Annotated in this window: 42 protein-coding genes and 1 riboswitch; of the genes, 24 read left to right on the top strand and 18 right to left on the bottom strand. The window is 70.0% G+C overall.

All coding sequences use genetic code 11. The annotated features are described in order from the left end of the window. Nucleotides 1–55 precede the first annotated feature (55 nt). Together ABZX37_RS06755 and ABZX37_RS06750 are read right to left on the bottom strand one after the other, a co-directional pair. Entirely contained in the window at nt 56–1,702 is a 1,647-nt protein-coding gene (locus ABZX37_RS06755) for an amidohydrolase (protein ID WP_354736708.1), read from the bottom strand. Between the two features lie 5 nt (nt 1,703–1,707). Continuing rightward, nucleotides 1,708–3,012 (bottom strand): MFS transporter, encoded by a 1,305-nt coding sequence (locus tag ABZX37_RS06750; protein ID WP_354736707.1) that lies wholly within the window; start codon nt 3,010–3,012, stop codon nt 1,708–1,710. A gap of 100 nt (nt 3,013–3,112) precedes the next feature. Here ABZX37_RS06750 and ABZX37_RS06745 point away from each other — a divergent pair, with 100 nt between their 5' ends. From ABZX37_RS06745 to ABZX37_RS06735, 3 genes are all read left to right on the top strand, one after another. After that, entirely contained in the window at nt 3,113–3,988 is an 876-nt protein-coding gene (locus ABZX37_RS06745; protein ID WP_354736706.1) for a LysR family transcriptional regulator, read from the top strand. Nucleotides 3,989–4,049: 61 nt separating this feature from the next. After that, on the top strand, nt 4,050–4,487 hold the full coding sequence (locus ABZX37_RS06740) for a hypothetical protein (protein WP_354736705.1): 438 nt from the start codon (nt 4,050–4,052) through the stop codon (nt 4,485–4,487). A 58-nt stretch (nt 4,488–4,545) separates the two neighbouring features. After that, on the top strand, nt 4,546–5,784 hold the full coding sequence (locus ABZX37_RS06735; protein ID WP_354736704.1) for a hypothetical protein: 1,239 nt from the start codon (nt 4,546–4,548) through the stop codon (nt 5,782–5,784). On the opposite strand, the gene ABZX37_RS06730 is transcribed toward ABZX37_RS06735, so the two are convergent. The 3 genes from ABZX37_RS06730 to ABZX37_RS06720 all read right to left on the bottom strand — a co-directional run bounded on the left by ABZX37_RS06730 (nt 5,768) and on the right by ABZX37_RS06720 (nt 8,160). Further along, complete coding sequence (locus tag ABZX37_RS06730) at nt 5,768–6,232, bottom strand: phage tail protein (RefSeq protein WP_354736703.1); 465 nt, start codon at nt 6,230–6,232, stop codon at nt 5,768–5,770. The two genes, ABZX37_RS06735 and ABZX37_RS06730, sit on opposite strands and share 17 nt — an antisense overlap. Nucleotides 6,233–6,349: 117 nt before the next feature. After that, entirely contained in the window at nt 6,350–6,697 is a 348-nt protein-coding gene (locus tag ABZX37_RS06725) for a nuclear transport factor 2 family protein (protein WP_354736702.1), read from the bottom strand. 23 nt (nt 6,698–6,720) lie between these two features. Further along, nucleotides 6,721–8,160, bottom strand: coding sequence for an MFS transporter (locus ABZX37_RS06720; RefSeq protein WP_354736701.1), 1,440 nt, complete (start codon nt 8,158–8,160; stop codon nt 6,721–6,723). 101 nt (nt 8,161–8,261) lie between these two features. On the opposite strand from ABZX37_RS06720, the gene ABZX37_RS06715 reads away from it, so the two are divergent. The 5 genes from ABZX37_RS06715 (at nt 8,262) to ABZX37_RS06695 (ending at nt 11,999) form a co-directional block, all read left to right on the top strand. Then, on the top strand, nt 8,262–8,984 hold the full coding sequence (locus ABZX37_RS06715; protein WP_354736700.1) for a TetR/AcrR family transcriptional regulator: 723 nt from the start codon (nt 8,262–8,264) through the stop codon (nt 8,982–8,984). Beyond that, nucleotides 8,981–9,574, top strand: a complete 594-nt coding sequence (locus ABZX37_RS06710; protein ID WP_354736698.1) for an alpha/beta hydrolase — start codon at nt 8,981–8,983, stop codon at nt 9,572–9,574. The genes ABZX37_RS06715 and ABZX37_RS06710 overlap by 4 nt, the downstream gene beginning before the upstream one ends. 61 nt (nt 9,575–9,635) lie before the next feature. Further along, nucleotides 9,636–10,730, top strand: a complete 1,095-nt coding sequence (locus tag ABZX37_RS06705; RefSeq protein ID WP_354736696.1) for a histidine kinase — start codon at nt 9,636–9,638, stop codon at nt 10,728–10,730. Next, a complete protein-coding gene (locus tag ABZX37_RS06700) occupies nt 10,724–11,365 on the top strand; it encodes a response regulator transcription factor (RefSeq protein ID WP_354736694.1) in 642 nt (213 codons plus the stop codon). The genes ABZX37_RS06705 and ABZX37_RS06700 overlap by 7 nt, the downstream gene beginning before the upstream one ends. A gap of 73 nt (nt 11,366–11,438) precedes the next feature. Further along, the gene (locus tag ABZX37_RS06695) at nt 11,439–11,999 is read left to right on the top strand and encodes a DUF4190 domain-containing protein (RefSeq protein ID WP_354736692.1); all 561 of its coding nucleotides are present in this window, start codon (nt 11,439–11,441) and stop codon (nt 11,997–11,999) included. Between the two features lie 4 nt (nt 12,000–12,003). Here the strand turns inward: ABZX37_RS06695 and ABZX37_RS06690 are convergent, their stop codons facing one another. Both ABZX37_RS06690 and ABZX37_RS06685 read right to left on the bottom strand, forming a co-directional pair. Beyond that, the gene (locus tag ABZX37_RS06690; RefSeq protein ID WP_354736690.1) at nt 12,004–13,482 is read right to left on the bottom strand and encodes a cobyric acid synthase; all 1,479 of its coding nucleotides are present in this window, start codon (nt 13,480–13,482) and stop codon (nt 12,004–12,006) included. Nucleotides 13,483–13,516: 34 nt separating this feature from the next. Further along, nucleotides 13,517–14,455: a cobalamin biosynthesis protein gene (locus ABZX37_RS06685; protein WP_354736688.1), complete on the bottom strand. Its 939-nt coding sequence runs from the start codon at nt 14,453–14,455 to the stop codon at nt 13,517–13,519. A 36-nt stretch (nt 14,456–14,491) separates the two neighbouring features. On the opposite strand from ABZX37_RS06685, the gene ABZX37_RS06680 reads away from it, so the two are divergent. The 3 genes from ABZX37_RS06680 (at nt 14,492) to ABZX37_RS06670 (ending at nt 17,244) form a co-directional block, all read left to right on the top strand. Continuing rightward, nucleotides 14,492–15,097 carry a bifunctional adenosylcobinamide kinase/adenosylcobinamide-phosphate guanylyltransferase gene (locus ABZX37_RS06680; RefSeq protein WP_354736686.1) on the top strand — a complete coding sequence of 202 codons (606 nt, stop codon included), beginning with the start codon at nt 14,492–14,494 and terminating at the stop codon, nt 15,095–15,097. A 10-nt stretch (nt 15,098–15,107) separates the two neighbouring features. Beyond that, on the top strand, nt 15,108–16,121 hold the full coding sequence (cobT, locus tag ABZX37_RS06675; protein WP_354736684.1) for a nicotinate-nucleotide--dimethylbenzimidazole phosphoribosyltransferase: 1,014 nt from the start codon (nt 15,108–15,110) through the stop codon (nt 16,119–16,121). A 367-nt stretch (nt 16,122–16,488) separates the two neighbouring features. Then, complete coding sequence (locus ABZX37_RS06670) at nt 16,489–17,244, top strand: adenosylcobinamide-GDP ribazoletransferase (RefSeq protein ID WP_354736682.1); 756 nt, start codon at nt 16,489–16,491, stop codon at nt 17,242–17,244. Nucleotides 17,245–17,262: 18 nt separating this feature from the next. On the opposite strand, the gene ABZX37_RS06665 is transcribed toward ABZX37_RS06670, so the two are convergent. Together ABZX37_RS06665 and ABZX37_RS06660 are read right to left on the bottom strand one after the other, a co-directional pair. Continuing rightward, a complete protein-coding gene (locus ABZX37_RS06665) occupies nt 17,263–17,586 on the bottom strand; it encodes a hypothetical protein (protein ID WP_354736680.1) in 324 nt (107 codons plus the stop codon). Next, entirely contained in the window at nt 17,583–17,996 is a 414-nt protein-coding gene (locus tag ABZX37_RS06660) for a hypothetical protein (protein ID WP_354736678.1), read from the bottom strand. Before ABZX37_RS06660 ends, ABZX37_RS06665 begins: the two co-directional genes overlap by 4 nt. A gap of 50 nt (nt 17,997–18,046) precedes the next feature. Here ABZX37_RS06660 and ABZX37_RS06655 point away from each other — a divergent pair, with 50 nt between their 5' ends. Then, nucleotides 18,047–19,342, top strand: a complete 1,296-nt coding sequence (locus ABZX37_RS06655; protein WP_354736676.1) for a hypothetical protein — start codon at nt 18,047–18,049, stop codon at nt 19,340–19,342. On the opposite strand, the gene cobC is transcribed toward ABZX37_RS06655, so the two are convergent. From cobC to ABZX37_RS06635, 4 genes are read right to left on the bottom strand one after another with little or no spacing between them, the layout of a single operon-like run. Continuing rightward, entirely contained in the window at nt 19,339–20,346 is a 1,008-nt protein-coding gene (gene cobC / locus ABZX37_RS06650) for an Rv2231c family pyridoxal phosphate-dependent protein CobC (RefSeq protein ID WP_354736674.1), read from the bottom strand. The two genes, ABZX37_RS06655 and cobC, sit on opposite strands and share 4 nt — an antisense overlap. Next, nucleotides 20,339–21,691, bottom strand: coding sequence for a cobyrinate a,c-diamide synthase (locus ABZX37_RS06645; protein ID WP_354736672.1), 1,353 nt, complete (start codon nt 21,689–21,691; stop codon nt 20,339–20,341). Before ABZX37_RS06645 ends, cobC begins: the two co-directional genes overlap by 8 nt. Next, nucleotides 21,685–22,299 carry a cob(I)yrinic acid a,c-diamide adenosyltransferase gene (cobO, locus tag ABZX37_RS06640; protein ID WP_354736670.1) on the bottom strand — a complete coding sequence of 205 codons (615 nt, stop codon included), beginning with the start codon at nt 22,297–22,299 and terminating at the stop codon, nt 21,685–21,687. The genes ABZX37_RS06645 and cobO overlap by 7 nt, the downstream gene beginning before the upstream one ends. Further along, nucleotides 22,299–24,278, bottom strand: a complete 1,980-nt coding sequence (locus ABZX37_RS06635; RefSeq protein ID WP_354736668.1) for a putative cobaltochelatase — start codon at nt 24,276–24,278, stop codon at nt 22,299–22,301. The genes cobO and ABZX37_RS06635 overlap by 1 nt, the downstream gene beginning before the upstream one ends. Nucleotides 24,279–24,338: 60 nt before the next feature. On the opposite strand from ABZX37_RS06635, the gene cbiE reads away from it, so the two are divergent. Genes cbiE through ABZX37_RS06605 form a run of 6 tightly spaced genes read left to right on the top strand, consistent with a single transcriptional unit; the run spans nt 24,339 to nt 31,765 of the window. After that, on the top strand, nt 24,339–25,496 hold the full coding sequence (gene cbiE, locus ABZX37_RS06630) for a precorrin-6y C5,15-methyltransferase (decarboxylating) subunit CbiE (protein ID WP_354736666.1): 1,158 nt from the start codon (nt 24,339–24,341) through the stop codon (nt 25,494–25,496). Beyond that, on the top strand, nt 25,493–26,254 hold the full coding sequence (gene cobM, locus ABZX37_RS06625) for a precorrin-4 C(11)-methyltransferase (RefSeq protein ID WP_354736664.1): 762 nt from the start codon (nt 25,493–25,495) through the stop codon (nt 26,252–26,254). Before cbiE ends, cobM begins: the two co-directional genes overlap by 4 nt. Continuing rightward, entirely contained in the window at nt 26,251–27,261 is a 1,011-nt protein-coding gene (locus ABZX37_RS06620) for a Gfo/Idh/MocA family oxidoreductase (protein ID WP_354736662.1), read from the top strand. The genes cobM and ABZX37_RS06620 overlap by 4 nt, the downstream gene beginning before the upstream one ends. Further along, nucleotides 27,258–27,986 carry a cobalt-precorrin-6A reductase gene (locus tag ABZX37_RS06615; RefSeq protein WP_354736660.1) on the top strand — a complete coding sequence of 243 codons (729 nt, stop codon included), beginning with the start codon at nt 27,258–27,260 and terminating at the stop codon, nt 27,984–27,986. The genes ABZX37_RS06620 and ABZX37_RS06615 overlap by 4 nt, the downstream gene beginning before the upstream one ends. An 11-nt stretch (nt 27,987–27,997) precedes the next feature. Then, on the top strand, nt 27,998–28,657 hold the full coding sequence (gene bluB, locus ABZX37_RS06610; protein WP_354736658.1) for a 5,6-dimethylbenzimidazole synthase: 660 nt from the start codon (nt 27,998–28,000) through the stop codon (nt 28,655–28,657). An 18-nt stretch (nt 28,658–28,675) separates the two neighbouring features. Then, nucleotides 28,676–31,765 (top strand): arabinosyltransferase domain-containing protein, encoded by a 3,090-nt coding sequence (locus tag ABZX37_RS06605; RefSeq protein ID WP_354736656.1) that lies wholly within the window; start codon nt 28,676–28,678, stop codon nt 31,763–31,765. On the opposite strand, the gene ABZX37_RS06600 is transcribed toward ABZX37_RS06605, so the two are convergent. Further along, nucleotides 31,762–32,925, bottom strand: a complete 1,164-nt coding sequence (locus ABZX37_RS06600) for an MFS transporter (RefSeq protein ID WP_354736654.1) — start codon at nt 32,923–32,925, stop codon at nt 31,762–31,764. The two genes, ABZX37_RS06605 and ABZX37_RS06600, sit on opposite strands and share 4 nt — an antisense overlap. 54 nt (nt 32,926–32,979) lie before the next feature. On the opposite strand from ABZX37_RS06600, the gene ABZX37_RS06595 reads away from it, so the two are divergent. Next, nucleotides 32,980–33,774, top strand: a complete 795-nt coding sequence (locus ABZX37_RS06595; protein WP_354736652.1) for a helix-turn-helix transcriptional regulator — start codon at nt 32,980–32,982, stop codon at nt 33,772–33,774. On the opposite strand, the gene ABZX37_RS06590 is transcribed toward ABZX37_RS06595, so the two are convergent. Continuing rightward, entirely contained in the window at nt 33,668–34,165 is a 498-nt protein-coding gene (locus ABZX37_RS06590) for a hypothetical protein (protein WP_354736650.1), read from the bottom strand. The genes ABZX37_RS06595 and ABZX37_RS06590 overlap by 107 nt on opposite strands. A gap of 59 nt (nt 34,166–34,224) precedes the next feature. Between ABZX37_RS06590 and ABZX37_RS06585 the strand changes: the two genes are divergently transcribed. Then, nucleotides 34,225–34,653: a helix-turn-helix domain-containing protein gene (locus ABZX37_RS06585; protein WP_354736648.1), complete on the top strand. Its 429-nt coding sequence runs from the start codon at nt 34,225–34,227 to the stop codon at nt 34,651–34,653. On the opposite strand, the gene ABZX37_RS06580 is transcribed toward ABZX37_RS06585, so the two are convergent. The 3 genes from ABZX37_RS06580 to ABZX37_RS06570 are packed head-to-tail and all read right to left on the bottom strand — an operon-like array spanning nt 34,644 to nt 37,902. After that, the gene (locus ABZX37_RS06580) at nt 34,644–36,161 is read right to left on the bottom strand and encodes a precorrin-2 C(20)-methyltransferase (protein ID WP_354736646.1); all 1,518 of its coding nucleotides are present in this window, start codon (nt 36,159–36,161) and stop codon (nt 34,644–34,646) included. The two genes, ABZX37_RS06585 and ABZX37_RS06580, sit on opposite strands and share 10 nt — an antisense overlap. Continuing rightward, complete coding sequence (locus tag ABZX37_RS06575; RefSeq protein WP_354736645.1) at nt 36,158–36,781, bottom strand: precorrin-8X methylmutase; 624 nt, start codon at nt 36,779–36,781, stop codon at nt 36,158–36,160. The genes ABZX37_RS06580 and ABZX37_RS06575 overlap by 4 nt, the downstream gene beginning before the upstream one ends. Further along, complete coding sequence (locus ABZX37_RS06570; protein ID WP_354736643.1) at nt 36,778–37,902, bottom strand: precorrin-3B synthase; 1,125 nt, start codon at nt 37,900–37,902, stop codon at nt 36,778–36,780. The genes ABZX37_RS06575 and ABZX37_RS06570 overlap by 4 nt, the downstream gene beginning before the upstream one ends. Before the next feature lie 96 nt (nt 37,903–37,998). On the opposite strand from ABZX37_RS06570, the gene ABZX37_RS06565 reads away from it, so the two are divergent. The 4 genes from ABZX37_RS06565 (at nt 37,999) to cobN (ending at nt 43,802) form a co-directional block, all read left to right on the top strand. Then, nucleotides 37,999–38,904, top strand: a complete 906-nt coding sequence (locus tag ABZX37_RS06565; protein ID WP_354736641.1) for an ABC transporter ATP-binding protein — start codon at nt 37,999–38,001, stop codon at nt 38,902–38,904. Continuing rightward, entirely contained in the window at nt 38,901–39,755 is an 855-nt protein-coding gene (locus tag ABZX37_RS06560; protein WP_354736639.1) for an ABC transporter permease, read from the top strand. The genes ABZX37_RS06565 and ABZX37_RS06560 overlap by 4 nt, the downstream gene beginning before the upstream one ends. 6 nt (nt 39,756–39,761) lie before the next feature. Continuing rightward, nucleotides 39,762–40,001, top strand: coding sequence for a helix-turn-helix transcriptional regulator (locus ABZX37_RS06555; protein WP_037354504.1), 240 nt, complete (start codon nt 39,762–39,764; stop codon nt 39,999–40,001). 67 nt (nt 40,002–40,068) lie between these two features. Next, nucleotides 40,069–40,144: riboswitch (cobalamin riboswitch) on the top strand. A 52-nt stretch (nt 40,145–40,196) separates the two neighbouring features. Further along, the gene (gene cobN, locus ABZX37_RS06550; protein ID WP_354736721.1) at nt 40,197–43,802 is read left to right on the top strand and encodes a cobaltochelatase subunit CobN; all 3,606 of its coding nucleotides are present in this window, start codon (nt 40,197–40,199) and stop codon (nt 43,800–43,802) included. The last annotated feature ends 536 nt before the right edge of the window (nt 43,803–44,338 follow it).

Raw genomic sequence — 44,338 nt, 5'->3', positions numbered from 1 at the left:
GTCCGTGAAGGGCTCCTTGAGGGAATCTGGTTCCCTCAAGGAGCCCTTCACGGACCTAACTCGCGGCTCCGGCGTCGTAGGCGACCTCGCCGCCCACCACTGTCGCGCCGACGCTGATCTCGCCGATCGTTGCCGGGTCGACCGCCAGCAGGTCGTCGCTCAGCACGGTGAAGTCGGCGAGCTTCCCCCGGCTCAGCGTGCCTTTGATCGTTTCCTCGTGCACCGCATAAGCCGAACCGACCGTGTATGCGCGCAATGCCTCCAGTGGAGTCACCGCCTCCTCCGGCGCGATCGGCTGGCCCGACGCGGTCCGGCGGTTGACCATGTCGTGGATGCTCAGCAACGGCGAGGCCGCGACCACCGGCGCGTCCGTGCTCCCCGGCAGCACCACCCCGGCGTCGAGGAAGCTCCGCATCCGATACGCCAGACGGCTGCGTTCCGGGCCAAGCGCGGCGAGCAGCCCGTCGCCGATCTCGGACAGGAATCGCCCCTGCGGCACGGGAATCACGCCCAGCTGAGCGATTCGAGCCACCGCGGCATCGTCGGCGACGGCGCAGTGCTCGATGCGGTGCCGGACATCCTCGCGCGGGTACTTCTGCTGAGCCTCCTCATACGCGTCGAGCACGGCTCCGAGGGCCGCGTCGCCGATAGCGTGGGTAGCGATCTGCCAGTGACACCGGTGCGCCTCGAGGATGTAGCGGCGCAGCTCGTCCGGCTCGAAGAGCATCAGTCCTTGGTTGCCGGGGGTGTCCTCGTATTCGCAGCACATCGCGGCGGACCGGCCGATCAGCGAACCGTCGGAGAGGATTTTGACCGGGCCGATACGCAACCGGTCGTCGCCGACGCCGGTGCGCACGCCGAGGTCCAGTCCGAACCATTCGCCGCCTGGCTCGAACAGACCGCAGTCGCGCAGGGCGGTGATGTAGGGCATTACCGTCATCCGGACGCCCAGCTGGCCGCGTTCCCGGGTGCGTTGGAAGGAATCGAGGTCGGCGCGGCCGTGGCCGATGCCGTCGACGGTGCCGATGCCGGGCTCGGTGACGCTGGTCAGGCCGTCGGCGAGGGCGGCGTGCGCACCGGCGGCGATGTTGGCGATGACCTCTTCGGTCGCCTCGGGGCGCAGCAGGCGGTCGACCAGCACGGTCGCGCGTTCCTGCAGCAATCCGGTGGCGCGGCCGTCTTCGTCGCGGACCACGGTGCCGCCGGGAACGTCCGGAACGCCCAGGCGGCCCGGATATCCGGCCAGCGCGAAGGCTTCGGTGCTCGCCACGGCCATGTGCCGCGACGTGTGCGTGAGCCAGACCGGCCGTCCTCCGGCGGCTTGGTGCAGGGCTTCGGCGGTGGGATGTGCGCCGATCTTGTTCTGGTCGTAGCCCGCGCCGGTGACCCAGGCGTCGGCGGGCAGGGTCGCGGCCCGCTCCGCCACCGCGCGGTAGAGCGCGTCGAGCGTCGGGGCGGCCTCGGCGGAGACGTCCAGCTCGCGGATTCGCTTGCCGCGCATGCTCAAGTGGTGGTGCGCGTCGTTGAGACCAGGGACGACCGGTGCGCCGCCGAGGTCGACCACCACGTCCGCGGAGAGGCCGCGGACCTCGTCGTCGAATCCGACGATCCGGCCGCCGATCACCCCCAGCGCGGTCGCTTGCGGACGGTCTCCGTCCAGCGTGGTGAAGCGTCCATTATGGAATAAAGCATCGAGACGCACGTGGTTCATCCTTGTCGGGTCAGGGTTTTCTCGGATTCGGCGACGGCCGCGGTGCGGCGGGCGAGCGCCAGGACGCAGGTGAGAGTCAGCGAGAGCAGCACGACGTGGTAGATGACGACCGGCCAGATCGCCCCGTGCGTCGAGTTGAGCAGGGCCTGCGCGATGAATGGCGTGGTGCCGCCGAAGATCGTGCTGCACAGCTGATAGGACAGCGAGATTCCGGTGTAGCGCAGGTGGATCGGGAACCCGCGGGTGAGGAATCCGGCGAGCACCGCGTAGTAGCCGGAGCCGCAGACGGTCGCGACCGCGATGCCGACGAACGCCAGTCCCGGGTTGCCGGACGCGATCAGCAGGTACATCGGCACGGTCACCACGATGTTGCAGGCCAGCGAAACGGCCATGAACCGGGTTTCGCCGACCCGTTCGGCCAGCCGCGCCGCGAGCGGCTGCCAGCAGAACTGCACCACAGACGCGCCGAGCAGCACGTACAGCATGGTCTGGCGGCCGATGCCGAGTTCGTTCGTGGACCAGGCGAGGACGAACGTGTTGCTGAAGTACGCGGCGGCGATGCCCATGATGCTCGCGCCGATGCCGAGCAGCACAGTGCGCCAAGCAGTCCGCAAGACTTCGAGCAGCGGCACCTTCGCGACGGCCGCGGTTGCCTTGGCGCGCAGGAATTCCGCCGGTTCCTCGACCTTCAATCGGATCACCAAGCCCAGCGCGACCAGCACGCCGGACAGCAGGAACGGCACCCGCCAGCCCCAGGTCAGAAACTGCTCGTCCGGCAACGCACCCACAGCCAGAAAGACCACTGTGGACAGAATCGACCCAGCCGGCGAGCCCTGTTGAGCGAACATGGCGAAGTACGAACCCCGCCCAGCAGGCGCGTTCTCCGCCGCGAGGACGACCGCGCCGCCCCATTCCCCGCCGACCGCAACGCCTTGCACGGCGCGAAGTGCGACGAGCAGCAAGGGCGCGGCGATGCCGATTTTGGCGTAGGTCGGCAGCAACCCGACCGCGAAGGTCGCGAAACCCATCAGCAGCAGCGTGACGACCAGCGTGTTCTTGCGCCCGACCCGGTCGCCGAGGTGCCCGAACACGATCCCGCCCAGCGGCCGGGCGAGGAAGCCGACCCAGAACGTCCCGAACGCGGCGAGCACGCCGGTCGCCGGGTTCAGCTCCGGGAAGAACAGCTTGCCGAAGACCAGCGCGGACGCGGTTCCGTAGAGGTAGAAGTCATACCACTCGATCGCCGTCCCGGCGAAGGAGGCGAGCGCGGCCCGGCGGCCGGTTGCGGTTTCGTGGTTCACGGGCTACTCCCTGGCGGCGGTGTTCCCCAGAGTCTTCGTCTCGGGACCTATGCTGTCCAATACCTGTCCGGACCCATTCCGATACCTCGGAGGCATAGGCGTGGAACTGCGCGTAGTGCGTTATTTCCTGGCCGTCGCGCGAGAAGGCTCAGTCACCGCCGCGGCGCGCACGGTCCGGGTCGCGCAACCGTCGCTGTCGCGGCAGCTTCGGGCGCTGGAAACCGAACTCGGGGTGGCGTTGTTCTCGCGGTCGCCGGGTTCGCTGACGCTCAGCGCGGCGGGCACCCGGTTCGTGCCGATCGCCCAGGATCTGGTGCGCCGCGCCGAGGAGGCGGGCGCGGTGATGGCCGCGATCGGCCGTACCGAGGACACTCCGCTGACGCTCGTCGCGCCGCCGAGCACAGTGGACAGTCTGCTGGCGCCGTTCATGGCCACCGGCAAGGCCGGGCCGGTGCTGCGGGACGCGTTCCCGGTCGCGCCGGACCAGGTTTTCGACCGGCTCCTGCACAGCAGCGCCGACCTCGGCATCTCGACGTCCCCGCCGCCCGCGCAGCTGGAAACCGCCGCGCTGGGCCGGGTTCTGGTGTCGGCGCAGGTGCGGCCGGGCCACCGCTGGTACGAGGCGGCGTCCATCCCGCTGGCCGAACTGGCCACCGAACCGCTGCTGGTGATGAACCGCAGCAACGCGGCGCGGCTGGTCGTGGACGAGGCGTTCCACCGCGCCGGGCTCATCCCGTCGGAGCTGAACGAGACCGGCTCCCCCAGCGTCGCCCAAGCCCGCGCCGCCGGTCGTGGCGAGGTGTGCCTGGTGACCGACCTCGTCCGGTTCGGCCTGCGCTCCGTCCCGATCGAAACCGCCGACGGGCCGCTGACCGTGCCGCTGTACGCGGGCTGGCGACCGGACCATTACGCCCGGCCGTCGATTCTGGCGCTGGTCGAGGGGTTACGGGAGTTTCGTGGCGCGTTGGGCGAATGAGCCGCACTCGGTGAGAAGTTTTCGGTGGGGCACAACGGGTTTGCTTGGCTATTCTCGGCTGGTGCTTTATGGCTACTTCGTTGCGGTGGACGACACCATGGCCGCGCTCGCGTTCGACGATCCCGACAATGCCCGTTGCGCGGGCTACGCCGAACTCGCCGTGAAGGGAGCCGATCCGATCACGGATCTGCTGCCCGTCGAGACATCTCTGACTCGCAGGACCACCGCGGAGGTCGAGGCCGACCCTGACCGCGGCCGGGACATCGCGCTCCTCGAAGACGGGGAAGCTGCTGCGGTGCTGTCGCTGGCCAACTCCTTCCGCGACGCACTGGCTGCCACCGACGACACTGCTCTCCAAGACGCGTCTGCTGCCTTCGCGGAGCAGCACTGGCAAGAAATCAGCGCTGAGCTTCTCGTCCCCTTTCTGAAGGAACTCGCCGCCCTGGCCAAGGGGGCCGCCACAGACGGCCACCGTCTCTACTGCACGATCTGGCTGTAGCGGCTTTTTCGCCCGATCCGGTGACCCGGCGGCCGATCCCGTGCTAAACAGTGCGGCGATGGGAAAACTGACCCGCCGGGCCCGGGCCACGGCCGACTATCTCTTCTTCGTCGGCGCCGGGGAATGGCCGGTCGCCGTGTCCGCGCTCGGGGTCGTGCTCGGTGCGGTCACGATCCTGCCGAGCGCGTTCGGCGTCGCGGTCTCGATCGTCGCGCTCCTGCTCGGCCTGCTGACCCTGGTACGAGACATCCGCTTGCTGCGGAAACGGTGGGCAGGTTACGAATTCACCGCGATCGTCGCGCCGTTCCCGATCGCGGACACGCCGCCGCCGAGCGCCTACCTAGACGCGCAGTACCTGGCGATTCCCGCCCGCGGCACCGCTTTGGTCAGCGACGCCATCGACGCGGCGCTCACCGAAACCACCTTCAGCATCACCGTCTCCGAAGATCCGTACCGGCTCCCCGCGAAGCTGAAGGCCACCGCACCGCACGTGCTGCCGTTGCGGGCGCGCGGCCGGTTGCTGTTCAACGGCCCGATCGTCGGCATGCGCGGCGAACCGCTGCCGGTCACCGGAGCCAGGCCGGCGCCGATCGTCCTGCACCGCGCCCGGTTCTTCGACGCGGTCTGCAGCAACGAACTGGCGTCGCTGCGCATCACGAACTCCGCTGACGGCCGCGAATACGACCTGCGCAACGAGGAGTTGACCGACTCGTCCGGCGCCCTGCGCACCCTCGCCGCGAGCACGCTCGCCGATCTCGTCGGCGTGTCCACGATCGCGTTCACTTCGGACGGTCTGCTCGTCGTCGTCCGCCAGTCGGCGCGGAATTCGGCCAGTGGACTACTGCTCGCCCCGTCCGGAAGCGGCAGCCTCGAACCGCGGGATCTCCTTACCGCGCAAGGAGGAACCCGGCGGACCCTGCACACCGCAGTGTGCGCCGGAATGGAACGCGAACTCTGCGAGGAAGCTGCGGTCCGGCCCAGCGAAGTCTCCTCGACGCGGCTGACCGGCTTCGCCCGCTGGCTCGAACGCGGCGCGAAACCGGAGTTCTTCGGCATCACGCAACTGTCCGTCGACAGCACCGAACTCACCAGCCGCCGAGCGAAAGGCGCGGAACGGCTCTACAGCGCCGGAGTCACCGTCCTGGAGATCGATCTGGCCGCGCTAGGCCAAGAACTGACCGACGGCGTACCCCTGGCCGAAGCGAGCGCACTGCCGCCGCGACTGCGCGACGACAGCTCTCTCCCGCTGCTGTTGTGCCTGCGCAGCGCCGCGCTGCGGGTCAGTGCTCGTTCTTGATGACGAAGTAGGACCCGCGGATCGTCCCGGCGAGCTTCGACTTCTGCCGCGCGAACTTGAACTTGTCGGCGAGTTCCCCGGGCACGTCCATCCCGTCGGAGAGCTTGAACCCGACGGCCCGCTTGCCGCCCTCCCCCAGGGTGTACATGACGTTGATCGACAGGCCGCTCTCGTAGAAGACGTAAGCCATCCGGATGCCGTCGACCTCGAATTCGCTCGCCTCGAGCGGCCGCGAGGAAATGACGAGATCCCGTTCGTCCTCGAGAATCCCGTGCACCCAGCCGATGATCTCCGGGACCTCGGCCGCGGGCTCGACGGTGAACACGTGGTCGTACTTGTTCTTGAAGTAGCGAGCCTCGTTGGCCCGCAGCCCGGCGAGCGCGTCCGCGACCGGAGAGGACTCCAGGCCGACTGTCGACACGGTGGTGAAATCGACGGCGTAGGACATGATCCGCACTCCCCTGGCTGGGCCTGATCGCGACGACCGGAGAGTACCTCGGGCTCGCGGCCGTTCGCGACTCGTTCCCCGGCGCGGGGCCGGGCAGCGCTGCCCGGCCCCGGTCGGTCAACCGAAGAAGTTGCGAGCCTCGCTGATGCGGCCCTTTTCGAACGTGAGGACGCCGTATCCGGCGGCCACGGGCTCGGTCTCCTTGCCGAGGTACCACGCGTACAGAGCCACGTCGTGGTGCGCGCTGATCACCTGGGTGAGGCCTAGGGCGAGGTCGCCCAGCTTCTCCCGGGCCTGGCCGACCGCGTCGACGATCGCCTCCCGGCCGTCGGCAGTCCAGTCCGGGTCGACGATGTCGGCGTCCTCGGTGAAGATCGCTTCGAGCGTTTTGCGGCGCTGCTCGGCGTCGAAGGTATTCCACGCCTCGAAGTAGGCCTGCACGAGCTCGCTGGCAGTGGTGCTCATTGATGTTTCTCCATTTCTATGGGTTATTCGGCGGAAGCGCCGACGGTGTCCGGGGCTGTGCGGGTTTGCCGCGGCGGTCGTTTCACCAGGAACGCGAGGAAGCCGCCGGCCACCGAGGCGATACCGGCGACCCACAGCGCGACGCGAAGTCCGCCGACCACCGCGGACGGCTCCGGCACCGCGTGCAGATCGAGGCCCGCGTTGGCGACCGCGACGAGTACCGCGAGGCCGATGGCGCCGCCGATCTGCTGCGACGTGGTCGCCAACGCGGAGGCGACGCCCTGTTCTCCAGGTGCGACGCCGGAGGCCGCGGAGACGAACATCGCCGGGAAAGTCAGCCCGCCGCCGACGCCCCAGACGACGAGTCCGGCGAGGACAGTCCAGAACGACGCGCCGACGGCCATTCCGACAGCGAGCAAGGCCAGCCCGGCGCCGTTGACGAGCATGCCGGTGAACAGCGTCGTGCGGATGCCCCACCGGCCGAGGAGGATTCCGGTCAGCTTCAGCGACGCCGCCATCGAGATGATCGTCAGCGGCAGGAACGCGAGACCAGCCTGCAAAGCGTTGTACCCCAGCACGTTCTGCAGGTAGGCGGTGAACAGGTAGTACGCCCCGCCCAGGCCGCTTTGGAAGACGAGGATCACTCCCATCGCGACGAGCAGGCTGCGGTTGCCGAACAGTCGCAGCGGGGCCAGCGGGTCGCGAGTGCGCTTCTCCACGACCGCGAACACGGCCAGCAGCACGGCCCCGCCGAGCAACGCGCCGAGGCCCCGCCACGAAACCCAGCCCACTTCCGGCCCGCTGACCAGGCCGAGGACCAGCAGCGACGAGCCGGCGCTGGCCACGATCGCGCCGGTGAGGTCGAATCCGCCGCGCACAGCGGAACGAACGGGGTCGGCGGCGAGCACCGGACGAGCGGCGAGGGCAGCGCCCAAGGCAAGCGGTACCAGCAGGAACAGCACCCACTGCCAGCCCAGCGCGTTGGTGAGCACGCCGCCGAGCAACGCGCCGGCGGCGAGTCCGCCGCTGCCCGCCGCGCCCCACACCGCCAGCGCGCGGTTGCGGGCAGGGCCTTCGGCAAAGCTCGTGCTGATCAACGCGAGCGTCGCCGGAGTGAGCAGCGCGGCACCAAGCCCCTGGACGGCGCGCGCCGCGTCCAGGAGTCCGGGATTTCCCGCGAAACCCCCGGCGAGGCAGGCGAATCCGAAAATCGCGAGGCCCGCGACGAAGGTGCGCCGGGCCCCGAATCTGTCGACGATCCGGCCGCCGAAGAGCAGGAACCCGCCGAACCCCACGGCGTACGCGCTGACGACCCACTGCAGCGACTGCGCCGTGAAGCCCAGTTCGCGGCCGATGTCGGGCAGCGCGACGTAAACGATGTTGTAGTCCAGCGCGATCACGAACTGGGCGAACGCCAGCAGCGCCAGGGCCAGCCCGGACCGCCGGGCGACTGAGGTCTCCATCGAATGTGTTTCCTCCGAGCCGTTCTACACGGCTATCAATTACTACACGGCGTTCAGTAACAGCACGGCGAATAGTAGCCGAGCGCTGTAGAGTGTCAAGCGTGGAAGCTCGGGTGCCCAGCAGACGGGAACGGCTGCGCGCGGAAGCCAGCCAGGAGATCAAGGCGATCGCGCTGCGGTTGATGACCGAAGGCGGGCCGTCCGCGATCTCGCTGCGGGCGATCGCGCGCGAGATGGGCATGACCGCCGGCGCGCTCTACGGCTACTACGCCACCCGCGACGACCTGGTCAACGCACTGATCGCGGAGATCTACTCGGCGTTGGCGGGCAAGGAGGAAGCCGCCCGCGACGCCGTGCCCGAGGACGATCCGGAGGGCCGGGTGCTCGCCGTCGGGGAAGCCTTCCGGGACTGGGCGGTCAGCCGTCCCGAGGAGTTCCAGCTCATCTACGGCGACCCGCTGCCCGGCTACCAGGCCCCCGAAGGCGGCGCGGCGGCGGACGCGGAACACCGGGCGTGCGCGGTGCTCACCGGACTCGTCGCCGACGCCTGGCCGCACGCGAGCAAACGACTGTCCGACGACGGCTACGACTGGGCGGATTTCGACCCCGGTTTCGCCGCGGTGATCCGGGGAGAATTCCCCGACCTGCCGCCCGCCGCGGTCGCACTGGCGATGCGGGTCTGGGGGCGGATGCACGGGCTGGTGGCGCTGGAGGTGTACGGGCACTTGCGGCCGCAGGTCCTCGACCCGGGGCGGCTGTACCGGGCCGAACTGCTGGACCTGACGAAAACCCTGGGAATCACTCCCGCCGACCGGGCCCGGTGAACGTGGTTTTCCTGCTGGTCCACGGCGGACTGTGGGAAGACATGGACGCCGACCGGTTCTGGACGCGGCCGGGGATCACCGGCGGCCTCCGCCGGAAGGGTGGCACGGTACTGGCCCCCGATCGCCTCCGGCACCCGCCGGACTGGCCCGCCGAAGCCGCGCATCTCGCCGCATTCCTGCCGGACCGGCCGGTCGTTGTCGTCGCCGGTTCGAACGGGTGCTCCGCGGCTGTCCGGCTCGCGCTGGCCTTTCCGCGGCGGATCGACCGGCTGCTGCTCGCCTGGCCCGCCACCGCCGGAGACGCCGAGGTCGACGCCCGCGCCAGCTTGGCCGGGGTCCCGCGTGCACTGCTGCGGGGCGAGACCCTGCGCGGCGTCACCGACGACGAGCTGGCCACGCTCGCCATGCCGGTCGGCGTGCTTCCGTCCGTCCCGGACAATCCGTTCCACCAGCGCCGCACCGTCGATTCCCTCCGGCGGCTCGTGCCCGGATGCACGGAACTCCCCGGCTGTCCGGAGCCGCCCAGTCCGGGCTTCGCGTCCCATGTGGACGGTCTGCTCGCCTCGATCGCCGGGTTCGCCGACCGCTGAACCCCGATTTCCCCCGCGGACGCCCGGTGAGGGAATTTCGTGCAAGGCCTACGGTGGCTTGGTGCGCAACCACCTGATCGACCTGGCCGTCGCGCTCGCCGTGCTCGGCCTGACGCTGGCCGGCGAGCTGCCGGACGCGAGCCGGCCGTGGTTCTGGCCGATCGCGGTCGCGGTGATGTTCGCGGCGGTGCTGCTGCGCCGCCGGTTCCCGTTGAGCACGATGCTGGTGTCGGTCGGCGTCGCGCTCGCCACGCCGCCGTTCTGGGGTACGTCCGTCACCCTCTACACGGTCGCTTCGCTGCGCGGGCTCCGCTGGCCGACCGCGGTCGCGGTGCTGGCGGAGATCGGGCTGATGGCGTCGTTTTCCCGGACGTCAACGCCGCAGGACTGGAAGACGTTCGGACTCGCCCTCGTGCTGATGGTCGGGGTCCCGACGCTGGCCGGACTGTGGATGCACCAGCGCGCGGCCTTGCTCGCCGCCCTGCGCGACCGCGCGGAACAGGCCGAACGCGAGCGTGACCTGCTCGGCGAGCGGGCCGTGACAGCGGAGCGGCGGCGGATCGCGCGCGAGATGCACGACGTCGTCGCGCATCGGGTCAGCATTGTCGCGCTGCAGGCGGGCGCGCTTTCCGTGCGGGCCAAGGACGACGAGACCGTGCAGCTCGCCGAGATCATCCGTGAATCGAGTTCCGCCGCGCTCAACGAATTGCGCGACATCCTGCAGGTGCTCCGCGACGACGGTCCGGAACCGCGCTCGCTGCCGGACCCGACGCTGGCCGGAGTCCGCCAGCTCGCCGACGACCTCGCCGCCGCCGGTGCGCGGGTCCGCGCTGACCTGCCGGACCCGATGCCGGATGTGCCCGATCAGATCGGGCGCGCGGCGTACCGGATCGTGCAGGAAGCGCTCACCAACGCCGCGAAACACTCCCCGGGAACGACAATCGACGTGCGACTGTCCACTTCCGACGATGACCTGGTGGTCGAAGTGGCCAATCCGCTCGCCGATTCGGCCGGGCTGCCCGGTGCGGGCTACGGCGTGATCGGCATGCGCGAACGCGTCACGCTGACCGGAGGAACGCTCCGCGCCGGTCCGGACGGCGCGGGCAGCTACCGGGTGCGGGCCGCGTTCCCGCTGCGAGCGGAGGAAAAGTGCTGAAAATCCTGCTGATCGACGACGAGGTGCTCGTGCGCAGCGGCATCCGGATGATCCTGGAGTCCGATCCGGGGATCGAGGTGGTCGCGGAGGCCGGCGACGGTCGCGGAGTGCTCGCGCTGGTCCGCGAGCACCGGCCGGACCTCGTGCTCACCGACGTGCAGATGCCCGAGGTCGACGGCCTGGAGGTGACCCGGCTGGTGACCGCCGAACCGGACGCGCCCGCGGTGGTCGTGCTGACGACGTTCGACCTGGACGAGTACGTGCACGAGGCGCTTCGCCACGGTGCCACGGGTTTCCTCCTCAAGGACACGCCGCCGCGCGAGCTGGTCAAGGCGATGCACGTGGTGGGCAGCGGCGAGGCGATGCTGTCGCCGTCGATCACCCGTCGGCTGCTGACGCACTTCGCCACCGCCGCCACCCCGACGCCCGCCCGAGCCCGGCTCGAACCGCTGACACCGAGGGAACGCGAGGTCGCCGTGGCCGTCGCGCAGGGTTCGAGCAACGCCGAGATCGCCCGCGGGCTCGGGCTCAGCGAGGCGACCGTGAAGGTCCACTTGGGACGGATCATGACCAAGACCGAGGCGGCGAACCGCACCCAGGTCGCGATTCTCGTGCACGACGCCGGGCTCGCCTGAATCGTTATCCCGCAACGGGTTGCCAGGTTCTATGCTCGACGCCGGGTCGGGGGGCCAGTTCCGAGGGGACCCCATGCTGCCGCCGAAACCGACCGGGCCGAGCTACGAAGACGCGCCACCGCCGCCGATGCAACCGCGCGGCGCCAACGGCTTCGCGATCGCGTCGCTGGTCCTCGCCATCCCGGCGTTCAGCCTGCCGCTGAGCATCGCGTTCGGGATCATCGCGCTCCGCCAGATCCGCGTGCTCGGCAACCCGGGCCGCGGGCTCGCGATCGCCGGGCTGTCGATCAGCGGCGCATGGCTGGCGGTGCTCCTGATCGGGCTCACGGTCGCCAGTCCTTCAGCGGACCCGCTGTTCCACGCCAGCCCCGGCGACTGCTTCCGCTCGGGCACCAAGGCCAGCCCTGTGTCATGCGAGGACGCGCACGACATCGAGGTGTTCCGCCTGGTGCCCGGCGGCGATTCGCTCCGCAACGCCTGTGCGGCCGAAGCCAAGGAGTACTTCGCCAGCAGTGTCCCGCCGGACTACGTTCACGTGAGCGCACGGCAGCCGTCCACATCGGACTCACCCGATCAACACGCGGTGTGCACGCTCGAGACCGACTTCCCCACCACCGGCCGGGTCGTGCACTGACCGGTCAGGGCGCACCCGGCGGCACGAACGGCAATCCGCCCGGAGCGCCCGCCTCCGCCAGTGCCATGAGCATCCCGGTGTCCACTTCGGACTGAATCGCGTCGGCCAACCGGTCCAGCATGTCCTCGCGCAGGTCCGCGAACCCCGGTGCCCCTTCGGCGGCCTGCCATTCGATGCCCGCCTGCGCCGCCGCTTCGGTAAGCCAAGCGCGGCGGAACCCGTCGTTCTCCAACGCGCCATGCCACGTCGTGCCCCACACCGAACCGACGCGATAACCGTCCAAAAACGACTCCGCGGCCGCCGGGGCGGCGCTGCCATGGTGGATCTCGTATGCGTCCACCCGATGTCCGCGCCATTCGCCAGTCGGACGGCCGAGCACCTTCTCCCCCGCGAACGTCACGCGCGTCGGCAGCAGCCCCAGCCCTTCGACGAGACCGGCACCCGATTCGACATCGTCCTCAATGGACTCCGCGAGCATCTGGTACCCGCCGCAGATCCCCAGCACCGGAAGCCCCGCTTTGGCCCGCGCGGTCACCGCGTCCGCCAAACCTCGCTCACGCAACCACTTCAGATCGTCCACAGTGGCCCGAGAGCCCGGCAACACAACCAGATCCGCGGCGGCGACGGTGTCCGGATCGGCGGTGAGACTCACCGTCACGCCGGGCTCGGCCGCGAGCGCGTCCACGTCGGTGGCATTGGAAGCCCTAGGGAACCGGACCACTGCCACCCGCAACCCGCGTTGCGCGGCTTCGTGCCGCCATCCGGCCGCCGCCAGGGCGTCCTCGGAGTCGATCCACACGCGGTCCAGCCACGGCAGCACACCCAGCACCGGCCGTCCGGTGACCTTCTCCAGGCTGTTCAACCCCGGCTGCAGCAATCCGACGTCGCCGCGGAATTTGTTGACCAGCCAGCCCGCCACCAAGGCCTGGTCCTCGGCCGACAGCAACGCGAGCGTCCCGAACATCGCGGCGAGCACCCCGCCGCGATCGATGTCGCCGACCACCAGCACCGGCAGGGAAAACCGCCGCGCGAGGCCCATGTTGACGTAGTCGCCGGAGCGCAGGTTGATCTCCGCCGGACTGCCCGCTCCTTCGCAGACGACGAGGTCGAACCGTTGCCGCAACTGGGCGAACGCGTCGAAGGCGATCTCCGCGAGCCCAGCGCGTCCGGTGGCGTACTCCCCGGCTTCGAGGGTGCCGTACGGCTTGCCGAGCGCGATGACGTGACTGCGCCGGTCGCTGCCGGGCTTGAGCAGCACGGGGTTCATCGCCGCTTCCGGCTCCACCCGCGCGGCCCGCGCCTGCAGCCACTGCGCGCGGCCGATCTCCGCGCCGTCCGCGCACACCATGGAGTTGTTCGACATGTTCTGCGCCTTGAACGGGGCGACCCGCACCCCGCGCCGCGCGAACCACCGGCAGAGTCCGGCGGTGACCAGGCTTTTCCCGGCGTCGGAGGTCGTCCCGGCGATCAGCAGCCCGCTCATTTCGCCACCGTAATGCCCGCGCTCCGCGACCCGCTCACCGAGCCACCGCGATCCCCGCCGCGACCGCCAGCGCCGCCGCCCCCACCAGCCGCGACAACCGCACCGCCCGGCGCAAATCGCGCGCTCCCGGCGGACGTCCGTCACCCAGCGTGCCCCGGCGCTCGACCTCGCCGTGATACGTATTCGTGCCGCCGAGCCGGATGTCCAGCGCCCCCGCGAACGCGGCCTCGACCTGTCCCGCGTTCGGACTCGGATGCGCGCTCCCGTCCCGTCGCCAAGCGCGCCAAGCCGACCGCGCGTGCCCGCCGGCCAACGGCGCGGTCAGCACCGTCAGCACCGCGCCGACGCGCGCCGGCACCAGATTGATCCAGTCGTCGGTGCGCGCGGCGAACCAGCCGAAGTTGCGGTGCCGCGGCGAGCGGTAGCCGACCATCGCGTCAAGCGTGTTCACCGCGCGATACCCGAGCAGGCCCGGCACGCCCGCGACCGCGCCCCACAGCAGGGGCGCGACGACCGCGTCCGAGGTGTTCTCGGCGATCGATTCGGTGGCCGCGCGGGTCAGCTCGGCGGCGTCGAGACCGGTGGCGTCGCGCGCGCAGAGGTGGCTGAGCCGCTGCCGAGCGGCGGGCAATTCACCCGATTCGAGTAATCGCGCCATTTCGTGCCCCTCCGCGGCGAGCCCGCGACCGCCGAGGACGACCCACGTCGCCGCGGCAGTCAGGACAAATCGGACACCCGGCCGGTTCCGCGCGGCTCGCTCGGCAAGAAATCCCAGCCCGGCGACCGACCCCGCGCAGACCGCCGCGTAGCCCGCGCCACGCGGCTTGGAATCGGCCCACCACCAGCGTTCCAGCTGGCCAGCGGCGGTGCCGAAGAGCGCGACCGGATGGCCCCGGCGCGGGTCGCCGAACCACGCGTCGACGGCGTATCCGGCAACGATCCCGGCCGCGGCGGCGGCTTGTCGGAGTGGCACGTGGCGAACCGTAGCGCTAGGGAGAGAATGCCGGGTATGACCAAGCTGACGCACCGGCTCGCCGGGTCTCTCGAAACCCTGGCGCAGGCCCTCCGCCGGTACGGACGCGACGACGGCAAGGTGCTCGTTCTCGGCGGGGTTCGCTCGGGCAAGTCGAGGCACGCGGAGCGGCTCGTCGCGCACCACCCCCACCTCGTGTACGTCGCTCCCGGGCTGCCCCCGTCGGCGGAGGACCCGGAATGGGCCGCCCGCGTCGAGGCGCACCGGGCCCGCCGCCCCCGCCACTGGACGACGATCGAGACCACCGATCTGGCGACCGTGCTGCGCAACGCGACCAGCCCGTTGCTGATCGACTGTCTCGGCACCTGGCTGTCGCGGGTGCTCGACGAGGTCGGCGCGTGGACGGGCACAACGGGCTGGGAGCGCAGACTGGACGACCGGCTCGAGGATTTCCTCGCCGCGTGGAGCCAGGCGCGGGTGCCGATCGTCGCGGTCAGCAACGAGGTCGGCAGCGGTGTGGTGCCCGCAACGGTGTCCGGGCGGCTGTTCCGTGATGTGCTGGGCGCACTCAACAACCGGGTGTCCGCCGACAGCGACCGCGTTTCGCTGATCGTCGCCGGGCGGGCGCTCGACCTTCCGTGAGGAGCTAGCCGTGCCGCGTTTCGCCATCCCCGTCCCGGACGCCGCCGCCCGCGCCACCGCCCTGGAGCGGCTGGACGGCCTGGTCAAACCGGTCGGCTCCCTCGGCAGGCTGGAAGAACTCGCGGCCTGGCTGAGCGCCGCGCACGGCGTGGTCCCGCCGCGCCCGCTGGACGACGTCCGCGTGGTCGTCTTCGCCGGCGACCACGGGGTGTCGGCGCAGTCGGCGTACCCGCGCGAGGTGACGGCGGCGATGGTGCGCGTCTTCCTGGCCGGGCGGAGCGGGGTAACGGTGCTCGCGGCGCAGGTCGGGGCAAAGGTGCGGGTAGCCGACATCGCGGTGGACTGGGACGCTTCGGACGTCCCCGCGGAGGTCACCGCCCACAAGATCCGCCGCGGTTCGGGCGCTATCGACGTCGAAGACGCTTTGGCCCCCGGCGAGGCTCTTGCGGCTTTTGAGGCGGGTCGCGCCATCGCTGCTTCGGAGTCCACTGCGGACGTTCTCATTCCTGGCGACATGGGCATCGGCAACACCACTGTCGGTGCTGCGGTGGTGGCGTCGGTTTTGGGCCTGCCCGCTGCCGAAGTGGTCGGGACCGGGACTGGCGTGTCCGGGGAGGCTTTGGAGCGCAAGACTTCGGTCGTTGCCGCTGCTCTTGCGCGCCGCTCCGTGACCGATGCTTTCGACCGCCTGACCGCCCTGGGCAGCGCCTGCCTCGCGGCGACGGCCGGGTTCCTGGTGGAAGCGGCGGTTCGGGGGATCCCGGTGGTGCTGGACGGGATTTTCTCCGCGACGGCCGCGCTGGTGGCCCGGGACATCGCGCCAGGTGCGGAGCAGTGGTGGCTGGCGGGGCACCGTTCGACGGAGCCCGCGCAAGCGTTTGCTTTGAAGGCTTTGGGGTTGACGCCGATCCTGGATCTGGGCCTGCGGCTCGGGGAAGGCAGCGGGGCGGTACAGGCGGTGCCGACGCTGCGGGCGGCGCGCGCGGTGATCGCGGAGATGGGTTTGCTGGCGGACCTCGGGTGACGGGTTTGGTCGGAGGGCGAGGCTTGTTCGGCGGGCGAGGCTTGCTCGGGCCGGGCTCGGGGTCAGGCTCGGGCTCGGGCTCGGGGTGGAGGTCGGGCTCGGGCTCGTGGCGCTGGCCTGCGGTTCGGCTCGGGGGCTGGTTCGGAGTTCGGGTGGCGGATCGACTCGAAGTTCGCTTCGCCGGGAACCGCCCCAATGTGGCGTTGGGTGCATCTCACGCACCCAATGTGGCGTTCGGTGCGCCGGGTGCACCCAATGTGGCATTCGGTGCATCCCACGCACCCAATGTGGCGTTCGGTGCGCCGGGTGCACCCAATGTGGCATTCGGTGCATCCCACGCACCCAATGTGGCATTGGGGCGCGAGCCGTGATCCCGCTGAGCGACGGCATCCGGCTGGCCGTCGGCACCCTGACCACCGTCCCGGTCCCCGCACCGCGCGCGATCGACCGGGGCGTGGCGGGGGTGGCGATGACGCTAGGCCCGCTGGCCGCGCTGCCGCTCGCGGCGGTGGCGGGGCTGATCGTGGCCGGTGGAGTCGCGATCGGGCTCCCCGCGCTGGCCGTCGCCGCACTGGCGCTCGGGGCGGTCGCCCTGGGTAGCCGCGGACTGCATCTCGACGGACTCGCCGACACCGCCGACGGACTCGGTGCCTCCTACGACCGCGCGAAAGCCCTCGACGTCATGCGGCGCGGCGACTCGGGACCTACGGGTGTCGCGACGCTGCTCTTCGTCCTGCTCGTCCAAACCGGCGCGCTGACCGGCGCGATCGCGCACGGGCACGGGATCGCCGCCGCGGTCCTGTCCGTCCTGTGTGGACGGTGTGTGCTCTCGTTGTGCTGCGCGCGAGGGGTCCCTTCGGCCCGACCGGAGGGGTTGGGCGCGACGGTCGCCGGGTCCGTTCCGGTCCTGGTGGCCGCGGCGGTGTTCGTGCTCGCGGCGGGGTGCGCCGCGTTGACGCCGGGATTGCCGTGGTGGCGAGGGGTCCTCGCGGTGGCGCTCGGCTACGCGGCCGCGGCGGTGTTGCTGGCCCGGTGCGTCCAGCGCATCGGCGGAGTGACCGGCGACGTCCTCGGCGGCTGCGTCGAGGTCGCGGTGGCCGCGGCGTTGCTGGCGACCGCCTGACCAAGCGCCAGCCCGCCGTTACTCCGGAAAGGAAATCGTCTCCGCGTCCGGCAGGGAGGTCGGGTATTCGCCGAGGTAGGTGGCGTATTCCAAACCGGACAGTACGCCCTGAGCGACCCACACGAGGAACTCGCCGGCGTCCTCCACCAAGGCCAGCCGGGGAAACACCCCGTTCAGGTCGCCGTCCGGGATCGCGCCGGGCACCTCGATGTCGACGCTCACCGAACCTGGAGCCCAGGTCGCGACCACCTCCGCCCGGTCCACTTGCGCGAGCAGCCCCGGACGGCCCGCGAGGATTCGGCGCAGTACCGCGCGCTCGTCCTCGTTCAGCAGCCTTGTCATACGAAAAACTCCTCAATCCACGAACCCGCCGTGCGCACGGATTCCGCCCGCACCTTTCGCGCGAAATCGTCGATCGCCGTGTCGATCTCCGCGGCCGGGCGCACGGCACCGCGCACGATCCGGACCGCGTCGTCGATCGCTTGCCAGCCGCCGGGCGCGCGGCAGATCCGCAGTGGCCATCGTCCTTCCAGCGAAAGAGACAGGAACTCGAAGTCAGGCCGGTCCGCCTCCGGGCGGGCCTTCCACGTCCGCAGTGCCACGGCGAGTTCCGCCACCGGGAACGACTTCCAGGCGCAGAGAACGATTCCGTCGTCCACGACCTCAAGATCGGCTTCCACGTTGACGAAGACGTCGCCCCTGCCCCGATAATGCAGATCCGAGGTGTCGAAACGGGAGTACGCGAACAACATCAGCACTTCTCCCCTCAGCTCCCTCCGCCATCATTCTCCCGGCACAGTCCGTGCAGCAACCGGTTTGTCTGATACGTCTGGCCGGGCCGTCCCCACGCTGCGGTAAAGGCCAGGCCCGTGCTACCAAGGAACAGTCCGCGACGACTGACCGAGAGGACCTCGTGGCACCTGCGAATCTCAACCGGCGTCGGCTGTTTCACCTGGCCGCCGGTCTTTCGGTTTTCGGCGCCGCCGCGTGCAGTGCGACTCCGGACAGCCCAGCCCCCAACACCGCGGTACCCAAGCCGGACGGAGCGCTCGGGGCCAACTTCAACGCCGACCCGGACACCATGGGCTGGGACGAGCTTCAGCGGTCCGGCGCGAAGTGGGTGCGCGGGTTCACCGCGATGCCCGACCTGGACAAGCACGCTGCCGCCGAGAATCCGACGATCAAGACGTTGCTGCAGGCGGCCGATCGCCAGTACGGCACCGTGCTGTCGCTCAAGTTTCCGTACTTTCCTGATTCCCATAAACCGATTCCGCGTCCGGGAACCCCGGCAATGCAGGCTGATCTCGCCCGGGTCGACAAGGTGCTGCCCGCGGTCATGGACAAGGTCGACATCCTCGTCATCGGCAACGAGCCGTTCATCGAATGCCCGCAGTCCGACTGGAACAACGGCGCTCTCAACGAATTCTACGAGACCATCGCCGCCCATGTGATCAAGCAGCGCGAGGGAAAGACGGTCCTGTACATGGGCGCGCTCAACAATCTCGAAGATCCCAAGTGGACTGGCGCGGGCACGGAACGCTGGATGAAGTACGTCCGCGACACGCCGGAGATCGAAGGCACCGACCTTCATCCGCACGTCGCCGCGCCGGACCAGGTTCAGGCTTTTCTCGATTACACCCTGCCCAAGCTGGGCGGCAAGAAGTTCCTCGTCACCGAGTTTTCGCTGGTCCAGTTGTGGAAGAAGCACCTCACCGACCGGATCTCGGCCGAGTACGCGGACAAGTATCACGTGCCGAAGGACACCAAGGTCTGGCAGGTCATCCGCAACGCGCTGCGTCAGCCGTTCCCCCAGGCGCGGTGGGACGATTTTCTCCGCACCAGCCCGTGGTTCGAGAACAACAAGAACTTCCTGACCGACCAGATGGCGAAGTTCCGCGCGACCGGCAAGCTCGCCGTCGCCACGTACGGCATCGACCAGGGCATTGCCGCGCTCAAGGGAGCGGACTTCGGGCCGGACACCCCGCCTTGGCTCCTCAACAGCGTATTCGCGCGGGCGACCGTCCAGAAGAATCCCGACGGCACCGCAGCGCCGAACTACGCTTGGCTTGAGGAATTCACTGCGCTTCAGAACCGTTAGGCCAGCGCGGCGAGGAAAGCGTCCGTCGTAGCTCGGTCGCGGACTGCGATGCGCAGGTGGTCTGGGCCCAAGCCGGGGAAAGTGTCGCCTCGGCGGACGGCGTAGCCTGCTTCTCGTAGTCGTAAGCGGACGTCCGCGCCGCCGGGGACGCGGATCAGCACGAACGGGCCGCGCGGGGTGCCGAGTACGGGAATTCCCAATGCGGACAGGCCGGATTCCAGGTAGTCGCGGTCGGCTTCCGCGGCGGCGGCTAGTTTTTCGGCTTCTTCCAGAGCGGCGGGACGGCAGCAGGCGACAGTCGCGACAGCGGCCAAAGTGGACACTGACCAGGGTGGCTGCACCGCACGCAAGCGCGCGATCAGTGATGGTTCGCCGAGGACGTATCCGGCGCGCAAGCCTGCCAAGCCCCAGGTCTTGGTGAGACTTCGCAAGACCACGACACCGGGAATTCGCTCTCCGGCAAGGCTTTCTACTTCCCCGGGGACGGCGTCGAGGAAGGCCTCGTCCACCACGAGCGTCCGGCCGGGGCGCGCCAGGGCTCGCACGGAATCGGCTGGGTGGAGGACTGAGGTCGGGTTGGTCGGGTTGCCGAGGAAGACCAGATCGGCGGAAGCGGGGACCAGCGACGGATCTAGCCGGTAACCGTCCACTTCGGACAGGATTAGCCGGTCGACCGAGTGACCAGCGGCGCGCAAAGCGGCTTCCGGTTCGGTGAATTGCGGATGGACCACCACCGGGTGCTTCGCCGGAAGCGAAGCCAGCAACGTGAACGCTTCCGCGGCACCGGCGGTAACCAGGACGTCGTCGAAGTCCCGGCTGTGTCGGGCGGCGACGGCTTCTGCGGCGCGGGTGGGATCTGGATAGGCGGCCAGGTCGTCCAGTGCGGCGGCCAGTTCTGCCCGAAGCCACGCGGGCGGGGCCGGGAGCCGGACGTTCACGGCGAGGTCGACGAGGCCGTCGCCGACTTCGCGGTCGCCGTGGTGGTGGAGGTCGTAATCAGCCATGGACTGCTGCCAGGGAATGCGCGCGCACCCGGGAGGCGAAACGGTCCGCCAACTCGGGATGTCCGGCCCAATGGACGTGCAAGTAGGAAGCGTGCAGCGATTCCGAAGCGAACCCGTCCAGATTGCGATCCCAGCCCCACGCCGCGGTTTCACCGTGCGCGGGAGTGATTTCGGTGCGGTGGAATTCGTGTCCGGTGACCCGCTGTCCGGCTGCTGCCAGCACATTGTCCGCCACCGCGACGGCACGGCGGTAGCCTAGTTTTCCGCGTGCGGTCATGGTCGCGTCCGCAGGGACGGCGCCGACCATCGGCAGGCCGTCCAGAGAGCGGCACAGGTACAGCAGTCCTGCGCATTCCGCGCTGACCGGCATGCCCGCGTCGATCGCCGCACTGACCGCCGTACGGAGTTCCACATTGGACGAAAGCTCGGCAGCGTGCACTTCCGGGAAACCGCCGCCGAAGTACAACCCGGCACAACCAGGTGGCAAGGCCTTGTCTTGCAACGGGTTGATGTCCACGACGTCGATTCCGCGAGCAGCCAGCAGTTCGAGGTTCTCGGCGTAGCGGAAGGTGAAAGCCGGACCGCCCGCGGCGGCGAGTGTCGCACGCGGACCCTCGAAAGCGGGTCCCGGATTCCACAAAGGACCAGTCAGTGCGGGAGCACTCCGCGCCACCCGCACGACGGCTTCGAGGTCGACCCCGGCAGCGACCCAGTCCGCCAGCTCCGGCAGCATCCGCTGCGACTCCGCGGCCCGTTCGGCGGCCGGGACCAGCCCGAGATGACGACTCGGCGCGTGCACGTTTTCGTTGCGCCGCAACGCACCCAGTAACGGAACGCCGGTTGCCTCCAGCGCGGTGACGATCTCGTCCTCGTGCCGTTGCGAGCCCAGTTTGTTCAGGATCACCCCGGCGAGCCGGACGCGAGTGTCGTACTGCGCGAACCCCAGCACGGTCGCTGCGACGCTGCGCGAGGCCGCGGAAGCGTCGACGACCAGCACGACCGGTGCGTCGAGCAGCCGTGCGACATGAGCGGTCGACGCGTAGCCCTCGGTGCCCAAAGCGCCGTCGAAAAGGCCCATCACGCCTTCGATGACGGCGATGTCGGCACCGGCGGAACCGTGTCGCAGCAACGGAACCAGGGTTTCTTCGCCTTGCAGGAACGGGTCGAGGTTCCGCGCGGGACGGCCAGTGGCGAGCGAGTGGTAGCTGGGGTCGATGAAGTCCGGGCCGACCTTGTGCCCGGACACGGCGTGCCCGGCGGTGCGCAACGCGGCCATGAGCCCGGCCGCGATGGTGGTTTTGCCGTGCCCGGAACCGGGCGCGGCAATGACGACCCGTGCTACCACTCGATCCCCCGCTGGCCCTTCTGCCCGGCGTCCATCGGGTGCTTCACCTTCGTCATTTCAGTGACCAGATCGGCGGCTTCGATCAGTTCCGGCGGCGCATAGCGACCAGTGATCACGACGTGCTGGTGCCCGGGCCGGGAGGTCAACGCGGACACGACGTCGTCGACCTCGAGCCAGCCCCATTTGAGCAGGTAGCTGAATTCGTCCAGGACATAGAAATCATGCGTTTCGGCGGCGAGCCGGCGTTTGATTTCCGCCCAGCCTTCCTTGGCGTTGGCGGCGTGGTCCTCTTCCGACCCCTGCTTGCGCGACCAGCTCCAGCCCTCGCCCATTTTGTGCCACTCGACCGGACCGCCCTGCCCGGTGTCGTCGTGCAGCTTCCCGAGCGCCTTGAACGCGGCTTCCTCGCCGACACGCCATTTCGCCGACTTCACGAACTGGAACACGCCGATCGACCAGCCCTGGTTCCACGCGCGCAACGCCATTCCGAACGCCGCGGTGGATTTCCCTTTCATCTCGCCGGTGTGCACGGCGAGCAGCGGACGGTTGCGCCGCTGCCGCGTGGTGAGCCCGTCCTTCGGCACGACAGCCGGTTTTCCCTGCGGCATCAGGCAGCCCTCCCGGTCCGTTCGCGCACTGCCGAGGCCAGCGATTCAGCGGCCACATCGGACAGCGGCACGTGCTCGGCACCCAAGTGCCCAGCCAATTCCGCGGCGAGGCCGAGCCGCATCCGGCCGGTCTCGCAGTCCATCACGATCGCCGTCACGTCGGTGAGCAAGCCCGCGGCGGCTTTGGCGCGCGCGACCGCGTCGGAGCCGCTCGTGGCGCGACCGTCGGTGACGAGCACCAGCAACGGCCGACGCCGCGGATCCCGGATCGCCTCGACCCGCAGTACTCGCGCGGCTTCCAGCAATCCCTCGGCGAGCGGCGTGCGTCCACCCGTCGGCAAACCGTCCAGCCGGGCGGCGGCGGCTTCGACGCTGATCGTCGGCGGCAACGCCAGTTCGGCTTCCGCGCCACGGAACGTGACGAGACCGACCTTGTCCCGCCGTTGGTAAGCGTCCAACAGCAGGGAAAGCACGGCGGTCTTCACTTCCCGCATCCGTGCCCGCGCGCCCATCGAGCCGGACGCGTCCACACAGAACAGCACCAGATTGCCTTCGCGGCCCTCGCGCAGCGCGAACCGCAGGTCCGGCGACCGCACTTCGAGACCCGGCCCGGACCGGCCCCGCGCCTGCTGATGCGGTGCGGCGGCCCGGATCGTCGCGACCAGGTGCGGCCGTCCGTCCCGCACGCTCGGCGGCTGCACGCCGATCGTCCGGCCGGTGTCGGTGATCGCGCGCGACCGGCGGCCTCGTTCGCCCTCGCCGGTGCCCTTCACCCGGAACACCCGTGCGCGAAACGTATCCCCGGCTCCGACCGTCTTCTGCGGCGAAGACCCATTGCCCGAAGGCGCCTCCCCAGGAGACTCGGAAGGCGGGGCGCCCTCGGACGGACCGCCATCTGGCATCGGCCCGCCGTCATCCGGCCCAGGCCCGCCACCGGAGGGACCATCGTCGTCCGGCCCCTCGGGAGGCGGCTGCGAATCCTCCAGCGCCTGTTCCAGCTGCTCCTCGGAAATCCCCGGCGCGTCAAACGGATTCCGCCGCCGCCGATGCGGCAACGCGAGCCGCGCGGCGACCCGGATGTCCTCCGTGGTGACCTCGTCGCGCCCGGCCCAAGCCGCGTGCGCGACCGCCGTCCGCGCCGTCACGATGTCCGCGCGCATGCCGTCGACCTCGAACGACGCGCACACCTCGGCGATCTGCCGCAGCGCCTCGTCCGGCAGCTTCACCGACGGCAAAAGCCGTTGCGCCGCCTCGATCTCCGCCGCCAGCTCCGCGTCCGCCGAGGCGTAGCCGTCCGCGAAACCGTCCGGATCCGCTTCGTAGGCAAGACGTCGCCGGACGACCTCGACGCGCTGCTCCGGATCCCGGCTCGACGCGACCTCCACAGTCAGCCCGAACCGGTCGAGCAGCTGCGGCCGCAGCTCGCCTTCCTCCGGGTTCATCGTCCCGATCAGCACGAACCGCGCCGCGTGCGAGACGGAAACGCCCTCGCGCTCGACCGTCGCGCGGCCCATCGCCGCCGCGTCGAGCAGCGTGTCCACCAGGTGGTCGTGCAGCAGGTTGACCTCGTCGACGTACAGCAGGCCGCGATGCGCGGCGGCCAGCAGGCCGGGCTGGTAGTCGGTGACACCCTCGGCCAGCGCCTTCTCCAGGTTCAGCGAGCCGACGACCCGGTCCTCGGCCGCGCCGACCGGCAGTTCCACCAGTCGCGCCGGCCGCCGGTGCGCGGCAACGCCCGCCGCGTGCGGGCCGTCCGGACACCCCGGGTCCGGGCTGACCGGGTCGCAGGAGAAGCGGCAGCTGTCCACCACGTCGACGCCCGGCAGCAGCCCGGCGAGCGCGCGCACCATGGTCGACTTCGCGGTGCCCTTCTCGCCCCGCACCAGGACCCCGCCGACCGCGGGCGAGATCGAGGAGAGGACGAGCGCCAGACGCAGGTCCGGCATCCCGACGACAGCGGTGAACGGATAGGGCTTCAAGAGCACTCCCTCGTGGGTCGGCGTCCGGCCGATCATCGCACAGCGAAGCTCTCGCTTAGGGTGGAAATCGTGCGCGAAGAATCACGCCTGACGGTGGTCGGGATCGGGGCCGACGGGTGGGCCGGGCTCACCCCCGCGGCCCGCGACGCCGTGCGACGGGCGGACATCGTGCTCGGCGCGGAACGGCAACTCAAGTCCTTGCCCGAAGACCTCCGCACGCAAGCTTGGCCCAGCCCGCTGCTGCCCGCGCTCGACGAGTTCCTGAGCGAGCAGACCGGGCGGGTGTGCGTGCTGGCCAGCGGCGATCCGTTCCTGTCTGGCATCGCCACCACCCTCCGTGATCGCGGCTACGCGCTCGACGTCCATCCCGCCGTTTCGTCAGTGACCCTGGCCCGCGCACGGCTCGGCTGGTCATTCGAGGAAACCGAGGTCGTGACGGTCGTCGGCCGCGCCGTCCACCGTGTCGCGCGAGCGCTGGCGCCCAACCGGAAACTGCTGGTCCTAGGCGGTTCCGCGACAGAACTGCGCGAGCTGCTCAACGCCCGCGGCTACGGCGATTCCGCCCTTACCGCCTTGGAAAACCTCGGTGCGGACGACGAACGGATCTCCGACGGCTGGACTCGCAACCCCGGCCCGCTCACCGTGTTCGCCGTGCGCTGCCAAGGCCCTGGCCTCCCGCTGATCGGTCTCCCGGACGACGCCTTCGAGCACGACGGCCAGCTCACCAAACGCGACCTCCGTGCGTCCGCTCTCGCCCGCCTCGCACCGAACCCAGGCGAACTCCTCTGGGACGTCGGAGCGGGCGCGGGCAGCATCGGCATCGAGTGGTCCCGCGCGCATCCGCTGAACCGCGCCGTCGCGATCGAACGCGACCCGGCGCGCGCCGAACGCATCCAGCGCAACGCCAATACCCTTGGCGTGCCGGAATTACAGGTGGTCACCGGCCCGGCGCCCGAGGCGCTGGCCGCACTCCCCCGTCCGGACGCGATCTTCGTCGGCGGCGGCCTGACCGTCCCCGGCGTGCTCGACCAGTGTGTCGAAACCGACGCCCGGATCGTCGCGCACGGTGTCACCCTCGAAGCCGAACAGCTCCTCGCCGCGGCCTACGCCCGGCACGGCGGGGAACTGCAACGGATCTCCGTGGAGCACGCGAAACCGCTCGGCGGGTTCACCGGATGGACGCCGTCCCGGGCAGTCACGCAGTGGAGCTGGAAATGACCGTTTACTTCATCGGCGCCGGACCGGGCGCGGCCGACCTGATCACCGTGCGCGGCCGCGACCTGCTCGCGCGCTGCCAGGTCTGCCTGTACCCGGGCAGCATGACGCCGACCGATCTGCTCGCCTACTGCGCACCGGACGCCGGACGCGTCGACACCGCGAACCTCAGCCTCGACGAGATCACCGCGAAGCTGATCGATGCGCATCGATCCGGGCACGACGTCGCACGGCTGTGTTCGGGAGATCCGTCGCTGTACAGCGCGGTTGCCGAGCAGGTGCGACGGCTGGAACCGGAAGGCGTGCCGTACGAGATGGTGCCCGGCGTTCCGGCTTTCGCCGCGTCCGCCGCTGTGCTCGGCCGCGAACTGACGGTGCCGGGAATCGGGCAGAGCCTCGTGATCACGCGCGCGCAGGCGAGGTCCACGGCGATGCCGGACACCGAAACGCTGGAGAATTTCGCGCGCACCGGCACGACCCTCGCGCTGCACCTGGCGATCAACCACATCGAGCGCGTCACCGAAGAACTCGCCGGGCACTATGGCGAGGACTGTCCTGCCGCCGTCGTCGCTTTGGCCAGCCAGCCGGGGGAAACCGTGGTGCGCGGCACCCTCGCCGATATCGCCGGTCAAGCGCGGGCAGCCGGAATGACCCGCGCGGCCACGATTTTCGTCGGACGGGTCCTCGCGGCGGGCGGATTCCCGGACAGTTTCCTGTATTCGAGCACCCGCGATCGAGCGAGCCAACCGGAGTCGTTGTGACGGACCTGCGCTGGGGCCTGCTGGCCACCGGGACCATTGCCGCCGAATTCGCCGCCGGCGTCGAGCAAAGCCGCCACGGCGTGCTCGCCGCGGTGGCCTCCCGCACGGCCGAGCGGGCACGGGATTTCGCGGCCAGGTACGAAATTCCGAAGGCGTACGGCAGCTACGAGGAACTCCTCGCCGACCCGGACGTCGACGCGGTCTACGTCGCGACTCCGCACGCACAGCACGAGGAGTGGGCGATCCGCGCCATCGAAGCGGGCAAGCACGTCTTGTGCGAGAAGCCGCTCACGATCGCCGCGCCCGAGGCGGAAAAAGTCATCGACGCCGCACGGCGCAACGACGTTTTCCTCATGGAAGCGTTCATGTACCGGCTGCACCCGCAGACGCGACGGCTGGTCGAACTGATCGAATGCGGCGCGATCGGCGAGGTCCGGGCCGTGGACGTCACGTTCAGCTTCGACTCCGACGAGAACGACGCCGCCCGCCTCGGCGACCCCGCGCTCGGCGGCGGCGGAATCCTCGACGTCGGCTGCTACTGCACCTCGCTGGCCCGGCTGGTTTCGCAGGCCGCGACCGGAATTCCGGCCGTGGAGCCGACGCGCGTCACCGGCATGGCGCGGCTCACCGAAAGCGGCGTCGACGAGTTCGCGATGGGCCTGCTGCGGCTGCCCGGCGACATCATCGCCCAGCTGTCCTGCGGTTACCTGCTCACGCAGGACGACCACATCCGCATCTACGGCACCACCGGCCAGCTCTACGTGCCGAAGCCCGCGTGGATCCACGAATTGCGCACGCCGGGCGTGTCGACGATCGTGCTGACTCCGTCGGACGGCGAGCCGGAAGTCATCGAAATCGAAGCCACCCAAGGGGTTTACGCGCGCGAAGCGGATTACGTCGCCGCGCACGTCGCTGACCGGCAAGGCCCGGAGCTGACCTGGGCGGAGACGCTCGCCAACATGCGCACCCTCGACCGGTGGCGCACGGCCGTCGGGTACGGGCGATGACCGTCCTGATCCTGGGCGGCACCGCGGAAGCCCGCGATCTCGCCGCCCAACTGCACGAACGCGCCGTCAAGGTGGTCTCGTCGCTGGCCGGACGCGTCACACGACCCCGTCTGCCCGTTGGCGAAGTGCGGATCGGCGGGTTCGGCGGCGTCGAAGGCCTTACGACCTGGCTGCGCGAAAACAGTGTGCGGGCAGTGGTCGACGCCACGCATCCGTTCGCGGAACGCATCGGCGCCAACGCTTTCCACGCCACCCGCACTGCGGGCATTCCGCTCCTAAGACTCGCGCGCCCAGGCTGGCAGCCGGCTGAAGACGACCGCTGGCATTGGGCCGCCGACCTCGAAGAAGCCGCGACGCTCCTGCCCGGCCTCGGCACCCGCGTGTTCCTCACCAGCGGCCGCCAGGGCTTGGCCACGTTCGCCGACCTCGACCCGCTGTGGTTCCTCATCCGCTGCGTCGACCCGCCTGCCCAGCCGCTGCCGCGCCAGCACGAGGTGGTGCTCGACCGCGGCCCGTACCGCCTCGACGGCGAACGCGCGCTGATGACCGAGCACGACATCGACGTGCTGGTCACCAAGGACAGCGGCGGCGCGATGACCGCCGCGAAGCTGACCGCCGCGCGGGAACTCGGCCTGCCGGTGGTCGTCGTGCGCCGTCCGCCCCGACCGTCCACAACGGAAACCGCGGACGTCACCGCCGCTGTCGAATGGGTGCTCAACCAATGAACGCTGAATCAATGAACGACATGTTTTACGAAGTCCTGCACCGCCGCCGCGACGTCCGCGCCGAGTTCACCGGCGAACCGGTCGACGACGCAGTCCTCACCCGCGTGCTCGAGGCCGCGCACGCCGCGCCGAGCGTCGGGATGAGCCAGCCGTGGGACTTCGTGCTGGTCCGCGACCCCGGCACGCGCGAGGAATTCGCCCGCCACGTGCACGAGGAACGCGACGTGTTCGCCGCGTCCCTGGACGGCGAGCGCGCGGACACGTTCGCCAAGATCAAGGTCGAGGGCATCCGCGAGTCGAGCCTCGGCATCGTCGTCACCTACGACGAGCAGCGCGGCGCCCCGGCCGTGCTCGGCAGGCACGCGATCGCCGACGCCGGGCTGTACTCGGTGTGCCTGGCGATCCAGAACCTCTGGCTCGCCGCGACGGCGGAAGGCCTCGGCGTCGGGTGGGTGAGTTTTTACCGCGAACCCGCGCTCGCGAAACTGCTCGGCATCCCCGCCGGGATCCGCCCGGTCGCCTGGCTTTGTGTAGGACCGGTAACGAATCTCGCCGACGTTCCCGACCTGGAGCGGCACGGCTGGCGCAACCGCGCGCCGCTGGCCAGCGCGGTACACCACGAGCGCTTCACCCCGCGTGACGAGGGGCCCGCGCGACAGCGTCAACCATGACCCAATAGATTTCCTCTAATGCGTCCGATTGCCGTAGTGCTGGGGTTGCTTTCGGCGCTGTGCGCCCTGGCCTATCCCTTCCTGCCGGTCGTGCAGGACACCGCGGAAGTCGTCTGGCCCACCGCCTCCGACACGCGTTCCGTCAACGCGCCCTTGACCGGGTACTGGGCACAGGACCTGAAGGCCGAACTGCCCTGCGACACGATCCGCTCGCTCGACGCGCGCACGAACGGTCCCGCGCTGCTGTTCTCGACCGTCCCGGACGGACGCACCGGCAAGCACGCGGCCAACGGCGTCGGCCTGCAACTGCGCGTGGACAACGGCGTGCTGCTCGCGTCCAGCCAGGGCCAGCAGATCTCGCAGCAGCCGCTCCCGCAGACCGGCTGCTCGGTCACGCTCGACTCGGACGCGACCCAGATGACGCTCTCGGTCGGCAAGACGCCGATCTTCCACACCACCGGCGACGTCCGGCCGCGCGTGCTCGGCATCTACTCCTCGATCACCTCCGCGCGCGACCCGATCGCCGGGCTGCACGTGTCGGTCGTCCCGGACACCCGTTACCAGACCTCGCCGACCACGCTGAAGGTCGTCGTCGGCATCCTCGCCGCGCTGTCGTTCCTCGGCTGCCTGATCGCGGTGTGGCGGATGGACTCCGGCTTCGCCCGCCGCGCGCCGCGCTGGGCCCCGGTCGGCTGGTGGCGGCTCACCGGCCGCGACGCGACGGTGTTCGGCGTGCTCGGCGCGTGGGTCTTCATCGGACCGGTGACCTCGGACGACGGCTACATCCTCACGATGGCCAGAGTCACCGAGGCCACCGGGTACCTCACGAACTACCACCGCTGGTTCGGCGTCGCGGAGGCCCCGTTCGGCTGGTTCTACCACCTGTACGAGCTGATGACGCACGTCAGCACGGTGCCGCCGTGGATCCGGCTGCCCTCGTACCTGCTCGGCGTGATCAGCTGGCTGCTGATCAGCCGCGAGGTGATGCCGCGGCTGGGCACCCAGGTCCGCCGCAGCCGCGCGGCCGGCTGGGCCGCCGCGGCCGTGTTCCTGGTCTGGTGGATGCCGTACAACAACGGCGTCCGGCCGGAACCGGTCGCCGCGCTCGGGTCGCTGCTGGCGATCTGCGCGGTGGAACGCGCGCTGGTCACCCGCCGGCTGCTGCCGCTGTGCCTCGGCCTGACCGCGGCCGCGTTCACCCTCGCCGCGACGCCGACCGGGCTGATCGCGGTCGCCCCGTTCCTGGTCGCCGGGAAACCCCTGTTCAAGCTGGTCCGGCAGCGCTCGTCGAGCGGCTGGCTGCCGATGCTCGCGCCGATCCTCGCGTCCGGCTTCCTGGTGCTCGTGGTGATGTTCGCCGACCAGACGTTCGCGACGGTCCAGGAGGCCACCCGCATCCGCACCGCGGTCGGCCCGAACCTGTCGTGGTTCCAGGAACTCGCGCGGTACCAATTGCTGTTCGAAAACCTGCCGGACGGCTCCGCGCCGCGCCGCTTCCCCGTACTGCTCGTGCTGCTCTGCACGGTCACCTGCCTCGTGGTGCTGCTGCGCCGAGGCCGCATCCCCGGTGCGGCGCTCGGGCCGAGCCGTCGGCTGATCGGCACCACCGCGCTGTTCTTCCTGCTGCTCGCGCTGACCCCGACGAAGTGGACGCACCACTTCGGCGCGTTCGCCGCGGTCGGCGCATCGATGGCGGCGCTCACCGCGCTGGCAACCAGTTCGACCGTGCTGCGTTCCAACCGAAACCGAGCGGCGTTCCTCGCGGTATTGCTGGTGGTCGGCGCGCTCGCCGCGACCGGGCCGAACGCGTACTGGTTCGTCTCGAAGATCGGGGTGCCGTGGACGAACGGCGCGCCCTCGATCGGTGGCATCCCGCTGTCGACAATCCTGCTCGGGGCCGCCGCCGTCGCCGGGATCTACGCGTTCGTGGAGAACATCCGCGCGCATCGGCCGGGCCCGGCGCCGCAGGAGGGCCGGAGCCGGTCGCTGCGGCTCGGTTCGCTGTCGTTGGTCGTGGTGTGCGGCTTGGTCGCGGCGGGCGAGATCTACACGATGGGCGCGGCGATCTACTTCCAGCGCGACAGCTACAGCCTCGGCGCGGCCAACATCGGACACCTGTTCGGCAAGAGCTGCAACCTGTCCGACCACGTGATGGTGGAGCGCGACGCGGCGAAGAGCATCCTGCACCCGCAGCCCGACCAGCGGACCGTGCCGGAAAAACCGGTGACGCAGAACCCGCCGAACCCGCTGCCGAACCCGGACCAGGACAACGGCCGCGTCCAGACCGGCTTCCACACCAGCCCGGTCGACGACAAGGACCCGCTGGCCGAGCCGCCGCACGGGTTCAAGCAGGACCAGGTGCCGATGTGGAGCAGCTACCTCGACACCCAGACCCGCGCCGGACGGCTGCGCAGCGACTGGTACGCGCTCACCGACCGCACCGAGAACGGCCAGATCGTGGTCGCCACCGCGAGCCAGCCCCGGCGGCCGGCGTCGGTGAGCCTGGAGTACGGCGTCAACACTCCCGAAGGCGTGCGCGTGCTGCGCAGCCAGTTCGCGCTCCCGCCCGGCGCGGGCACCGGCGGCTGGAACGACACCCGGATCAACCTGCGCGACCTGCCGCCGGAGACCACGTCGGTGCGGATCGTGATGGTGGACAACGACCTCACCGAGGACGGCTGGATCGCCGCGTCCGCGCCGCGCGTGCCGACCTTCACCACGCTCACCGACAAGCTAGCGGGCAAATCGGTGTACATCGACTGGCCCGCGTCGTTCGTGTACCCGTGCGCGAACCCGGTCACCTCGCACGACGGCATCTCCGCGATGCCGGACTACCGCATCACCCCCGGCCAGCTCGCCGACGAGGCGAAATGGGCGTCGAGCACCAACGGCGGCCCGAACGGCTGGCTCGAGGAGATCGCGGACGAGCCCGAGGTGCCGAGCTATCTGAACGGGCAGCCGTACCAGTCGTGGGGACAGCTGCTGCAGATCGAGCCGTATACGACCGGGGTGGCGCCGACGGTGCGGCACGGCGAGAAGACGGTGTGGGGCTGGTGGTCGCCTGGACCTGGGCCCTCGCAGCCGAACGGCAAGGACCCGACGCGCTAGCCCTGCGGCTCGCGCGGTGGTTCTCGCAGCCTCCGCGCGGCGAACACCGACGCCGCGGGCAGCACCGCGAGCGCCAGCAACGCCCACTGCAACCCGGCCGCGTTGGCGAGCGCCCCGACCGCAGGCGCGGCCACCCCGCCGACACTCACCGCCAGCCCAAGCGTCACCCCGCTGGCGGTCCCGAGCCGATTCGGCAAGTAGTCCTGACCCAGCGTCACATGCAGCGAGAACGGGACATACAACGCCACCGCCGCAAGCGCGACCAGCGGAAACACGCCGTACCCCGGCACCAGCGCGATCCCGGCGACCGCAGGCACAGACACCGCATACGCGACCCGAACCGTCCGAATTCGCCCCCACCGTCCGGCCAGCACACCGCCCAGCAGCGTGCCCAGCGCGCCGACCCCGAACAACACCACCAACGCCACTTCCCCAGCGAGCACGCTGCCGGTTCGCTGCGTGACCCAGATGGCCAGGAACGTGTTGAGCGAGAAGGCCGCGATGGAGCGTCCGACGACCACGACGGTCAGCCAGCCGAACTGACGCCAATCGTCCCGCCCGGCGTGCGCCCTGTGTCGCGCGGCTGAATGCAGGTCGCTCATCCGCCGGAACAACGCGGCAATCACCACCCCGGCGACGAGCGCGGGCAGCACCAGATAGGGCGTAGCGCCGAGACCGCCAGCCTGCAGCACCGGGGTGACGACGATCGGCCCGAGCGCGAAACCGACGTTGCCGCCCAAGGAAAACCAGCTCATCCCGACGTGCCCGCGCCCGGCGATCCGGCGGGCAATCCGCGCCGACTCCGGGTGGTAGGCCGCGACGCCGAGGCCGGACAGGGCGATCGCGAGCCAGGTCAGCGCGTAGGAATCGGCGAGCCCGGAGAGTCCGATCCCGGCCCCCGCGACCGTCATCCCCACCGGCACGAGCCACGGCATCGGCCGCCGGTCGGTCAGTACGCCGAACAGCGGCTGGACCACCGAGGACAGCAGCGTCGCGGCCACCGTGATCCCGGCCGCGGCGAGGTAGCCGTAGTGCCGCTCGGCGACCAGAAACGGCACGAGTGCGGGGACCGCGCCCTGGTAGAGGTCGTCGACCGCGTGGCTGAGCACCATCAGCGGCATCGGCCAGCGCGCGGTGCGGGCCGGAAGCGTTGTCGTCACCCGGCCATGGTCGAACTGGCCCGGCGCTGCGCGATTCCGTTATTATGCCGAGTTGTGTCGATTTCCGGCCATCTGCCCGCGGCTCCCACGAACATCCGGGACCTGGCCGCGACCGCCAGCATCGCCGAACACTGGCACGACGAGCACCAGATCGTCTACGCCAGCAGCGGCGTCCTGGCGGTGCACACCGACCGGTCGCGCTGGATCACGCCCGCCCACCGGGCACTGTGGATTCCTGCGGGAACCGTGCATTCCCACCGCGCTTACGGCGTCACACGGCTGCATCTGTTCGGTTTTCCGCAGGAGCTGAGCCCGCTGCCAGTGACCGAGCCGACCGCGCTCGCGGTCACTCCGCTGCTGCGGGAACTCCTGATCGCGTACACCGAACTCGGCGAGGACCGCACGACCCCTGCTGGGCAACGGATGCGGGAGGTGTTATTCGACCAGCTCACCCTCGCGCCGGAACGTCCGGTGCAGGTCCCGGCCGCGCACGATCCGCGGCTGGTCGCGGTGTGCCAGTTGCTGAAGGAAGACCCTTCCGACTCGCGCAGTCTGGAAGCGCTGGGCCGAACTGTCGGTGCCAGCGGCCGGACGCTGACCCGGCTGTTCCGTGCGGACACCGGGATGACGTTTCCGCAATGGCGCACGCAACTCCGCCTCTATCACGCGCTGCGGCTGCTGGTGGAGGGTCGTTCGGTGACCTCCGTGGCGCAGCTGTGCGGATTCGCCACGACCAGCGCGTTCATCGACGTGTTCCGGCGGTCCCTTGGCCATACGCCGGGGTCTTATCTCCACAGTGGACAGACTGGATCCGGTGGCGCACCACGAGACTCGCCGCGAGCCGGTTGACGCCGAACGAGACGAGGATCAGCCCGGTCGCGTCGAGCAGGTGCGCGCCGAGGACGCTGGCCAGCGCGAACGAACCGATGCGGATCGCGAGAAAGACCGCCCACAGCGCGATTCCCGCACCGGTGAGCCGGTACTGCAGCCCGTTCGCTTCCCGGAACCGCGTCACACGGCCCATCGCGGTGCCGGTGCCCGCGACCAGGACGAGTTCGCCGACCAGCAGCCAATCCGCCGGCCGGAGCCCGCCGCCCAGCTCGAACCCGAGGCAAACCAGGCCAACCGCGATCACGAGAAGCGGCATCAGCAGCATCCGCCGGGGTTCGGCGGAGCGCCACTGGAACTGCCGCACGATCAGGATCCCGACCGCGACCGCGATCAGCACGTCGTCGATCATCGCCAACTCCATCACTAGTGATACTTCCCCGAATGTATCACCAGTGATTGAATGTGGCCATGCGCGCCGCCGACCTGCACCGCCTCGCCCGCACCCTGCGCGAGATCGCCCTGACCAGCACCGGGAACACCGGCGCGGATCAGGTCAACGCGGGAGAACTGGCGGTGATCGAGGACGTTTCGCGCAATCCGGGCGCAACGATCAGCGACGTGACCCGCCGGACCGGGCTGGCGCAGAGCCTCGTCTCCCGGATCACGCACCGGATGGCGGACGCGGGCGTCGTGCGCGTGCGGCCCGACGAGAAGGACCGGCGCAAGTCGCGGCTGGAGATCGAACCGTCCGCCCGCGCGATGTTCCGCACCCGCGCGGACGGTTCGATCTCCTCAGCCCTCGCCGCGCACGCACCGAAACTCAGTGCCGCGCAACGGAAACAGCTCACCCACCATCTGTCCGAGGCGGCACGGCTGCTGCGAGAAGGTCAGGAATAACTCCGCGGCGTCCACACGATCGACCGCCCGTCCGGCCCTTCCTCCGCCACCGTGCGCGAAGAACCCACAATCAGCAGGCACCGCATGTCCACCGCAGCCGGATCAAGCTCGCCGAGCGTAGTAACCCGGACGTCTTCCTCCGGCCCGCCGACATCGCGGGCCACCACCACCGGCGTCCCAGGATCCCGGTGCCGCAAAAGGACTTCCCGCGCGTTCGCCAGCTGCGTCACCCGAGTCCGCGAAGCCGGGTTGTACAACGCCAACACCAAATCCGCCGCGCCAGCCGCGTCCAGCCGGCGTTCGATGATGTCCCACGGCTTCAACCGGTCCGAAAGGGACAGCACACAATAGTCGTGCCCCAACGGCGCACCGACCCGCGCCGCGGCCGCCTGCGCCGCCGTCACCCCGGGCACGATCCGCACCCGCGCGCCAGCACCGTTCCCGGCCGAAACCTGTTCCAGCACCGCCGAAGCCATCGCGAACACGCCCGGATCCCCGGACGACACCACGGCCACCCGCGCACCCGTCGCGGCCAATTGCAACGCCTCGACCGCCCGGTCCGCCTCGACCCGGTTCCCCGACGCGTGCCGCTGCTGCCCCGCCCGCTGCGGGACCCGCGCGACGTACGGCCCGTAGCCGACGATGTGGTCCGCCGCCGCCAATTCCGCCGCCGCTTCCGGCGTCAGCCATTCCGGCCCGGCCGGACCGAGCCCGACGACGACAACCTCGCCGCCCTCCACCGGTGCCGAAGCGCCCGCCGGAACGGCCGGTTCACCGTCCACACGCGACTTGTAAGCCGGACTTGGCAGCAACGCCAAGGAAAAATACGGGACCGACTCCGGATCGACGTCCGCGAACGGCTCCACTCGCTGCTGTCCCCAGGTCGCCCGCTCGACGTACCAGGCGTCGTCGAGCTTGCCCGCCTCGGCGAGCGCTTCCCGGACAGAACCGAAGGTACGGCCCAATTTCAGCACCGCCGCCGCTTCGGTGTCCGCGAGCCGACGCGCCAATTCGGGCGCTGGCAAGGTTCCCGGCAGGACCGTGAGCACTTCGTCCCGCTGCACCAACGGACGGCCGAGCACCGACGACGCCGCGCTCACCGACGTCACGCCGGGAACCACCTCGGTCTCGAACCGTCCGACAAGCCGCTCGTGCATGTACATGTACGAGCCGTAGAAGAACGGATCTCCCTCGCACAGCAGCACCACGTCACGCCCGGCGTCGAGGTGCTCGGCGAGTTTTTTCGCGCTCAGCTCATAGAAATCGGCGATCGCGCCTTCGTAACCGCCGGGATGGTCGGTGGTCTCGGTGGTGACCGGGTAGACCAGCCGCTCTTCCAGCTGTCCCTCGCGCAGATACGGCTCAGCCACCGACCGCGCGATGCTGCGCCCGTGCCGCGCGCTGTGGTAGGCGATGACGTCCGCCTCGCCGATCAGCCGCGCCGCTTTGACCGTCATCAGTTCCGGATCGCCGGGACCGAGCCCGACGCCGTACAGCCGCCCCGTCATTCGACCGTGCTCGCAATCGCATTCACTGCGCCGACGGCCATCGCACTGCCGCCGCGACGGCCGTGCACGACCAGATACGGCGCGGGCGCCCGCTTCGCCAATTCCACTTTGGACTCCGCCGCGCCGACAAACCCCACCGGCACGCCGATGATCGCGGCCGGGGCGCCGACACCCTCGTCCAGCAGCTCCAGCAACCGGAACAACGCGGTCGGCGCGTTCCCGATGGCCACCACCGAACCGGGCAGCCGGTCGCGCCACAGCTCCAGCGCGGCGGCCGACCGCGTGGTGCCCAGCCGTTCGGCCAGCCCGGGCACGCTCGGGTCGGCCAAAGTGCACACGACGTCGTTCGCCGCGGGCAAGCGTTTGCGCGTGATGCCGCTGGCGATCATCTTCGCGTCGCACAGGATCGGCGCGCCCGCCTCCAGCGCGGCGCGGCCCGCCTCGACCACGTCGAGCGAGTACCGCAGGTCGTCGACCAGGTCGACCATGCCGCAGGAGTGGATCATCCGGACCGCGACGCCGGCGACGTCGTCGGGCAGGATCGCCAGGTCCGCCTCTTCGCGGATCGTGGCGAACGAGTGCCGGTAGATCTCGGCCCCGTCCCGCAGGTAGTCGATCACGAAGGTCCCTTTCTCGCCAACGCATCCGCCAACTCGGACGCCGGGGTCCAGCGTCCGTCGACACGGTAGCCGCCGGGTTCGGCGACGACGTCGAGGTGGGCCCCGGACGGCCGTCCGCACCGCCGTGCACAGCCCGAAACGTGCACCAGCTCCCCGTCCGCGACCAGTGTCGCCGCGTCCGCGCGGACGTCGGCGAGAGACTTCGCACACCCCGGCGCGCCGATGCAGGCGCTAAGCTCCGCCGTCGCCGGATCCGTCGACAGCGCCGCCGCGTGCAAGCGCTCGACATCCGCGCCGCCGGGCAGCAGCACTGAACGCCACGGCGTGACCACGGCGTCGCCGAAGTCCGCGAGCGTGCGCAGCTGAGCTGCAGTCAGCTGGCCGAACCTCGGCGCGACCCCGACTGCCTCGCCGCCGTCGTCGCGCCGGATCCGGCCGACGGTCGGGTCGATCCGGGTTGGCCGGGTTTGCGGTGCTTCCCGCGGACCGTCCGGCAACAGCGGCGAAGGATCGTCCAGCTCCCCGATCCGCCACGCCGAACCTCGCGTGCGCGCAAACGTTTCCGCCACCGTGAGCAGCGCGGACACCGCCTCGTCGCGCGCCACCAGCCAGCCGGAATCAGCGCCCGCCAACAGCACCACACCGGTCGTCGGACCAACCGCGCGCCAGCAAACGTCCGTGCCCACGACGTCGCCGCGACCGTCGTCAAAGCCGAAGAGGAACCGTCCTGGCAGCTCCGCGAGTTCCGGCCGCGCGCACAGTTCGCGATCCAGCGTCGCGGAAAGCCCCCGGACGTCCGCAAGCCCGCCGCGCACCCCGCTCAACGGCGAGGCCAGCACGTTCCGCACACGTTCGTGACTCGGCGACGGCAACAATCCGGCTTCGGTCAGCCGTCCCGCCAACCCCGGACGGCGCACGCCGCGCAACTGGACATTCGCGCGCGAGGTCAGGTGGACGTCGCCGTCGCCGAGGTATTCCGCACAGGAAGCCAAGGCGCGCAACCGATCCGCGCTCACCACGCCGCCGGGAAGCCGGACCCTGGCGAGCGGCCCGTCCGCCGCGTCGTGCGTCGCGAAGACTCCAGGGCAGGCGTCGGCACGCACGCGGGCAGGGCTGGACATGGCGCTCACTGTAACCCGCGGCTGTTTTAACAGGCTTGCGATCGTATGTAGTACATCTGCTACATTCGATCGCACAGGCAGGATGGGGGTCATCCAATGAGAGATCAAGCGGACACCGTGCTCCGCGTCGAAGGCTTACGCATGCGCTACGGCGCGAACGACGTGCTGCACGGCACGTCGTTCACCGCGCACCGCGGCGAGGTGCTGTGCCTGCTCGGCCCGAACGGGGCGGGCAAGACCACGACAATCGAAATCCTCGAGGGGTTCCGCATGCGGTCCGCGGGCGAGGTGTCCGTGCTGGGCACCGACCCGGCGCGCGGCGGCGAGGACTGGAGGGCGCGACTGGGGGTCGTCCTGCAGTCCTGGCGCGACCACGGCAAATGGCGCGTGCGCGAGCTGCTCGACCTGCTCGGGTCGTTCTACGCGCCGTACTCCACCGACCGGATCCGCCGCCCGTGGGACACCGACGAGCTGATCGAGGCGGTCGGGCTTTCCGAGCACGCGGGCAAGAAGATCCGGATGCTGTCCGGCGGGCAGCGGCGCAGACTGGACGTGGCGATCGGCATCGTCGGCCGTCCTGAACTGCTGTTCCTCGACGAGCCGACCGCCGGGTTCGACCCGCGGGCCCGGCGCGATTTCCACGAGCTCGTGCACCAGCTGGCCGACGACGACACCACGATCCTGCTCACCACGCACGACCTCGACGAGGCCGAGAAGCTCGCCGACCGGATCCTGATCCTGAGCGGCGGCCACATCGTCGCCGACGGGTCGCCGGACCAGCTGAGCAGGCAGATCGCGGGCGAGGCCGAGGTGCGCTGGACAGTCGACGGGCAGCGGTTCGTGCACTCGACCACGGAGGCGACGAAGTACGTGTACGACTTGTTCAAACAGCACGGCGAAGCGGTCGCCGACCTGGAGGTCCGGCGCGCGTCGCTGGAGGACACCTACCTGACGCTCGTGCAGCGCGCGGAGTCCGGGATGACCTCGGCAGGTGCGCGATGAGCGCGTCGACGCAGCGGACCGCGGCCCGGGTGGGACTTCGCCGCGGGTTCATCGAATTCCGCCAGCAGTGGACGAACCGGGACGATCTGATCGGCCAGACCGTGTGGCTGGCGATGATCTTCGGCACGCTGTTTTTCATGCGCGGCGCGCAGTTGCCGGGCACCTCATTCTCGCTGGGCGCCGCGACGGTGCCGAGCGTGATCGGTGCTGGCCTCGTGTTCAACGGCATGTCCGCTGTCGCGGGCTCGCTGATCGTCGACCGCGAGGACGGCACGCTGCTGCGGGCGAAGGCGACGCCGAACGGGATGTTCGGCTACCTCGTCGGGAAGATCACGACGTTCTCGATGATGCAGGTCGCGAGCATCGTCGTGCTGCTGGTGCCGTCGCTCTTCCTGTTCGACGGGCTGGCTCCGGACGGGTTCTTCTCGATCCTGAACCTGGTGTGGGTGCTCGCCGCGGGTCTCGTGGCGACCATGCCGATCGGGGCGGCGATCGGCTCGCTGATCCAGGATTCGCGGATGATGGCCCTGGTCATGCTGCCGATGCTCGGGCTCGGCGCGATCTCCGGGATCTTCTACCCGATCACCGCGCTGCCGGTCTGGCTGCAGGACGTCGGGCAGGTGTTCCCGATGTACTGGCTCGGCCTCGGCATGCGCTCGGCGCTGCTGCCCGACCAGGCGGTCGTCGTCGAAATCGGGCAGTCGTGGCGGCCGTGGGCGACCCTGGGGGTGCTGCTCGCGTGGGCCGTGATCGGATTGGTGCTGGCCCCGATCCTGCTGAAGCGGATGGCCCGGCGCGAATCGGGGTCGTCGGTGGCAGCGCGACGGGAAAGGGCACTTCAGCGTGTGTGAGGCGCGGTGAGCGAGAACGTCTACAACCGCATCGCGGTGCTGCGCGCCGAACGCGGCATCTCGCGACGGCAGCTCGCGGACGCGCTCGGCGTGCACTACCAGACCATCGGGTACCTGGAGCGCGGCGAGTACAGCCCGAGCCTTTACCTCGCGTTGCGGATCGCGGAGTTCTTCGAGGTCGCGGTGGAGGTGCTGTTCTCCACCGCGCCCTTCCCGCGGATCGGGGACGAAAGCAAGCCCGCGTGAGGGTCTGCTCACCTTGACGGCGCGTGTGCGCCCGGCGAGAGTAAGAGCGCACACGCGTCGGCACGCGGAGGAACCCGGTGGAAATCCGGGGCGGTCCCGCCACTGTGACCGGCGGCCCCGCGGCCGCCGTCAGCCAGGAACTCCCGCCGGCGTGCCCGACGACCCGGGGCGCGGACACCCCGAGTGAGGAACGCCGTGATCCTGCTGCTGTCCACTTCGGACACCGACCTGCTCAGCGCCCGGGCCAGCGGCGCGGACTACCGGCTCGGCAACCCGTCCCGGCTTCCGCTCGGCGACCTGCCCGGGCTGCTCGAGGGCTGCTCGATCGTCGTCGTCCGGATTCTCGGCACGCCGCGGACCTGGCAAGAAGGCCTGGACACGCTGCGCGCGTCCGGTGCGCACGTGATCGTGCTGGGCGGCGAGCAGACGCCGGACGCGGAGCTGATGAAGCTCTCCACCACTCCGGCCGGGATCGCCGCGCAAGCGCATCTGTACCTCGCGCAGGGCGGTCCGGAGAACCTCACGCAGCTGCACCGGTTCCTGTCCGACACCCTGCTCCTGACCGGCGAGGGCTTCGAGCCGCCCGCCGAACTGCCGTCGTGGGGCGTGCTTTCGCGGCCGGCTCCGGCGGGTGATGGCCCGGTCATCGGGATCCTCTACTACCGCGCGCACCACCTGTCCGGAAACACCGGTTTCGTGCACGCGTTGGCCGACGCGGTCGAGTCCGCGGGCGGCCGCGCGTTGCCGATCCACACGGCATCCCTGCGCACGCGCGCGCCGGAGATGATGGCTGAGCTGGGCAAGGTCGACGCCCTGCTGGTCACCGTGCTGGCGGCGGGCGGCACCCGTCCGTCGGAAGCCGGAGCCGGCGGGGACGACGAATCGTGGGACGTCGCGGAGATGGCCGCGCTGGACGTGCCGGTGCTGCAGGCGTTGTGCCTGACCAGCGACCGCGAAACCTGGTCCGCCAGCGACGACGGCCTGTCCCCGCTCGACGCGGGCAACCAGATGGCGGTACCGGAATTCGACGGCCGGATCATCACGGTCCCGTTCTCCTTCAAGGAATTCGACGACGACGGCCTCCCCCGCTACATAGCCGACACCGAACGAGCCTCCCGCGTCGCCCGCATCGCTCTCGCGCACGCCCGGCTCCGCCACACCCCGCCTGCTTCTCGCCGGATCGCCTTGATGCTGTCCGCGTACCCCACGAAACACTCGCGCGTCGGCAACGCAGTCGGCCTCGACACCCCCGCTTCGGCGATCGAACTCCTGCGCCTCATGCGCGAACGCGGCTACGACCTCGGCGCCGAGGCTTTCCCCGGCGTCGACCCGACCGGCACCGACCAGCCGGACGGCGACGCGTTGATCCACGCCCTGATCGCCGCGGGCGGCCAGGACCCTGAGTGGCTCACCGAAGAACAGCTGTCCGGCAACCCGATCCGCGTCCCCGCGGCCCGCTACCGCTCCTGGTTCGCCGCCTTGCCGGTCGAGTTGCGAGAAGCGATGGAAGAACACTGGGGCCCCGCACCGGGTTCGCTGTACGTCGACACGTCGGCAAACCCCGAAGGGGACATCGTCCTGGCGTCGCTGCAGTCGGGCAACGTCATCCTGATGATCCAGCCGCCACGCGGTTTCGGCGAAAACCCGGTCGCGATCTACCACAACCCGGACCTGCCGCCGAGCCACCACTACCTCGCCGCGTACCGCTGGCTGGAAGAGGAATTCGGCGCGCACGCCGTCGTCCACCTCGGCAAACACGGTTCGCTGGAATGGCTGCCCGGCAAGACCGCGGGCCTGTCGGCCTCCTGCGCCCCCGACGCCGTACTGGGCAACCTGCCTTTGGTGTACCCGTTCCTGATCAACGACCCCGGCGAAGGCGCGCAAGCGAAACGCCGCGCGCACGCGACCATCGTGGACCACCTGGTCCCGCCCATGGCCCGCGCGGAATCGTACGGCGACCTGGCCCGGCTGGAGCAGCTGCTGGACGAGCACGCCAACATCGCCGCGATGGACCCGGCGAAGCTCCCGGCGATCCGCGCCCAGATCTGGACCCTCATCCAGGCCGCGAAACTCGACCACGACCTCGGCGTCGACGAACGCCCGCACGACGCGGAATTCGACGACTTCCTGCTGCACATCGACGGCTGGCTGTGCGAGGTCAAGGACGCCCAGATCCGCGACGGCCTGCACATCCTGGGCGAGGCCCCCGTCGGCGAGGCCCGCGTCAACCTGGTCCTCGCGATGCTCCGAGCCCAGCAAATGTGGGGCGGCAAGCAAGGCGCCGTCCCCGGTCTCCGTTCCGCCCTTGGCCTGAAGGAAAACTCGGACGCCCCGCTGTCCGAAGTGGACGCCATCGAAACCACCGCCCACACCTTGGTTTCTCTGATGGAGACCCGCGAGTGGTCCCCTTCTTCAGTTTCTTCAGTGGTGAGCGAGGTCCTGGGCGCTTTCGACGCCGAGGTCGCCCGCGTCCTGACCTTCGCCGCCACCGAAATCGTCCCCCGCCTGGCAGGCACCTCGTCCGAACTAGACGCAATCCTGCACGCCCTGGACGGCGGCTACATCCCCGCAGGTCCCAGCGGCTCCCCTTTGCGCGGCTTGGTGAACGTCCTGCCGACCGGCCGAAACTTCTACACCGTAGACCCAAAGGCCATCCCCAGCCGCCTGGCGTGGGAAACCGGCCAAGCCCTGGCAGACTCCCTGCTCCGCCGCTACCGCGAAGACACCGGCGATTGGCCCCGGTCCGTCGGCCTGTCGGTCTGGGGCACCTCCGCCATGCGCACCTCCGGCGACGATGCCGCCGAAGTCCTTGCCCTGCTGGGCATCCAGCCGGTCTGGGACGAGGCGTCCCGCCGCGTGACCGGCATCGAACCGATCCCGCTGTCCGAACTGGGCCGCCCGAGGATCGACGTGACAGTCCGCATCAGCGGCTTCTTCCGCGACGCCTTCCCGCACGTCATCACCCTCCTGGACGACGCCGTCCGCCTGGCCGCCTCTCTTGACGAACCGGAATCCTCCAACTACGTCCGCGCCCACGTCGCCGCCGACCTGGCCGCGCACGGTGACGATCGCCGAGCCACCACCCGGATCTTCGGCTCGAAACCAGGCGCGTACGGAGCCGGTCTCCTCCCGTTGATGGACTCCGGAAACTGGCGCGACGACAAGGACTTGGCCGAGGTCTACGCAGTCTGGGGCGGCTTCGCCTACGGCAGGGACCTGGACGGCCGCCCCGCGCGCGAGGACATGGAATCGTCGTACAAACGCATCGTCGTGGCAGCGAAGAACACGGACACTCGCGAACACGACATCGCCGACTCGGACGACTATTTCCAGTACCACGGCGGAATGATCGCCACAGTCCGCGCCCTGACCGGCTCCGCCCCCGCTTCGTACGTCGGCGATTCCACCACGCCCGATGCTGTACGTACTCGCACTTTGGGCGAAGAAACGGCCCGCGTCTTCCGCGCCCGGGTGGTCAACCCGCGGTGGCTGTCCGCCATGCGCCGCCACGGCTACAAGGGTGCTTTCGAACTCGCGGCGACGGTGGACTACCTGTTCGGCTTCGACGCCACGGCTGGTGTGGTCGGCGACTGGATGTACGAGAAGCTGTCGCAGTCGTATGTCTTGGATGAGGAAAACCAGCAGTTCCTGCGGGACGCGAACCCGTGGGCTTTGCGGGGGATCATCGAACGCCTGACGGAGGCCGCGGATCGAGGGCTGTGGGAAGAGCCGGATCCGGAGTTGCTGGCTCAGATGCGCGAGGTTTACCTGACGCTGGAAGGCGATCTGGAGAACGACTGAGGCCGTCGCGGGTTGTCTTGGCTGGTTCGGATCTGGCCAGCTGAGGCAACCCGGCGAACTCACCGGTGGCGTGCTGCTCCTCGCGCAGCGATTCCCTTCACGGGCCTCCAGCGACCCGCCGTTCCGCCGCAACCGACGGTTCCACGCACTGTCCCCACTCATCCGGCCGAGCCGCGCCCGCCCAGTTGCCGGAGTTTGGCCGGGCCTTCTCGACGAACTCACTAGGCCAACCGCGCCGCCGACCTCCGCTACCCGGCCGCCCTCCCACCGACCAGCCGCCATCAACGCTGACCAGGCACCTTCCATGCCGACCAGCCACCCTCACCGCTGACCAGGCAACGTCCATGCCGACCAGCCACCCTCACCGCTGACCAGGCAACGTCCATGCCGACCAGCCACCCTCACCGCTGACCAGGCACCTTCCATGCCGACCAGCCGCCCTCACCGCTGACCAGGCAACGTCCATGCCGACCAGCCACCCTCACCGCTGACCAGGCACCTTCCATGCCGACCAGCCACCCTCACCGCTGACCAGG

The sequence above is a fragment of the Amycolatopsis sp. NPDC004079 genome (genome assembly GCF_040610415.1).
Classification (GTDB): Bacteria; Actinomycetota; Actinomycetes; order Mycobacteriales; family Pseudonocardiaceae; genus Amycolatopsis; species Amycolatopsis halotolerans.
The sequence above is the reverse complement of the archived record's forward strand: the minus strand, read 5'-3'. Positions and strand labels throughout refer to the sequence as shown.

Coding starts and splice junctions, on each gene's coding strand:
- ABZX37_RS06735 (WP_354736704.1), top strand. CDS start 4,546: ATGGGAAAACTGACCCGCCGGGCCCGGGCCACGGCCGACTATCTCTTC.
- ABZX37_RS06730 (WP_354736703.1), bottom strand. CDS start 6,232: ATGTCCTACGCCGTCGATTTCACCACCGTGTCGACAGTCGGCCTGGAG.
- ABZX37_RS06725 (WP_354736702.1), bottom strand. CDS start 6,697: ATGAGCACCACTGCCAGCGAGCTCGTGCAGGCCTACTTCGAGGCGTGG.
- ABZX37_RS06720 (WP_354736701.1), bottom strand. CDS start 8,160: ATGGAGACCTCAGTCGCCCGGCGGTCCGGGCTGGCCCTGGCGCTGCTG.
- ABZX37_RS06695 (WP_354736692.1), top strand. CDS start 11,439: ATGCTGCCGCCGAAACCGACCGGGCCGAGCTACGAAGACGCGCCACCG.
- ABZX37_RS06690 (WP_354736690.1), bottom strand. CDS start 13,482: ATGAGCGGGCTGCTGATCGCCGGGACGACCTCCGACGCCGGGAAAAGC.
- ABZX37_RS06680 (WP_354736686.1), top strand. CDS start 14,492: ATGACCAAGCTGACGCACCGGCTCGCCGGGTCTCTCGAAACCCTGGCG.
- ABZX37_RS06665 (WP_354736680.1), bottom strand. CDS start 17,586: ATGACAAGGCTGCTGAACGAGGACGAGCGCGCGGTACTGCGCCGAATC.
- ABZX37_RS06660 (WP_354736678.1), bottom strand. CDS start 17,996: ATGTTGTTCGCGTACTCCCGTTTCGACACCTCGGATCTGCATTATCGG.
- cobC (WP_354736674.1), bottom strand. CDS start 20,346: ATGGCTGATTACGACCTCCACCACCACGGCGACCGCGAAGTCGGCGAC.
- cobO (WP_354736670.1), bottom strand. CDS start 22,299: ATGCCGCAGGGAAAACCGGCTGTCGTGCCGAAGGACGGGCTCACCACG.
- cobM (WP_354736664.1), top strand. CDS start 25,493: ATGACCGTTTACTTCATCGGCGCCGGACCGGGCGCGGCCGACCTGATC.
- ABZX37_RS06615 (WP_354736660.1), top strand. CDS start 27,258: ATGACCGTCCTGATCCTGGGCGGCACCGCGGAAGCCCGCGATCTCGCC.
- bluB (WP_354736658.1), top strand. CDS start 27,998: ATGAACGACATGTTTTACGAAGTCCTGCACCGCCGCCGCGACGTCCGC.
- ABZX37_RS06605 (WP_354736656.1), top strand. CDS start 28,676: ATGCGTCCGATTGCCGTAGTGCTGGGGTTGCTTTCGGCGCTGTGCGCC.
- ABZX37_RS06590 (WP_354736650.1), bottom strand. CDS start 34,165: ATGATCGACGACGTGCTGATCGCGGTCGCGGTCGGGATCCTGATCGTG.
- ABZX37_RS06585 (WP_354736648.1), top strand. CDS start 34,225: ATGCGCGCCGCCGACCTGCACCGCCTCGCCCGCACCCTGCGCGAGATC.
- ABZX37_RS06580 (WP_354736646.1), bottom strand. CDS start 36,161: ATGACGGGGCGGCTGTACGGCGTCGGGCTCGGTCCCGGCGATCCGGAA.
- ABZX37_RS06570 (WP_354736643.1), bottom strand. CDS start 37,902: ATGTCCAGCCCTGCCCGCGTGCGTGCCGACGCCTGCCCTGGAGTCTTC.
- ABZX37_RS06565 (WP_354736641.1), top strand. CDS start 37,999: ATGAGAGATCAAGCGGACACCGTGCTCCGCGTCGAAGGCTTACGCATG.
- ABZX37_RS06560 (WP_354736639.1), top strand. CDS start 38,901: ATGAGCGCGTCGACGCAGCGGACCGCGGCCCGGGTGGGACTTCGCCGC.